Genomic DNA, 55498 nt, shown 5'->3' with positions numbered 1-55498 from the left:
TACTTGCGGACATGGCTGATAAGCTATTCGCCAGGTGAAGGAGCTGGTCATTGAGTTAATAAGGGATAAGGTTGGTGATGAAAGGGCGCAGCAAATAGCTGATAAGCTTGTGAGTGGTTATTACACTCATGATTACCCAATAACCGTGGAGCAGCTAAGGGAAATGGGGCTTAAGGTATCGACCGATGTGCCGCCTGAGGTTTATGAATTAATGACGCTATACCCACAGGCCAGGGCGAATAGGCCTGGGATTGAGTATTTGCATATCCAATAGTGCCAAGGCCTACAACAAGGGAGGCGAGAAGTGAGGTGGTATTTCCATAAGTAGTACCTGGACAGAGGAATTAAATAAAGAAAATTGATATTTTTAATTTGAATCTTATAGTTACGCATCATTTATTGCCTCGATCTTCTCATTAATATAATTATTATCGCTACCAACACGACAATTATTACTATAATTACGGTTATCAAGAACATGCTCTGATTGCCATAATTGGTATTGCCTGTCGGGCTATTTGTTTTAGGCATTGGTATTGTTATGTTTATTTGGTTTGTGAAGTTCTCGTTTGTTAAGTAAAAATTGTATGTTTTGAAGATGGTTTCTCCATTTATTGTCGCGTTAATCGTGATAGTGATAATATCCCCCTTACCTGGTAATGGAGGTGGTGGTTGTGGAATTACGGCAATACCCTCATTATTTGTGGTAGTTGTGCCGTAGGCATGGAGCATCTGGGTCGTATATGACTGGACAAACTCCATGTACGTAATTGAGGCATTGCGTAAAGGACCTACACCCTGGATTGTTACATTTACCTGTGTTGTGTTTTGTGATGCTAGTGACGTTATCGATACTATGGTTATCGCCATTAGTATTGTTATAACTACGTATTTAGTGAATTCATTCTTGTTGATCACGATTATGACACGATAGTACTAATGTATATAAGCATTACGTTATGTGCTAACTCGGCATCCGTAGATTACCTACAGGTATTGTATTCCTTAATTACTCTATTAAATAATTCGTGGTCTTTAGCGGCCATGCCCATAAGTTCGCCATTTAGGACTTTCCTTGATGTTTGTTCTCCATGAATTCTGTACCTGGTTAGGATAATTGGGTCATGAAGCACGGCATAGCATTGAGTTAGTACCAGTATGAAGAATAGGGCATCTGAGTATAGATTAATGCTTTCAATGAGTTCAAGCCTACGGGCTAATGCGTCCTTAATCACTGACAAGCTTGATGTGTTGTAAAATAATGACCAGTAATTAGCATTTAGCCAATCATTGACACTGGAACGCATGTATAAGTCGGCATTGTCCCTAATAATGACGCTTCTTTCAAGGATCATTGAGCGATAATAGGCAGGTAATTCATGGTAATGTAGCTCGTTCCCGTTAGTATCAATGAATTGAAATAGGTTATGGTAAAGACCAAGCCCAGCAATTTTACTGAATGCCTCATCTACATGACTAAGCTTATTCTGCAGCCACTCATCATCATCGTCAAGGAACGCAATAACGTCACCGCTCGACTCCTCAATGCCCCTGACCCACATTGGGCCTACCCTGGTGCTTGCATTGTGGATTACAAAACCGTATGGATTAACTAAGTCCTTAATCTCCCTGTCCTCATATGACATAACAACGATTAATTCATCGGGTTTCCTTGTTTGGTTTATCACTGAAGAAATAGCGTGCTTAAGCAATGGAACCCTAGACCTAGTGGTACTGATAATTAAGGCCGTTATCTCCACACGAAGAACTTACCTGTTAATCATTTAATGATTACCGCAGTTTTCCCGTAGACCAAACCCTACTCATGGTTAAAACCTGAAAATTATCAAGGCAATTACTTGCATAGTAATATAGTAACTCCTAAAAATAATCCAAGATTAAGTTAGATACGTGACACTATCATTTCCCAAAGGCTTCAGGTTTGGCTGGTCTCAGGCCGGTTTTCAGCATGAGATGGGTGTTCCAGGTGATGAGGATCAAAATAGTGATTGGTGGGTTTGGGTTCATGATGGGGATAACATAATGTCTGGTCTCGTTAGTGGTGACTTGCCAGAGAATGGGCCTGGCTATTGGAGCTATACAGGGTTTTTCATGATAATGCCGTTAGGATGGGGCTCGACATTGCCAGGATCAATGTTGAGTGGTCCAGGGTATTCCCGAAACCAATGCCGGAGCCTCCCAGTGGTAATGTTGAAGTAGTTGACGATAGGGTAATCAAGGTTGATGTTGATGAACGCGACCTAAGGAGACTCGATGAGGCGGCTAATAAGGCTGCCATTGAACACTATAGGGTGATCTTCAATGATTTGAAGAATAGGAACATATTCTTCATACTGAACCTTTATCACTGGCCGTTACCGCTGTGGGTTCACGACCCAATAAGGGTCAGGAGAGGTGATCTTTCTGGACCCATTGGTTGGCTCGATATTAAGACGGCGATTAACTTTGCGAGGTTCGCAGCCTACGTGGCTTGGAAGCTTGATGATTTAGTCGATATGTATTCAACAATGAATGAGCCGAATGTGGTTGCTTGGAATGGTTACATCAATGTTAAGTGGGGGTTTCCACCTGGTTATCTAAGTCCTCTCTTGGCGGTGAAGGCCTTAATTAATTTAATTCAAGCTCATGCAAGGCTTATGATGCAATCAAGTCAATTAGTAAGAAACCTGTTGGACTTATATACGCAAATAACTCCTTCACTCCACTAACAGATAAAGATGATAAAGCCGTGGAATTGGCTGAACGAGACGCCAGATGGTTATTCTTTGATGCGGTCATTCACGGTAACTTATATGGTGAGGTCAGGGAAGATCTTAGGAATAAACTTGATTGGATTGGCGTTAATTATTATTCAAGGGTCGTGGTTAAACTCACCAACGATAATTCATATACAATAGTCCCTGGTTATGGGCATTACTGCGAAAGGAACTCCGTAAGCCCTGACAATAGGCCATGTAGTGACTTCGGCTGGGAGTTCTACCCAGAGGGTTTGTACGATGTATTGACAAAGTATTGGAGGAGGTATCACCTGCCATGTACGTTACTGAGAATGGGATTGCAGATTCGACCGATTACTTAAGGCCGTATTACCTAGTCAGCCACATTTACCAAGTGCATAGGCCCTGAGTGATGGAGTTGATGTTAGGGGTTACCTGCACTGGTCGTTGACTGACAACTACGAGTGGGCCTCAGGCTTCAGCATGAGGTTTGGCCTACTCTACGTCGATTATGCCACTAAGAAGCAGTACTGGAGGCCCTCGGCCTACATATATAGGGAGATAGCCATTAATAAGGCGATACCAGACGAAATAACGCACTTAAATACAATACCACCAATAAGGCAGCTAAGGAGGTGATTATTGAAATGGCATCACTACATTAATGCCTATCCTTCTCGCAACCTCTCCCTGTTTATTATCGAGCGTTAAAAGAGGTAAGCCCCTGCTTATTGCTAATGCTACGTATAACGCGTCGTATATGGTTATTCTATTATCCATCGCTATCGTGAATGCCTTATCGACGTACTTCTCCTCAGGCTCTATAATAATGTTCTTGCTAATTAACGACATTAATATGTCACGAAGCTTGATTGAGTACTCCTTAGTAATAATCCCTCTAATTTGCACCTTCCAAATTACGTTCATAACCTCCTTAATTACATGATCAACAGAGACCGAGTTCATGAAATAACCAATTAATGACTGCCAACCAGGTTCTTTAAGTATGAAGGCCGTTAATGCCGATGCATCAATCACTATTACGGTCCTCCCTCACCGAACTCACCGAGAATCCCCTGGGAACGCTTATTGGTATCTTCTCGAGCTCCTCAACGACACGCTTAATATTCTCCTCAGCCTCCAACTCCCTAATCCTCTCCTCAACAAACCTCCTCAACTCCTCAGCCCAGTTAACCCTGTCCTTAAACCTCTCCATCTTCTCCTTAATTTCCCTCCTAACCTTAAAACTAACGACACTAGACATTAAGGTGGTGTAGGTATACCAATTAATAAACCTATTAGTATACCATGCATGGATTACCTAGTGCTAATACCGGGACTGCATTAAGCCGTGGCGATGCAGTAAATGACTAAATGCCATGAACACATAAAGAAACTGAGACTCCGATAAGAGGCATTTGGTAAGGTCGTGAGTTAGATTTTTAATCAGTATTGATATCGGTTTACGTGCTAAGAAACCTTGGCGGCATTAGATTGAGTTCCGATGCGTTGAGATACCTCGCCGTTCTCGCGTCTATATCGATAATTGCGATGTACGTGGAGATGGTTGTCATGCCATCCCTACCAACCATAGAAAGGCAATACGGCATAACAGAGTCAGAGGTCTCGTGGGTCTTGTCCTCGGAGACGCTGGCTGGTCTGGCCCTCGCACCAATCCTTGGTAAGTTGGCTGATAGTTACGGTAGAAAGAAGGTATTGCTAATTACATTGATTATCTACTTTGTTGCTGTGTTCTTCACGAGCATGGCGCCGACATACCCAATCCTAATAATGCTCAGGACCATTCAGGGAATTGGACTTAGCATAAATCCTATTGGCTATACATTGCTTAGGGAGAAACTGCCGCCTAGGGAATGGCCTGTTGCCCAGGGAATCATTGCATCAACATTCGCGATTGGGGCTGCCGTAGCATTACCAATAGGCGCATACCTAGCCAGTATTATTCCTGGCAGTTCGCGTACGAGACGGCATTGCCAATACTAGCCGTGCTAATACTCATGGCCTACTTGGTATTACCCGAGTCCGAGGCAAGAGTTAGCGAAAGCATTGATTATGTAGGCCTGGCACTATTGGCAATGTCCTTCGTAATAATTGGTTACTCATTCACAGAAGCTCCGACCTGGGGTTGGTTATCGGAGGATTTCTGGCTTGGCATTGCACTTGGGTTGGCCATATTGTTCCTATTTATTAATCATGAACTGTCCACGCAGAACCCAATAATAAACATAGGCGACTTCGCAAACCCCAACATAGCGGTGCCCCTACTCTCGTCCTTCGTCGCCGGCTTTGGTATGTTCCTGTCATTCCAAGCCCTTGTGTATATGTTTGAATTGCCTAAGCCATTGGTTATGGCATGACAATACTAAGGACAGGCCTCACACTGGCGCCCATAGCCTTAATAATGCTCTTTGCAGGTCCATTATACGGCATCCTAATGAACGCCGTCGGTTATAGAAGGGTGTTAATCATAACGTCTGGAATAGCAGCAATTGGAGGCTTGCTGATGGCGGCCACGGTTTACATACACGAGTTAATGATCACGATAATCGTGATGATCATAAGCATGGTGGGCATAGCCGGCATGACCGTGACCAGGATAACGTTATTAATATCATCAGCTTCTAGGGAAAGGATGGCCACAATGACTGGCACTAACACTGCCATGAGGCTCATGGGCAATACGCTAGGCCCGGTGATCGCGGGTTCTCTAGAGACCACCTATAGGACTCCACTACTCGCCTACTACCTAAATGGCATGCCCATATTCTATGAGGTACCTGGTAAGGAATCCTTCGTACTATCCTTCGTGATAGCCTCAATCACGGCATTCATAGTGATGATAATGTCGACGAAGGTGACGAGATAAACCTTAATAGCGTCCTCATAATACATTACCCATAATTTAATGGCGGAGCCATGGCTTAATAAAGCGAGGAGATTTAGGGATTATGCGAGGGAGGACTTAGCGAATAACAGGTTTGACTCAGCTGCATTTTTTTGCCCAGCAGTCCGTTGAGCTATTGATCAAGGGATTGCTCATTAAGATTGGTGGTTCACGACCAATCACTCACTCAACATCTGAGTTACTTCAATACCTAATGAAGATCCTGGGTAAGGAGGCACCTCAGGAAGTTACTAGGTGCGCTGAATTACTTGAGCAACACTACGTCCAGGCGCGCTACCCAGATGCCAGGATTAACGATTACAGGAGGTGGGAGCTGAGGAGGCCGTTAGGTGTATGGACGTGGTGTGGGATTATGTACAGCAGGTGGTTGGAGGCACTTAATGAGATTACTAGGCAGAGGGAGGTTAGGTTTAGGGAGGTGCTTGATGAGTTGTGCCGTAAGTCCTTAGTAGTAGTCTTATTTGGTTCCAGGGCTAGGGGTGATAATACTCCGTTGAGTGATTGGGATTTGATGGTTGTTATACCCACTGGTGATTATAGGATTGAGGTGAGGGATATTGGGCAGGTGGTTTGGTTGCCATTGAGTAGGTTAAATGAGGTTCTTGAGAGTTCTATGGTGATACTCGATGCCGTAACTGATGGTAAGGTGCTTTGCGGTGATTCAAGAATCTTTGATGACATTAGGGATAGGGTGAGGAGGTACATTGAGGAGAGGGGCTTGGTCAGGACTAAGAGTGGTTGGTTCCCAAAGGGCATAGTTAAATAGGTGTGGTACTGAGTAATCGGAGTAATGAGTTTCCTAAGTCAAAGTTTAGCAAGGATGATGCGTAGAGAGCACTTAATATAGCTCATGAGTTCGATGAGGTGGATAAATGCCTACTCTCGTAGATTTGCTGATCGATGTTAAGAGGATTAGGGATAGAATTCTCAGTAACATTGATTATTACCTAGACAGAATTAAAGACGTGGTGCTCAGGCTCGACCCCAATGCAGAATTAATGCTCATTGGTAGTTATGTACGTAGTAACTTCAAGCCTGATAGTGACGTTGATGTCCTGATAATATCTGATGTGTATGGTGATGACCCGCATAAGTACGTGGAATTGATCATGAATATCATTAAAGAGGTTGGTGATGAAGCACTCATGGTATTTGAGTTTCACGCGGTCAGTAGAAAGGCATACAATGAATGGTACAGTAAATTCATCGACATCTATAGGATTATTTAAATGCCCAGGTAATTGCACGTGTGAATCTCAAGCCCTAATTTGTCCTTGAGCACGTTAATGAGCTCACTCCCAGCACCATGAGGCAATGTGAGCTTTAATACCCTATCATTATATTTAACCTTGAATGCATCGTAACTCGTCATACCAAATATCATGCCAGGAATATTTAGCCCAGCAATGCAGATTATGGCTTCGCTGAGTGGTATGTCCAGTGATTCGTTAGTTGCAGTTGTGATATGCATGTAATCACTATATAGTAGGATATCCCTAATCTCATTCCTCCTAGCCTGGAGTGCTCTCCTAACTCTCCTAATTATGAGGTAATATGGTATGTATAAGCCAATCAGGATTAAGAGGATAACGGTATCGCTGAGCATGAACCTACCATGCATGATGTCAGTAGTAATTGCCCCCAGTATTACGAACGTGATTATTGCAATGAATATTGTGTAAATGACCTCACCAGACCTAAAACTCTTGCTAGGGGTGACCAATGCGTTGTTAAATCCCCAAATTGCATTATGTGATTCAACATACTCCCTCCTTCTCTCAGCACTTCTATAACCTCTATAGGCATAGATAAGGGTTCCAACACCAGGCATGACAAGAAGCCAAAGAGAACCGTAGAAGTAAATCCAGTCATGAACCTCCACTGATATTAACATTACAACAAGTCCAATGAGGATTAGAGCAAGGCCAAGCTTAACCAACGCGCCTGGTCTACCACCACCATAGGGACCAGAAACAATAATACTCATGATAATTACCCTAGCAGGCTAGGCTTGGTCTCTCAATCCTGCCTAACTTACCCATGTCCTTGACGACCCTCCCACCACACCAGTCAATCTTGGGCTTATTGTAATCGGTACTGAGCACCGTATTAAGCTTTCTACACTGTTCCGTGTCAATATGAAGTATGTAATCCTCACCATAGTGGCTTATCTTTAACCACACCCTGCCTGGATAATACGTCCCTACTGAGTATCGCCCTGGCTGTGTCCTATATGGCGGCGCATAGTCAGTTACACATGGATTAAAGTCCTCAATGGGTATTGTGACCTCATCCCCCTTCACTGTTGTGAACCAGACGTAGTCTTATAGAGTATGAAGTCCTTAATGTATTTTCCTCTTTCCCTAACGCTTTTAATTAACTGCCAAACCTCGAGCACTATGAATAAGGCAAAGAATAATTGAATTAATACGAACTCCCATAGTGGTATGTGATATTGCAGTGGTGCTAAATAACCAAACATAAACCATAATGCACCAGTGACAATCATTGCGAGCACCATCTTCCCAACCTCACTCATAGCCGTAGCAGGCCTGAGTTCAAGTACTGGCTCACTCATTATTAAATTGAAAGTAATTAGAATATTTAAACGTATCTGTTCAATTTCTAATAATAAACCTTAAACTTAAGCTCGATGTTAATTACTCAAGAACATCTATGCTCATGTCATCCTCATAGGATATTATTGTTATTAACTCCAGGTCTTCATTACCAATATTCATTATCGAATGTGACGTGTTTGGCCTTACGAATATGCACATGTCTGGTTTTATGTCAATGACGTCGTTATCCACAGTCATTCTCCCAACACCCCTCAGTACTATAAAGGTCTCCGCATAAGCATGCCTATGTAGTGGCGCCTTACCGCCAGGCTTAACCACCTGTCTCCTTACAGCGTATTTAGAGCCGTCGTCCTTACTCACAAGCCACTGGGTGTATACACCCACGGCACCCCTGATACTTAGTGGTTCCTCACGTACCTTCGTGATGTCATTAATAACCTTATAACTCGGCATGATAGTGTTATCCGCCTTATGCTTATACGTATTTCCCAATTGTTCATGTTTGTTCGGACTTCATTTTTATAATCTTGTTGGTCTCGTTCACGATTCTCTCAATATACGGATATCTAATTCTCACGGCTTCGGGGTCTAACTTCGCCTCGTGAAAGCCCCACACATGTAGTGCCATGCCCTGTCCCACGCTTCTCCAAACCAATCACCAAGTCTCTCACTTATGGCTTCAACAGCCTTTTCTAACTCCGTAACGGTCCATCTACCTCTTTCATTTACCTTACTCAGTATATCCCTTAGGCCGTAATATTGAGCCAGAGCCTTAACGCACTCCTCAGCAGCCTTGTAAAGCTTCTCGCTTGCCTGCACTGGATCTTTCTCGATTAACTCCTTACCTTCAATTAAGTATTTATTTGCAAGCTCTATCCTCGCCTCGATCATGGCGCTTGGGTCCAGGTTGATTACTTTCATTAACGCATCAAGCACAGCATCCTCGGGATTAAGCCCCCTCTTCTTCAATTCCTCAGCAATTATGCTTGGTATCATCACTTCCTCCGTCATTATATCTATATCATGCCTAAGTGAATTATATAACTTTGTGTAATTATAAGTGAATGAGAAATACTTAAAACCGGCGTGATTGTGGTGCTTCCGTGGACTTCGGAATATTCTTTGCGGCATTCGGTATAAGCCTACTCGAGCTCTCAGAGGCCGGTGCAGTCACGGCTATTTACCAGGGAATTTACAGGGGCTTTAAGCCAGTACTTTACGCGATAGCCGGCGTACTCCTGGTGCTAGTGCCTACATTCACCGTTGGTAAGTACATCATTTACCTACCACTCAACTACGTACTAGCTGCCTCAGCAATAATACTGTTCTACTTCGGGTATAGGCTATTGAGGAGCGCGCGTAGATCATTCAAGAGGAGCGGGAAGGGCAAGGGTAGTGAGGAGGAGCGTGGGGATTTAGCCGTGGTGTTTACGGTATCCGCCATAGAGGCCTTTGAGGCTGCCTGGTGCTCATCGCATTAATACCAAGGAGTTACTCATCAACTCATAGGCACTTTATCGGCCGCAGCATAGTAATTATCCTCACGGCAGTAATTAAGGACCAGATTGCCAGGATTAGGTTACCGCACCTGAAGTACGTACTTTCAGCCCTTCTCTTTAGCTTGGGAACACTGTGGGCCATTGAGGCGGCTGGAATTGACATAACAGACCTCGTACTAATACCATTCTTCCTAGCCTACCTAGGCATTAACTATCTAATCATTAAATTATGACTACGGTTCCTCACCCCTGGTTATCAACCCAACCCTATTAACCGGTGTCCTTAATGCAATGGGTATTGATGTTAAGGCCATTGCAATTGACACTACGGTTAAGGCAAAGTTCGATAGCTGCAGGAGCGTCGCTGGGTATGAAGTCGCGTTAGGCGTTATCATGATTACAGGTATAACCACTGAAAATAGGATTATAATGCTGGGAAGTGAAACGAGGGTGAAGGCTAGGTTCTTTGTTGACCCAATACCCGTGGATATCTTGAAGTACCTTGCTTTGAGAGCCCAATTAGCACGCTAAGCCCAGTAGTGAATAAGCCAACACCAAGTGGGGTCAGCAATACGGCCATTAATAATGTGTTTACTACATTAGGGGCCGTGAGCCACAGTGGTATTACACCATGGCCTCGGCAAGTAAGTAAAATGCCGCAAATGATGCTAATCCAACGATGTAGAGGGCCTTAATGAGCTCTTTATCGCTTAAGCCATTACCAAACAGTACTTCGAAAACGCCATTCTGCATGTCCGCCTGTATCGTGCCAAGTACGATAGTGGCGGATAATAGGGATACCATCATGGAAACAATGCCGATTAAAATAATTAGCATTAAAACCCTTGTGAAGGTTACGGCCTCACTCACGGCATATTAACACCATGAATATTCCTGGGATTAACCGTAATTATTATGTAATCAAACTGAGCGGCCACAAACACGGTGCCAGTAATAAGACCATTAACGTTATAAGGTAGTAAGTCCTGCCCACACTCCACGCCCTCCTGAGGTATGCCTTAATCATTCACTACCACCCAGTAACTCATCAATTACGGAGTTTCTAACCTCTAGTATATTGAACCCCTCAGACCTCAACTTACTCATAACGCTATTTAACTCATTCACACCAGCCTCAATAATCCTAGTCTCACGCTCTCTCCTAGCCACTATCCTCATAACACCACTAAGCCTGGAAACATCTCCGTGAAAAACCATCTTGCCATTCCTCATAATTAATAAGCCATCAGCCAATTCAAGGGCCTCGGCCATTATGTGCGTTGTGTATATAATAATGCCGTGTAAACTCTTCACAATTTCCCTAACCCTACCTGCGAAGTTCACGTCAAGCCCATCCGTTGGTTCATCAAGCACATAAACCCTAGGATCACCCAACATGGCTATGGCCACCTCAGCAATCCTTCTCTGACCATTACTCAGGGAACCCACCCTAGTATTCAATAAACCCCTGATACCAAGCCTATCAATTACCTCATCTAAGTTATTAGCGCCCTTAACCTCGGCATAAAACTCCAGGTTTCCCGCACGGTCATGTTAGGATCAAGTCCACTTGCATGACTAATGTAACCCACGTCACCTCCATGCAACGGTTTACCATCAAGCATTATTGAGCCGCCTAACGGCTTTAACACACCGGCAATGGCCTTAACAATGTCGTCTTACCCGAACCATTGGACCCAGTATGACTGTTCTACCTTCATTGAATTCCACGGTCAATCCATTAATGATTATCCTACTTCCATAACCAACAATCAAATTATTAATGCTCAACTTCATTGGCATTATCCTACTTCATGGAGTATTTACTTAAGATTTTCCCAGGAAAAGTGCAATTATATATTAAAAACCAATACCTTTTAAGGCCCTCAATAGTCAATTCTTATGTAAAAATGATTGAAATAAAGCTTAACCTAGATGAGATAGGTAAGTCAAGGCTCATGGAAGCTAAGGCCGAAATAGGAATGGCCGAGAAGTTCCTCAATGATGGATTACTTAGAAACGCCGCAGGCAAGGCTTTCCAGGCCTGGAAGTCTTACCTATCGTACTTAGCCACTAGGAATAGGGATTTATTTAATTTCGCAGGTTATAAGAGGGTTAGCCGTAACGTTAAGGTTTCGAGGAACGATTGAGTACTCGCTGTTATGCCTACGAATATGCTTATGGAAGTTGCGAGTAAATTAACCGAGAGGAGTGCCGACATTGTCGAATTAACATCACTCGCCCTGGTGATGCATGAGTATCAATACAATGGGCCAGACCCGACCAGCGTTATTAGTAAGATAACGAGTGATGAAATTGCCAGACAGGTAATTGCCAAGTTCATAGCTAGGGCTAAGGAATTGATCATGCAAGCCAGAGAAAGCCGTAATTAATTTTGATTTCCTTAATTTACTCCCTACTTAGGTACTTACTTGCTATTATATCCATAACCCTGACCAAGTCCTTGGTTAATGCATTATCCGCACCCTCCCTCGACCTAAGCACTACCTCATTACCCGTCTCGTTTATTTCGTAATTACTGATGTAGAGGGCGTTGGCGAGCCAAGTGGCGTACTCGATTGCCCTATTCTCACCAAAAGCCTTCACAGCGTCCTCATGTATTACCACCTCGAGTGGTTTAGCCCTTACCGTGACCAATGGTTTACAACCACCCGTCCTCTCAAGACACAGCTCAACGTGGGTATTCCCACCCAGTGACCGTAACACCAGGTTTTGATTACCGACGCTACCGTAGGTCCTAATCACACTAGCCGCTAATGTGCTCGTAGTGACCGGCTGAGAAGTAATTACTGGTGTTTGCGTAACCTCCCGCTGCGACTGAGTAACTGGGGGTTGAGCGATCATTGATTGATTAATTATGCCGAGTGATGCCAGTACCTCGCTGAATGCATTAATTACGGAATCAATGTTTTGACTAACCCACTCTGGGTAATGGCTCGGCTTCCTCCTTATCCTTAATTCAATGTCCCCACGCTCAACTGCCTCGTAATCCTCAATACCCAGCGCCCTAGCTAGCCTAACCGCCGTTATTCTAGCCGTCTCCACGCCGAATAATTCCATGAACTTCCTAGTCACCCTAATCATTGCGTTATAGTGATGACAGCCGGTGCTTAGTTCAATGAGTATTTCGGGGATCTTCCCTTGATTGAGTGTTGATAGGTTTATGAAGCATGATAGATTATCAATCCTTACCTCTTCAAGGATTATTTCAGAGTTCTTGTAAGTCCCAAGGCTTTTTAAGACGCTATGGCTCATAACCAATCATTAGCCCCCACTAATCTCAAAGTCACTTGATTGACTTGAACCACCTTGCTGCGACTGTTGGCGCTGCTGTGTCGGCGGTACCATTAATTGTGGTAGACCACTTGGCATCCCGGCCGTGGGCAGTATGTATATTGGGTAGTAGGGCACCCCAAGCATCATGTTCGTGGCCGCAGGATCACTCCTCTGGGCCATTATCTCCGCGAGCCTAGCCTAATCGCGGTGTTAACGTCAAGCCCAAGGGCCATGAACTGCACTACCCTCCTCATAGTCTCATCCTCAGGCTCTAGCCTGACAATCCTACATGTGATTAGGTGAACACCGACCTCGTCTAGGAATGACCTGAGACTTGCCGTTACGGCATCAGTGACCTTATGCAGATTGGCATAGACCTCATTTAGTGAGACTAGGTTAAGTACTTGGCTAACTGCTTGGTCTACGATTGGTGATACGTAGTTCTTGAAGTCCTCAACCGTGTACTTAAAGCCGCTGAACTGTACTGCGTTTATGAACTTGACGGGATCGGTAATCATGAAGTAATAGGCCACTTGATACCTCATTGGGACCAACTCCTTCGTCTGGGTGATACCCTCACTCCTTGCCTCATGCCTCGCCGTACTTGCAAAGAGTACCTCGACCTCCCAAGGCACATTACCCGCGTATTGGAACTTGGCGAAGAATTGGGATATTGGGTTAGCGGGTGTTTGAAGATCATGCGCGCCCGGGTCAAAGACGCCCTGTATCTGCCCTGTATCCTGACCACAGCCTTCTGGTTTGAGTATACGATGAGCCTCGACCTGGTCCTAACATCCACGGAGTGGTACTTCACTATTAAGTCGTCCGGGCCCATTTGATCAATTCCCTTCTCATCAATTGTGGATATTACCTGAGCCTTATCGACATATCGCTATTAAATTGTTAGTTTAATTTATAAAGTTTATTGCTAAATTGAAAAATTAATGTCGACGAGGGAGGTTAGGTATAATGCGGTGGCTGGTGTTGGTTATGCCTTCTTTGTGTCAGTGGTTACGTTAATACTTGAGGCACTGGCCAACGTATTCTACCCAACACCACTTGTCCTTAGCCCAATATGGGCATTAATCAGAGGTTACTGGTTATCCCTGGTATTGATTCTCGTCCTCTACGGGCTACTCATATTATTCGCAAAACCATATGGGTCTGAGGAAATGATGAGCTACAATATTTACTTCAGACCTGCCCAGAGGACCGTTATTTATGTTATAATTGCCGTGGCAATACTGGGCCTATTATTCGACATGTACCCAGGCCCTCTCTGGAGTAGGACTAAGATCGGTATTTTCATTGCGGTGAACATACTTGCGGGGGCCATAGGTGGGTATTTGGCTGCTCGGTTTGGTTAATTATTTTCAATGAAGGGTAGGGTTTATTAGTAATTAATTGTTAATTAGTAATTGAATGATAATAAACATTAAGCTCTACATGATCGAGGGTAAGGATGATAGATACTTAGAAATGATTAAGAGAGTTATTAAGGAAACAATGAGCGAATTAGGGCTTAGTAATGGCATTATTAGATTCGTATCAGTAAAGATTAGTAGGGAGTATATCGACGTAATACGCGGAATGCTACTTGGCGGTGAAGGCCCTGCTGAATTCATGCCAATAATCAATGAATTGAGGGAGTACGAAATATTTGACTTACCTGCGTTAATAATTAACGGTAGGAAAATAATTGAAGGAAGGGATTTAAGCCCCACCGAGGTTAGGCGTTTGATTACTAATAGAGTTAAAGAATTATTGCATGACTAATGATGCTAACTAAATCATGGGAATTCTCCTAGGTGTATTGCTTTAAAGGTAATAATGAATTTACTAATACACCATGCCTGACGTAACACCAATTGGCAGTAACTGGATTCTGTCCAGTTTAAATCTAGTTCCTGAGTTTAGGGTTGATGAGGGTAAGGTGATTATCAGGTTGACGGGGTGTGTTGAGGAACCAATTGTTAAGGTTGTGTGCCACACCGTTAGTTTTGAATTATCACTGAAGACAAGACCCGAGGATGTTAGGGAAATACTTAGGAGAGCCTATTACGAGTTGCTCGAGGCATTGGATACTAAGATTAAGGCTGCCAGGATTTTAACACATCTATACAGGGAGTTGCTTAATTCGTGTAAGGATGTCGTAGGAGTTGAATGCTGATTCCCATTCAATTACCAAGCTAGGTTTATAAAATTGAGCATGGATAGATGATCAATGTCCTCGGGTAATGAAGCAAAACCACCAATTTCGGAGTCCCCGTTAAGTCCATTAGAGCGATTGCAATTAATGGTGCCTGGGTTTAGGGGTTATAAGGTTAAGGACTTGATTAGGCAGGATGATTTCCTCGTTAGGAAGACCGTGGCCTCAATGCTCGAGGAAGCCCTTAACTTCATTCAGAGGGCTGAGGAGGAGGTGGCACGTAATAACCCATTCGACCCATTAATACAGCAGTACGAGACAGTGCTAAGTGACCTAAGGAGTTTAATAGCCGAGGTCTGGGGCTCACCAACCGGTGATGCTGGTATGCATGATAGGTTTAAGGTGTTTCCCGAGAACCTGGAGAAGCTGGTTGAGTATGACCTAAGGCTCGTGGATACTGCCAAGGCAATACTGGACTCTGCCAAGGCCAGGGCTAATCCGCAGGTCATCGACTCAATGATTAGGGATGCTAGGACATACTTTATTGAGAGACAGAAATTACTAATACCTGAGAAGCTCGGCGAGAAGTGGTGATGGCGAATCAAAGGTAGTTTCCCATTGATGACTTACATTCATTATTCAATTCCTCGATTAATCTCTCACTTAATCTTTTCGTAATCCTCCTCTTTAGGTTATTGGCCATGTTGTGCGAGTGAAGTATTGGTATTGGCATTTGAGAACCCACGCACAACCTCTTGATAAGGTTAACGGCGCTCCTCAGCGAAATCCCATAACCAACACTGACGTAGGTTGGCCTACTCGGCGCGCACTGGATTGCCCAGCCAATAACCTCGTTTGTGCCTATGTCAAGTATTGGTCCCTCAACCCCATCCACCTTACCGTATAGTAATGACTTAGCAACACCAATAGTGGGTACACGCATGCACACGCCGAAGTGGCTGGCGATGCCAAGCCTATATGGGTGTGCCCTACCGTGACCATCAATGAGGACCACCTGAGGCTTATTCCTCAACCTAAGGTAGGCATTCACCACAGGCTTTAACTCCCTGAAGGATAGTAGTGTTGGTACGTAAGGGAAAGTCACCGGACCAACCCAACAACTCCATTCAATAATCGACGACCTACCCAGGGAGTAGGTACTGGCAACTGAAACCCCTATCTCCACATCACCATGGTTAATATACGCCACGTCAACTCCTGATACTAAGTCAACATTATCGATATTGACTAAGTCCTCCTCAACAACCCTACTCGCCAATGCCCTCTGGATACTCCTGGCAGTCTCAAGGTGGAATCCCCTGGGCACCCTGGACTTCACGTAACCCTCACTAGGCCCCCTAGACACCCTCATGACAACCTCCTCAGCCTATCGATGTCTATGGAGAATGCCCTGAAACCCAACCTCCTAAGCTCAAGCGCACCCCACCTGCTGCTAAGGCCCCTGCTGCAGTATAGTACGTAGACCCTATCCCTACCCATGGCCTCCGCCATACTCACCAACCTATCAACATCCACATTTACAGCACCTGGGTAATGCCACGCCTCATACTCACCCCTACTCCTTAGATCAATGACCACGGCATTCTCGGCACGTGATCAATCTCCACATCGCTGGCACCAAGCATCAACCCATCAATGACCTTACCAGCCGCACTGGCCCTCAGGGTCACAATGCTATTAAGTAAGTTATTGATGAGGCTTTGATCGAGCTTTCTAAACTCACTATCCAACTCATCAATTGTAACCCTCGTCCTCGGCTTCTCGGAGAATATCGCGCAGAATTCCTCAGTCCTCATTGACTCCTCGTAAGTCCCAATCCTCCTGGCATAATCCATTATGTCATCCTTATCAAGGCCAATCAACGGCCTGTAGATTGGTATGTCGATGCCGTGCTCAATAGCCATTAGGTTATGTAGGGTCTGCGACGAAACCTGACCAAGCGACTCACCGGTCACTAACCCCAACGCGCCTATTGACCTGGCAACCCTGGATGCTACCTCATAAAGAACCCTCTTAAACAGCACGCTCCACATGTGTGGGTTAGCCTTGGCCCTAAACTCGCTGATTAATGGCGAGCAATCAATTATGAATAGCCTCGGGTCATAACCAATTGACCACCTACTGAATAGGGCGTGTGAAACCCTGAGGAAGTTAATAACATCGATGGGGTAAGCCAGGGAGCAGAACAACGCATCTATGTAGGAACCCCTCCTCATCATGAACCAGGCGGCAACCGGCGAGTCAAAGCCACCCGATATCAACGCCAGCAACCTACCCTCAGAACCAAGTGGTAGCCCGCCAGGGCCATTAATCACCTCGGTAAATAGGTACGCATTATCACCCCTAACCTCAATGAATAACTCAATATCGGGCCTCTCAAGATCAACACCAGCACTAAATGGCTTAAGCGCGGCACCAACGGCCTTGGCCACGTCCATTGAGGTGAAGTTATGCGAACCAACCCTGTGAACCCTAACCGCGAACCTCCTACCCCTAACTAAGTCACTCCATTCCTTAACCGCCGCATTTACTATGTCATTCAACTCCTTAAACACATAAGCCCTAACAGGAGATAAGGACTTAACACCAAAAACCCGACTAATCAAGTCAATACCCTCCTTAACCCTATCATCAGGCACCTCAACAAACAACCTACCCTGGGACCTTATGGCTTTAGCACTAATACCAATGCCCCTCAAACCACTAAGTATATTATGCATGAGCAATCCCTCCATCCTGGACCTCGTACCCACTCCCTTAATCGCAACCTCACCGTACCTAACCAATATCAACGCCATACAGCAATTATAGGTAAAAACACCCATGAATAAAAATCTACCTCAAGTGAACGACACTTGGCGTCACCAATGCAGCCTTGCTCAATAACTGATTACGTTACCCATGATTGGTAATGCGAACCATGAAACACAAAAGCACTAAATCAGTAAAGACCAACTTCATCAGGTTCTCAGTCCCGTGGAGGCACATCACCCACGAAGATATACGTATAAGTGGTTCTTAAGTCTTTATGGTAAAAAGGTACTAAAGCATCCCTTATTACTAATGAGTAGTCCCGCCGGCGTGGGCCGGCCGAGTTGGGGTTGACCCACCAATGAGGCTGGGCTCCTCCAGGGCGGGGCACATCTTCATTGATATTGATTAAGTCATTAGTGTAACCATGTATTGTTTAATCATTCAGTTCTTAGGTATCACTAATTTATTATTCCATACTATGTTAATATAATAATACCTCGGTGGTTTTCATTATTGTTTCTTAACTTACTATTACTATTTCAATTACATAATACTTAAAAACCTCTTCACATCTTACATTCTTAATGGCATCCGCTAATAATACAGAAGCAATCAATAAGTTGAGAAAAGTTTCGCAACTAATTAAGTACGGCTTGACTGTTAAAATGACAGAATGCGCGGAGAAGAACTACAATAAGATAACAAAAAAATGCAATTGACTCAATGGCCAGGTTATTCCCGGAGCTTATAAACGATGTAAATGATACGTTGAATAAGCTTATATTGGTTCAAAAGGCGGTTAAGGAGACTGAACAAACCAGTCAAATAGAGGATGCATTTGTGAGGTATTTGGATGGGCCATTAATGAATTTTGTTAAGTATGACGTCAACTCCGGTATTTATGCCTAATCTCCGCCTTCCAGGCAATGGAGGCACGTAGGATCTGTGATGATGAATCAGCCAAGTTCTTCCTAATAAGGGCATTTTCAGCAGGCTTACTATTTCAGTTCTATATCATACTCATTAGTTACCTCAGCATAGACAATGCATTTGCAGTAAATATCTTCAGAACCTTATACGAGGAAAAGGCAAAATAACCGTATGCCCCTCAATTGTTTAATCTAATTAAAAAGCAATATATTTATGACCAGGTACATCAAACTAACGAGGCAATTGTGGATGGGTAATGACGATAAGAGGTAAAATAAATATCCAGGTACGTATCCTATAATCGCAATGGTTGCAACGGAATTGTCTCTTCGGTTGAGCCATTGCCCGTTATTGTTAGTATGTCAATGCCATCCCCAGAGACTGGGTCCCTTGAAATGCTCTGGTTTATCGCCTTAATTGCTAATTCCCTGGCCTCCTTAACGGTCATACCAGGCCTGTAATTACTCTCGAGTATGGCAATGGCCAATTTCGTGCCTGTACCCACTGCTGCGTAATCATCCTCAATTAATGAACCGAGTGCATCCATTATGAAGAGGTGAGGTCCCTCGTCATCGACACCGCCAACCAACACCTCCACGAAGTATGGAAATACCCTGTTGGAGAATAACACGTATGAGAGAAGCTTGGCCGCGGACCTAATGCTCGGCCTAGTCTTAGTGTCAAGTGCGTAGAGTGACATGTATGCCTTGGCTATCTTGGTGAGGACCTGCATATCGGCTAGTATGCCTATTGAGGCGATGCCAATGCTGTCATTAACCCTAAACACCTTCTTACCAGACCTACTGAACATGGTGAATCCATAGGCAACCCTCTTTTCGGCAGCCAGCACAATGCCATCGCTCGCCTTAATCCCAACCGCGGTCCCCGTTATTAATTCCTCAATTGATGACATCAAGCAATTAATGGGCATTCCCTTTAAAAAGTTATACCCAGCAGCAATTAGTGTGAGCACACTCATTAGGGATGAGGGTGACATCCACGTTGAGTGCGACATGGACTATGGTAAGTATGTAATTAATGGTGTTAATTACGTGCCATGCATAATAAGGGTTAATGAACTCAGCGAGATACTGGATGTATTAATGAGCTACGTGAGGGGTGATCCCGTGCTTAATCAATTAATGATTAAAGCTACTGGTGATGAGTTAAGGATTGAAATGCCAATCACAATAATGAGTAGTGGCAAGTCCCTTGGCGAGGTAATTAATGAATTAATATACTTAATAATTGGTATTAGGCACTGCCTACGCTCCATTGAGGTAAAGCATTAAAGAGTTACCGTTATTATCTTCATTAATTATTCATGAAACGCGAATTAATAATTAAGCCATTGATTGGAGTAGTAACGTACATAGTGAGCATGGTTGAGGTTATTTACGTTTGGTTACAATTATTTAATGGGAGCGGTCACTACTACGGCCTTGGGGAATTGATCTTGAAGTCCATGGGTCTATCAAGCATTGACGCTAACGATCTTGGTCAAAGCCTATTACTTGGCCCACTGGTGATGAGCGGTTACCTACCAATCTTCATAGCACTCCTCATAGTAATCACAAACTCATTAATCGCAATCTACACGTATAGATTAAGTAGGGCTAGGGATTTGGAAATGGGCTTCACCCTCCTCCTAGTCCTCACATCAATAGTTAATGCCTCGCTCATCAATTTAATGACCAATCCCTGGCTTCCGCAGGCATTATCAACGGCATTGGCCATAGCCATGTACCACCACATTGATAGGGATAATAGGCTCGTCAGTGCCACCCTCTCGGCATTGATGGCATTCCTAAGCCCAGTCACCAACCTACTCAACGTATTGGTCCCAATAACCCACTGGTTCATTAAGAGGGAGTTTAATGAGTCGAGTCAGTACGTGATGACCATAGGCCTGGCAGCATTCACCTACTACTGGATAGCCGGCGCATACTCGATAATTCATGAAATAACAACGCAAGTAGTACTTAACCAAGTCATCTACCTATTATCAACAACCTCCTTCATCCAACTGGCCACCCTGGGCACAGCCATACCAGCCTAGTAGCTACGGTACTCGGAGGCGTTGGTTTTGTGGCTGTTGTTCCCGCAATCCTCATAATAACGCTTGTTGAGGTTCTCGGTAGGTTACGCGAGGGTAAATTGGCAGTATTAACGTTTGCCGTGGCGATAATGATGACGGTATTAACATCACCAATATCACCAATGTGGCCTCCGTATCAGGGAATCGGGCAGGTAGGTATTAACTGGGAACCATTGATTAAGAATTATGTCGATATTTACAGCCTTACATCACTTACACCAGATGGTTATATCAATAACACCATACTTCCAACATATTCCCTAATAGCCATTAATCCGGCAGGCAGGCCATAGGTTATATAACACCTGTGAATAAAGTAAACGGTATATACGCAATATGTGGTGATTACCAACTAGTGATTAATGCTACGTAGGCCCATTGGCAATAAATGATTACGAAATAATACCGAATCAATTAATTACTAATGCAATAAATTATACGGAGAATCACTACTCGTTAACAATACCCAGTGGGCTCAACCAAGGCATTATTTCGATAAATACCAGTGAGATAGTAATACCGCCAGGCACCTACACAATAACCACAATAATAAATTTATCACAAATACCCCAGGTTACGGCAACACCACTCACGAGCACTGTATTACCAATAAGCGCAGGTTCTACGATAACCTTTAACCTGAGACTTAATTTTACAGGGAGCGTTAACAAAGTGATTATCTATGGAGTATCATACACAGACCAACCAGCAATTCTATTAATGTCAATACTTAGGAACGGGCAAGTAATTACAGCTCAACCGCCGAGGCACCGTCAATTACACAGGGCATGAAACCATACCCAATAGCCTTTGATTTAAATGTAAATACTACACCGGGAATTTACGAAATAGACGTATTAACAGACCAGCCGCTTATCCTATACGTTACAAGAGACTCGGGCATGGAAATAATCAGTGGCAATACCGCATTTAACTATCCAAGTAATGTACCAGCATACGCAATAATGTACATAACGAATAAAACAGCATCCACATGGCTGACTATATCAATGAGCATAGCAAATCAATCAGTAGGCATGAACGTAACCAGTGGTGGTACCTATGAATTAAGGGATGTGATTACAGTAACCCATTGGATTAATTCTTCAATAAGCCTATTAATAACAACGAATGTACCCGTATTACCTACGAACATAACCATAGGCCCCGTATTAATAAAGTCCCTAGAGCCAACGTACTGCCCAGTGCCAATAATAATAAAGGCGCTCGAGAGACCGGACGAGTCATTGTTAATAAGTCTGGCGGCACTACCAGTAGCCGCTGCATTACCACTAATGCCGGGATTAAGGATTAGGCAAAGGATGAGGAGGGCATTGCTAATCCTCGGTCTAGTCCTAATGCTATTATTCTACGTAGTCTGGGCCCTGGGTTTCACAAACATGGCGCCGCAATTCTATGGTCCAGTAATACTTAGATTCTTCGGCGTATTGTTTATCATTGGCTTAATCATCACAATAATCTCATCATTAACCTGAAACAAAAAAACAATCACGCCTTCCCCTTCCCGTAACACTCACGAAAGTTCATATTCCCCATCATAGCTTATTCCGACATGGTATACGGCCTAACCACATTAATTATCCTCTTAATGATGGAATCCTCGCAACTAGACTCTTCGACCAAGTCCATGCTCTTATTATACGTGAAGACGCACTTGCCTGTATATACCCTGATTTTATGGCTGAAGTGCTTCATTAATTCATGATGGCTTAGGGATTTAATGTCTATTTTATGGAAGGGCGTTAATCCAAAGCTCTCTGTTATTGCTATGCTTGACCCAACCTCATGAATACCATTATTATTAATAACCATCCTAATTATTGATGGTACCTCTGTTAGGCTTATTAACGGTTTTGTCTGTTTTGGCGCCTTGAACCAATTTGGCCACCTTATCCATAGTGGGACTCTTAATAGGCCGTCCTTCACGAAGTACCCGTGACCGAGGCCTCCATCGCCAAGTAATTCCCCGTGGTCTGACGTTACGATGAAAAGCGTGTTGTCAAGGTAACGGCTTAGGCACGCACAATCTCGATAGCCCTGTCAACGGCATACCTAGCGTGGATGCCGTACCTAAACCTCAACTCACGTAAATAACCATCACTAACACCACGACCAAGAATCCAATCAGCAATGGCACCATTATAAAGCTTATCATTGAAATCATTGGGAAAGTAAGGACTATGGGCCTCCATCATATTAACAACCATGAAAAAGGGCTCACTAAGTTTAAGCCCATTCAAAATCTTTACCATAGTCCTAGAGCCCTTCTCCATTGTCAAATCAAGCAGTTTAAGTCCATTCAAAAAAAACATCAATATAGTACCTAAGTGAGTGACCAATCTTAACCAAGGCGTCCCTCACATTATCACGATTAAGGAGACCCAAAAAAAAGTCCTAATACTATCTCTACCATACTCATGAACCAACACATTGTAAAGCCTAAAGTGAAATAGAGAATAGAGCCTACCAGGTATTAGCATATTATTCATAGCCTTAAACCCAAAGTCCTGCGATACAAACGGATTTGCACTAATTACATACGTCTCATACCCATAATCCCTAAGCTCACCCAACACACCATAGCCTAACCTCTGCATACCCTCCCTCGATATATTAACCAACTCCTCAAGACCTACGTTATACGCCTCATGTATCTGGTGTTGGCTTGGGTATAAGCCGGTGATCATGCTTACGTGGCTTGGCAGTGTCCATGGCGCCGCTGCAATGGCATTCTCATACCTCACGAAGCCGAGATCCCCAAGCCTCTCCAGGCCCTGGCTGTAATCCTCCCTAAGCGTGTCAATGACTAGAATAACTACGTTCGGCCTCCTCATCATGGTCACATGTAACCATAACGCCTAAGCAACTCCATAATACCCTCCTTATCCTGAGCCCTCCCAGCCCTCTCCGGCGTAGCTCAAGATCCTGCTCCCAAGCCGCTTACTGCCAGTGGGCTTTGTCTCATACTTATCATCAATACTCCTAAAACCCCTATAATACAATGGATTAATGGGTAGTTTATTGCTTAGTGTGTAGTCCCAAACATCCCTCTCAGTAAAGGGCAATATTGGGTGGACCCTGATGTGCAGTGGGTTTTCACGCCTACTGAAGAATACCTCACCAGCCCTCGCCGGGTTCTCATCCCACCTAATACCAATGAAGACACCGTCGTACTGTCCATCCCTAATGAACTCGAGAAGTGGCACGGTCTTGAGGAGGTGGTTAGCAGCAATGTTGCTCAGGCTGAAGGTGAACTCGGGCTTGGAGTAACCAATCCTAAGCAACTCCTCCCTATCCCTAAGATCCAATTCATTAACCCTAACCACGTCACCGTACTTAAAGCCCTAAGCCTATCATTACCCTTGATGAAAAGCCTAAGGCCCCACTCCCCAGCCACCTTATTAATGAATTCAATAGTCTCATCAAAATGCATGAAATGATCAATGAAGACAACGTCAAACGACTTACCCAACCTACTAGCCACATTCCTAACAATATGAAGAACCACAGTACTATCCTTACCACCACTCCAAACAACCAGGGGCCTACTGAAGGTCTCGAGGCAGCCTCAGCCACAACCTCAGCAACCCTGGCCTTAAACCTAAGGGGCATGAGATCAATACGCCTAGGCCTCTGTGAGGAGCTGAGGAGCATGTTAACGTAATCACTGGGACTAACACCAATGGCATCACTCAACTCCAAAAGCCTACGAGCAACATCACCAGATATATTAATCATGCAAGAAGACACGATAAAGACAGCATTAATAAGTACTACTCACCAATTACCCATAGCAATCCCCCCTAGCCAACCCTAATTGACCCACTTTAAGACACCAAAGCCTAAACGTCCATGAAGACTAATACCACGCACTAGTCATCCCGAAAACCCTACTTCGCAAATCCATGAGTATTAAACTAGTCAATTCAATAAAAGCCATTTAATACCCCCATTGAAGTAACCGCGCGAGGTAAATAGACCTTAGGCAAACTTGAGGAGAGTACGGAGAGCTGTTAAGAGGACTATTGAGGAGCTAAAGGCTATTACTGACGCCATTAAGGCATTGGCTAACTACGTGAAAGGCGCGTCTTCCAGAAACTCAATAAAAGCTTGATGAGATGAACAAGAGGATCAAGGAGCCTTCAAAGTCCACTAATGAACTTAAAGTAGACATAGGCCACTGGGTAGAGAGTGCCCATAACCTGGAGAAGCTGCGCCTAAGGTTCTAATCACGAGACTAGTAAGGCTAATGCTAATACTAGAGAAGGTTGAGTATGGAGGATTATCCTTCGTAACCATCATTGACCCTCAACCTACATGGTCATCAATACAATGAGCTGGACCTGGACATGGCATTATCGAAGTTTAAGGATAGGGATTAGGCTGCCTACGACATAGTCAAGCTGATAAGCAGCATACTCAAGTACATAAAAGCAATAAAACCAAGGATTAAGTGGAGCAACGAGCTTGAGAATGCATTAATAAAACAATACTTAACCTACACCGCATTATTCAGCCACGAATGACATGTCGCCTATGGTTACAACATCCGCGTTGGTTAGCTTAAGCCCTTCATAGCTCCTCAATATCACGTGGAACCTGTACTCATAGCCCTCTAGTGGTATTTGCCTTGCCTTAACCTCTAGTTCGCGTATTAAAATCCTTACGTCGCCCTCGCTTAGGTCGCTCCACTCGACCTCGAATAGGTAAGCAACCCTATTGGCGTGGTCTATGGCCACCAGGTCTACCTCAATGCCCTTATGCACAAACCTGCCCAGCTCACCATACCTAATCAAGCCCCTGGCCAGTAGTGACTCCACGTACTTCCTAGCAACCTCCTCAAACGCCTCGGCAACATGCATCTCCAACCCACCCTTAATTAGCCTCAGGGCCTCCGTTGGTCGGTAATACCCGATGTAATGACTGGCTCTATCAATCTGAACCAGGTGGATAATACCCTATCCCTAACCCTATAAATACCCCTCCTCGTGAATAATACCCGCCCCCTCTCGATAAGGCCCAGCTGTTCAAGCACGTGCAGGTACTTACCAACGTGTTGCCTGGGTATTCCAGTTACGTTCGTTATTTCCAAGGGACCCGTGGCTCCCTGGGCCATGGCCTTAAGGATGCTGTAGTACGTCGTGTAATCCCTGAACTCCTCCCTAAGTAGGAAGATGACCTCGTCCCTAAGCGACGCCCCCGGTTCAAGAAAGAGCCTCCTAATTAAGTCGTCAATTCCCCAACCTCGCCAACCAATGCGTGATAGTGAGACACACCACCAAGTAGTGCATAAACCCTTACCCAATCCTCCCTACCTAGCCATGGTAGAACATGGGTATGTACCAGAGCTCTAACTCACTAATCCTCAGCCTGAACCCTGCCCTGCCGTAGAGGGGCGCGCCACCGCCTACTACGTCCCTACACATCACACAAACTAGGGTTTGGGCCTGTTCGTTGTTTTTCGTTGATTTAGGGTGCTTTTCGTTGTGTTCTTCATCTCTTCACCCTTGTTTCTCCCCTCCCTCGGCTTCATTGTTCATTAGAGGAGCGTTTGGGGTGGCCCTGGCGTTCCCACACGCGCTTTTAAAGCACGTGAGTGGATGTTCATGGTTCCGACCACATCCCTATCGGCGGTGAATCCGCACCTTGGGCAGTGGGCTAGCCTGTGAATGTATTCCAGCTTAGAACCGCACCTTGGGCATGTTCTTAACGTGCTTTTCGGGTCAATGAATATTACTGGTACATTGTACTCAATAGCCTTACTGACTATGGCTTGTTGGTCCTTCCCAAGCCAAGTACGCCACCTCACAACGAATCACGGCATTACGTCCCCCTCCCTAATTAACCACCTCATCATAATACCCGCATCCCAATTAGTCCCATAGAGTCTACCCAGCAGCCCTGGACCTCCACCCGTTAACTTCAAGCCTAACCCCACTAAAAACCACAAACAAAACCAAGGCAGCCACCTTAATACCTTAATTACCTGACGCACCCAAGACTTCTCAGGAACCTGGCGCACAAGTATTGATGAATCATGGATAAGGAATTAATGAAAACCAAGTAATGAGATGAGGATTTAAAGCATGAGCACCGTCGACATCGAAATACCGAAGACACTCTACGACGAAGCGACAAGGAGTGGGATCGACATTGAGGAATTAATACTAACGACGATAATTAAAACCCTAAGACTCGACCCAGAAACAACCATGAAGACCAGACTCGAGTTAACAATGAAGTACCTAGACGAGGGTAGGGAGTTGGTTGATAGGGACCCGGTGCAGGCCAGTGAGAAGTTGTATAAGGCTGCTGAGGAGGTTATTAAGGCCCTCGCCTAGTACTACGATCTACGGGACGTGCTGGATAAGGTTGAGGGCAGGGGTAGGTGGACGGTTACGGATCTTGAAAAAGCCGTACTGACAATATCGAGGACACTCGGCGATTGGGTCAGACACTCATGGGACACCGCCAATTACCTACACGTCTGGGGATTCCACGAGACGAAGCTGGACCCCGAGGACGTGAGGAAGAGACTACCAGACATAGAGAAGATGGTACAAGAAGCACAAAAATACTAACAAAACAAGGCAAATAAACACCCAACCCAGCATCACCAATACACACCATAACAAGAAACTTAAGACACCTACAACACAACAAACATAAACACAGCTAACCATCACCTCTTCCTAATAAGCCAACCCTGCATGTACGTGGTGTCTAGTCCTCCTAGGGCGAAGGATTTCAATGCATCGCTTGGTGTCTCGACTAGTGGTTCTCGTGCTGTATTAATGTCTCTATGATAATGGCATGTGTTGGGCTTAATAATGCGGTCTTCGCATGCACTATATGCCTATGTGATTAATTTCGTTAGGACTCTTTTAAGGAGTCTCCCCCAGGTTATTAGGTTTGGTGATGATTTATGCTTAGGGCACGATTAATCGAACCATTAATCACCCATGGCCTAATCAAACACCCAATTATGGCATTACCCCTTGGTGTTAAAGTCTTCATTAATGACCTCGACACACTTAACATAAACATACCAGACATGTTCGACAGAATGGAGTATTCACTTCATAGAGACTTCACACCGGCTAAGGGTGATGTCGTTGTTGATGCTGGTGCGTACATTGGTATATACTCACTGTGGGCCTCGAGCTTATCGGCGATGATGGACTTGTCATAGCCTTTGAGCCAAACCCAGAGACTTATAGGTGGTTAAGGAGTAATATTGAGTTAAATAGGGCTAGGAACATTAGGGCATTGCCATACGCGCTCGGGGATTCGATAAGCATTGCAAGGCTTTACATACCGAGGAGTAATGTCGAGGCATCATCACTCATCAAGGATCACTTAACTAAGAACCAAATTGGTAACCTTGGTTTAGTTAAGTATTATGATGTACCTGTCGTGACTTTAGACCACGTGCTGAGTAGGTCTAGGCATTTTTCGGTAAGGTTATTGACCGCATAGACATTATGAAGATTGATGTTGAGGGTTATGAAATGAGGGTACTAATGGGCTCGAGGAGCACACTAAGTAAGGGGCTAATTGATAAGCTTATCATTGAGGTCCACACAGACCAGGTCAGAACAATCGACGTAATAAACTACCTAAGTGACTACGGCTACAGACCGGTCAGGATTAAGCACTTAAACCATGTGAAAGACATGGCATACATAAGACTTAGGTATATTTAAATGCAATAATTATCTCTGAGTAATGTCCATTAATGCAACCTGGCACTAACCATTTAATTCGCAGAACCTAATCGCTAATTTTCTTATTCTCATTAATTGCCCATCATTTAAGCTATGTTTTTAAAGAACAGTTGATAAACTACCCATCACTTTTAACATATTGCTATTAGTCTCAAGAATAATGATTACAATCATCAATCTTCCGACAGAATTAGATTAGCTTATCACATCGGCTTTTTACTCCATATTACATAGAATTTCCTATCGTCAAGCACCCTACTTATACTCCCTGATACTTTGCCACCAATCATCAAGGCGTACTTCATTAGTGTTAGATTCCATGATATGTACCTAAACCTTGACCTCCTAGCCCTAAGCCTTATTGCCAGTGCCTCAGCAACATCATCAATGCTCGGCTTAATCACGCCCATAAACCTTAACCCACCACCCTCGATCATGGCTTAAAGACCTCCAGGTTACTACCCTCACTATTCTCAATAAGCATAACATCACCACCATCAATAATGTACTTTAGTTCTTCCTGATACATTTTATTAGTCCTATTTCCTCGATATTCATGCTGAGGCCTGGGTCTATGTAGCATTTGAAGTCCTTACTCAACCTATTGATTAGTACATCCTTACTTAATCCCGTAATGCCTGAGTGATACTCAATTATTAATTTCTTAAATAACCTCACATACTCATAATCATTGAGTATAACATCGTACTCACAACCCTCACAATCAAACTTAAGTAAATACGGTTCATCGATAAGGTCAAAAACATCCTTTAGTGTAATCGTTTCAACGTATTGATGACCTAAATCGCACGGTAATAACTTATTGATTAACCTCATTACCAGCCTATTATTACCATAATCTGTATAATGACCAGAACTTATTAAGCCCATCCTTGGAATCTTAATAACTTTATACGTATTACTTAATGCCCTATTTAGAACTATGACCTTATTGGCGATCCCGTTCAATTTAAGGTTAACTAAAGACTCCAGATAAGCCGTCCTTACTGGCTCAAGAGCTACAACACGCCTTGCACCCCTTAATGCGAAGTAAACCGCTGAATCACCTATGTTTGAACCTACGTCAATAACGTCACCATCAATACCAACATCATAGATGTTGTACTCAAAAATTTCGATTATTGATGGAGTAGAGAGATGCCTAAATTTAATAATGAAATTCCCAAAATCCTTAAAGTAATAATTTTTACCAAACCTCCAACCCAACTTACTAAGTTTGATCGCTGTCTCCAGGTCTGAGTTAATGTCGCAATTAACATTACTATTTAATATGCAAGCACCGTCTGGGTTAATTTGAAAATTACGTATAAGACTAGACTCAAATTAATTAACTCCTCATAAACAAGCTATCTAAGTAAAATTGAGGACCGTCTCTAAATTTAACGTTGATGAAATAACACCCCCTTAGGTAATCAATGAAGGCACTAAACCAATTATTAAAATAATAATACGAGTACTTAATGAACTCATACGCACCAACAAACCTATTAAATGCAAACACACTCATAAACTTACCTCTTCCTGATTAGCCAGCCCTGTATGTATATTGCGTCTAGTCCTCCTATTGCGAAGGATTTTATTGCGTCTTGTGGTGTTTCGACTAGTGGTTCTCCTGCTAGGTTGAAGCTTGTGTTTAGTACAATGCCCTCCCCCGTTAAGTCCTTGAATGCCTTTATGAGTTCGTACCAGGTTGGGTTTTCGTCCTTAGCCACTGTCTGTGGCCTTGCAGTCCCATCAACGTGATACACGGCTGGGACAACCTCCCTCATCCCATCCCTAAACCTGAACATCAGTATCATGAATTGGTGCGGGACTGGGTCAATGAAGTACTTACCCATGTCCTCAACAAGTAGCGATGGAGCCAACGGCCTCCACCACTCACGACCCTTAATACTGTTGACTGCTTTCCACATGTCAGTCCTCCTAGGGTCAGCAACAATTGATCTATTGCCAAGGGCCCTTGGACCCAATTCCGCACGGCCCTGGTACCAAGCAACTATGAAGCCCTTACTAACCAAGTCCGCAACCTCATTAACATCATCACCAATGTAATGAGCCTCAAAACGGCTACGCTCAACAACCCTCTTCACCTCATCATCGCTATACTCAGGGCCAAGGTAAACAGTCCTTAGTCTACTATTCTTCATCTTACCACCGAGCACATGCTCATAGACGTATGCCGCGGCTCCGACTGTGGTCCCCGCGTCATTGGCCGCCGGGAATATGAACATGTCACTGAATAACTTCGAGTAATGAATGGCCATGTTAGCCTTGGCATTAAGGGCCACACCACCGGCCAAGGCCAAGTACTGCTCATTAACATGGCTCCTAGCCCACTCAGCCAAACGAAGCATGACGTCATCAGTAAACTTCTGCAGTGCGTAGCAATATTCACAGCCCTCTTATCAAGCTCACCACGAGGATCCCAATCAATGATACCGCCAGTTATGAAATCGGCAATCCTCATATGTTGATTAGCAACACCACTATGTACATCACCGCCATAATTATTCATCTTAAACCTATCCCTTAATATGTATGGGTAGTCCTTGTTATCTAGGTCAAAAACGTCGAGAAACCTGCCATAAACATCCTTATCCAGCGAACCATACGGCGCCAGCCCATAACCTTACCAGGACCCTCGAGGAATGATGACCTAAAGTTCAGATTTTGTGAAACATAATCCCATAATGCACCTAGCGAACCATAATAAGCTGGTATTGCCAATAATTTCTCAAACTCACCATTCTTGACTCTCCAAATAACCGTTGAATCAATCTCACCATATGCATCCACTGTCAGTACCACGCATTGCCGAAGCCACTGAAGTAGTAGGCTGAGGCTGCGTGGGCTAGGTGATGCTCAACTGGGATTACCTTAATGTTAATCGGCGCGTCAAAACCAGCCTTCCTAATCGAGTACCTAATTAGGTAGTAAGCGTACTTGAGGTAATTATCTAGATTAACCCTGGACCTTAGGTAGTCAATGGCTAGGCCAAGTTCACCACCATCATAATAACCATACTTAACACCATTAATTATAACATGCCTAAGCCAATAAGCCCTATCAACACGCCTATAAAGCCTCGGCTCGTAATTAACGGCATAGGCATCAACATCACTGGGTGAAAGGCCGTACTTACTCTTTAGGAATTTGAGGGCTTGAACAAGCGCATTAATCGGCGGTTCATCAATCGAGTGCTTATGCCTAGTCCATCTCTCCTCCTCACTGGCAAAGACCAACTCACCATCAACAACCACAGCAACAGAATGATCATGCTCCACAGGCCAATTAAAACCAATGACGACAGTCATTAATGCATGCAGTGGTTAATTACTTTAAAGCTTTTCGGAAATGAATTATTGAGTACGTACCTGAAGACACCACATTCATGTCGAAACCACACCTACTTAATTTATCTTTTATCGGTGATGGCGCGCCATGAACCTCCATAACATACTCATCAGCATGACTAATAATATCACATGGCAATGTGAGTATTGAGTACTCACAACCCTCACAATTAAACTTAACAACGAAGTTACCCACCTCATCATAAACCCTCCCAAACTCCCTAGCTATATTAAGAACCTTAACCCTGTAAAGCCCTGGCTTAGAACATTCATAACCCTCAATCCAAAGACCATGACCAGGCTTATTAACATCAAGGCAAAACTCACCATCCTCAAACCACAACCCAGCATTCACAGCCCTAACAACATTACTAACACCATTCAACTCAACATTCCTAACTAAGTACTCGTAAAATAGCGTTACCGGCTCATACGCATAAACAAGCCTTGCACCTTTACCAATGAAGTACGGCGCCGTCTCACCAAGAAGCGCGCCAACATCAAGCACAACCCTATCCTTAACATTTAACGCTGAATACATCTTATTAAATTCTCAAACCCACTTAATATTGAGGAATTATAGGGGACATAGAGGGTTCCATATGGGGTCTTTAGTAAGATGTCATTATTTACCGGGGTAAGTCCGTAACCCAAGCGTTTAACATTAATTAATGCGTGAAAATCAAGGTCATTGGTTATTCTCAAACCATTATAGTAATAGGGTATTTTCAAACCCTCCTAATGACTTCATGAATGACAATCCTCAAGCCCAGTGCTCGTGTTACTTCAAAATATCTACGAATATCACTCATTGCCAACCTAACTAAAGTATCTCTTTATTAATGTATCCCTCTTGGTTTATTAACGCGTGCATTATTCCTAGCCCCAGCAGTTTTAGGAGCTTCCTAATTCCATCATGGAATATTATCCTTAAGCCCCATAGCAATTGACGTGCATAAAAGTAGAAATCCAACAGGCCTTTTCTTCATTGAGAAGTAATGCATTTAATACTTTTATCTTTAAACGTTGAGTTGATATGGTGGATATTATTAATATCATTAGAAAGCTTGGGGGACCAATTATAGCTAGGTCTTCAAGGCTTAAAGGATTGATTGGTTATTCTCGGTATAGTATTGCCTATTCCCAGGAGAGTATGAGGGCTCCACTTATTGAGATCTTCGATGCTTTGGATTCCGTCGATTTTAATAAAATTCGTGAGTTAAACCTTAGGTGGTTAAGTAATGCTCCTCGTAAGATAGATAGTGCTAACATACTAGCGCCGTTTTTCCCAAAAGATGCGAGTGCTGGTCCTAGGCAGGTAATTGCATTGGCTAAATTCTTATCCTCAAAGAGTATTGAGATTCACTTCACGCTATTCGACAATATTAAAAGTGAGCAGGTTAGTATCTTCACGAATGCTCTTAAGTTTTACGATTTAGGTGACAGTAAGGTTCATGTTATCAATAGGCTTAACGATGTCGAATCGTTGCCTCACACGACCCTTGGCATAGCGACCTACTGGACTACTGCATACCCACTGCTCTTTATGAATAATGTTGATGCAAAGATGTACTTCATACAGGATGAGGAGGGTTTCTTTTACCCAGCCGGTATGGATAGGTACTTTGCGGAGTTAACTTATTCTTTTGGTTACATAGGCCTTACCAATGACCCAGTCATTAAGGATTGGTATAGTAAGATCATGCCGTGCTTCCAAGTACCATACACATTCCTGAGAGTTAAAGCAAGGAAGGACCCAAGCAATCTGGGTGAGGTCAGGAAGGTGTTCACTTACTATAGGTATGCACCTAGGAATGCGCCTGAGCTTGTTTATGGAGTTGTTAAGGAGTTGAGGAGGTTATACCCATCAATAATCACGTACTTCGTTGGTGGTTATGCACCTGGTAATTATGGCGTTAGCCTTGGTTGGGTTAATACTGAAAGGTTATTGAGGATTTATGAGGAGTCTGACTTGTGCCTATACTTCATGTTTAACCTACACTCGGGAATAATACCATGGGAGTGCATGGATGCGGGTTCAGTAGTTATTACCAATAGGAAGTTGAATAAACACCCGTACTTAATCCACGGCTATAACTCATTAATTGTAAATCCAACAGTGAACTCTGTGTTAAGGGCTATTGAGACCGTGATTAGGGATAGGGAGCTTAGAAGAAGCTTGGTAATTAACGGCTACAAGACTGTTGATAATTACCTTAATGAGACACAGATTATGTGGGAGAGATTCTATAAAGACCTAACAACATACACGTTATAAATGAACATACACCTTAAAAGGCAACCCACAATTAGCATAACGTGGTTAGGGTTTCTGTTGTTTGGCTTAATTACAATAGTATGAATTTCATCGACATTGCCTTGAGAAGTCTCGAGTCTTTCCTTAACCTTGACTTTAACGATTACGAGTTGATTGTTGTTGATAATGCCTCCACGGACGGTAGTTTTGAGCGTATTAGGAAATTCATTGAGGGGCATAAACCGAGTAGTGTTAGGGTGAGGATAATCCGCAATGATAGGAATTTGGGCTATGCTGGTGGTATGAACATTGGTTGGGAGACCAGGGACCCGGATTCGAAGTACGTGGCCTTCGCAAACAACGACCTAATACCCACACCAGAATCCCTAGCAAAAATGATAGAGCACATGGAAGGAGACGAAAAAAATAGCAGCCACAAGTGGACTAACGTATATTGATTACAGGAGTAAGATAATTAATTCCGTAGGTGGTTATGGTAATGAGATTTGGAGATTTGGACTTATATGCAATAAATTAAGGTTTGATGAGTGCTATGGAATTGATAAGCCTCATTACGTTACTTATGCCGATGGTTCATACATGGTTGTTAGAGTCGATGCTGTTAAGAATTCATGTCCCTGGGGTCAGCCGTTTATTAGTGAGACTTTTCTTTATTTGGATGATAATTTACTGGGTTTAATTCTTTGGAATAGAGGATATAGGATAATGTATGTTCCCTTTGAGACAGGAATTCATTATGGTGGAAAAACTACAGGCATAACAGAATCAAAAATAACGATGGGATTTTACTATATGACACGGAATTATCCTATATTATCTAAAATTATATTTACAAAGTATTACAAATTACGAAATTTAATACTTAATGAATTAATTTATTCAAGCTATGCCTTATGTAAAGCAATAGATGGAAAATTCTGTTTTTACATTTATGGCTTTAAGCATGGAGAGAAATTAGTTAAGATTATTATGCCAAAAATAGGGACTAAGCTTTCCTTATACAGGGCTCCATATATTAAAGTTAATTTGAACGAACTTACTTCATATATTTTAATGTATGGGTATTTAGGCTTTCATAAGGTAATACCGAGTATGCTTTCATACGATTCAATTATCGAGTAATATTTAAATCCCTTGTATTTAATATAGGGCTTAAGTTATTTTATGAATATACTCGCTATTGTTGACGGTCTACCTGGTGGTGCGCGTAAGCATGCAGTTGAAATATTAAGAATATTAAGTAAATATGGACATGATATTTTAATACTTGAGGAACCATTTCATTTTACGCTTAGTTCATTAAATGAAGTTAGGGGTTATGGGTTATGGGTTCATGATATTAATTATCGCCTTCAGGAAGTATGCCCTAATTATATTGATGATGCATTAAAGATAATAGTAGAGCTTTTCAAGTTTTTTAATTAATAATAAAATTTCTTGTAAATTTATTTTCGATAAAATGATTAATGATTTAAAGTATAATAATATTAAGTTTGATATAATATTAGATATTCATGAAAGCGGCACGTCTCTCGTATATGCTCTATACCTCGCTAGGAAGCTAAGCGTTCCCATCATAAAGGTCCTTCATAATGAACCGTTTAGAACTCTTAAATGGTTTGGGAGGGGTTATAGACATGTTGATGGTGTTTATGGTTTGCTTGAGGATTCATACGTATTCCTGGAACATAGGCTTACTAAAGCTATTTATGAAGTAGCTATGAAGAGCGGATTACTTCGAGGCATAGCGTCCGTTTCGCAGGTACCTATTTATTACTCGGGTATTGATAAATTAGCCGGCAAGTATGGGGTTAAGCTAAGGGTTTATCGCTATGGTAATGCCTTTGATAAGGACCTAATTTATAATTATCGCAACATTCATAATAAAAGGAATTACGCAGTATTCTTTGGAAGGTTAACCCCAGCTAAGGGCATGTGGGATTTAATCAAGGTAGCCAAATACCTAGATAATATTGACGTTTTAGTTTTCGGTCCAATATCTGATAGGATAAAGGATAAATTTCTACATAGCTTGCCTAATAATGTTAAGTATATGGGTTATAGACCATTAATGAGTTATATAGCTATGTTGCAAATGCAAAGGCTCTAATATATCCTTCTCATGTTGATTCATTTCCATTGGTTATTTTAGAGACACTGGCGTTAGGCACTTCTGTAGTTGCTTATGATATACCGGCAATAAGGCTAATATATGGTAAATTAAGACCTGTACATATCGTTCATGAATATGACACAAGAAGTATGGCTCAGGAGGTAAGGAGACTAATTAATATGGATTTGAATGAGTACGTCACAGAACATGAGGATGAAAACACCATGAAATTCCTTGAGGAGCATAGTTCCTGGAACAACGTTGCCCAGGAAACCCTGGACTTCATTCATGAGGTTTTAGGTGAAAGGTCTCAAGAACATCCTTGAAGTTCTTAGCACATTTTTTTATACCTGTACCTATAAAGTATGAGGTACTGAAAGACTTTATGCCCAGGTAGATTCCACGTATATGTCTCGGTTAATGACTCAACGGTGTTCGGATTATTTAGACATAAATAATTAATAATACCATCACTCTCGTAGATTTCTCGGGAAATATCAATCAATATTTTTTTGATATCTGTTAGGAATATTCATAAATACTTTAAATAAGTTCATGAAATAAAGGAACCACATATCGGCATCTCTTAATTGGAATAAGCTTCTTGCCTTATAATACGTAAGTATTAAGATGGCATTAAGTATATTGATAATATTAGTATTCATATAATAGATCCCTCTTCGAAATGATCTAATTAATAAGTTATTAAGTAAATATGGATACCTTGAAAATAACTCTATCACCATATACCTACCATAACCAGGCATTAATGCATCAAGTTTGCCCGCCATGTGTAATATGTATTCGTCACCCGGAAGCCTAGACCTTTGACCCAATACCTCTGGACTTTCATGAATCATACCTCTAAATAATACTTTATTACGTTTAAATAATCGTAACTGCTTCGTCACAATTTTAAGCACTACTTCATATCTATTAATTACGTATCCATCGTACTCATTGTGATACCGTAAATTTTCAATAAGTTTTATATTGGGTATCTCATCGGTATCAAGGAGTAATACATAATCAGTATTTACCTTACTTAATCCATACATCCTAAGTGGCTCTACATGCCTAGCGGTATAGCTCTAAATATTACTGCCCTCTTTAAATTACGCCTTGTAAATTTATCCATTAGTCTCTTATGCTCAGGTGGATCTGATGAATCTATAATTACGATCTCATCTACGGCATTATTAAGCAACGTAGTTAAGCGAAGTACGCCATTTACATCATTCCTATTAAATATTAACAATCCATAGGTTAGCACAGTTCTATGAAATATTAATAATATTTAACCTAATCTCTGATTACTAAAGAGCACGTTAATGATGGTTCCATAGTTTACGCAATCAATTGCTTTAAACCCTAGCTTATTTAGCTCATTAATTATCCATAATGTGCCTGACCTCAACTCAATCATTAAGTACCTGGTTATCCGCAATGTCTCTTTCATGCCATGTATTGCCTCGGCTTCGGCACCCTCAATATCGATCTTAAGTAAGTCTATGTGGTCAATTCTTAATTCCTTTACTATATTATCGAGAGTGTCTGCTTCAACGACAATATCACCACTAGGGTTTATTGCTGATCCTCCTTCGTTGAACTTAACTTGTTTCATTAAAACCATGCCTTTTTCTTTCCATATTGCCTTCTTCACTATTATTACATTTTTACAATCATTAAGTTCTACATTCTTACGGAGTAGGAACACGGCGTTTTCTAGGGCTCAATTGCAATTACTTGATTTGCCTTTTTACACGCCCTAACGGTATAACTACCTATATATGCTCCAACATCGATAATAATCGGGTTCTTTATTTCGTTAAGTATTGAAAATAACCAGTTATGTAGTTCGTATTCCTCAGCTAATACATCATATTAAGTCGCCGCTGCATGGTCTAATTAAAAATTTTAAGTTATTATAAATTTTATCACGATATTTTACTAATATTAAATTATTTTTGCATGAGAAATTACGTGGAATACCTAACCTATATAGTATATAATTAAATCCATTTATTATGGGTATTTTCGTAAATAATTGAATGTTGTCCATTAATGTTGTTCCGCGGATATTGAATATATACTTAATGATGTGTTTTATGAGCCTTTTGGGCTTTTTGCAATTAATATTCATTGTTGGCGTTACCGTTTTTCCTTTTTAAAGATTATTGGTATTGCTGATATTAGTAATAGGTATGTTGGTGTTAATCCTGCTGTCGGTATTAAATACCATGGTGTTGATTGTTCCGTAATGTGTTGTGTAGTTATTTTTAATTTTATGATTAATTGAACGTTAGGTTCCACCACTGGCGTATTTATTGTTAATGATAGTGATGCTATGTTCTTTGTTTCCATATTCATTATTATTTCCTGACTTCCATTTATTCCGATTTCATTACCTAATATATCGATTGTTATATTTATTGGCAGTATTAATTGGGAGTTGCTTCGTGCATTTGTTGTTATTATTGTTCCTAGGGTGCATGGTAGTTGCTTTATTACTTGTCCTGTTGTTGCGTTTATGAGCAGTGCCTTTGGTGCGTTTGGTATTTGCTCACATACTGTTTGTCCCTCTATCGGGAATGTGAGTATTACGTAGTATATTCCTGGCTTTAGGGTTATGCCTGGGTTTGCTGTTATTGGTGTTGCCCAGGAGTGTGGTGAGCACCACCATGGTGTTGTGAAGGTGTATGTGTATATTGTGTTTTCTTGGTTGGGTATTGGTGATGATGTTATTGCTAATTCTGCTGTGGCTAAGCCGCCTATGTATGATGTGAATACTGTTATTGTGTTTATTTTTGTGGTTTCATTTATGGTTATTGGTTGTGCGATGTAGGTATTTCCTGGTACTCCTATTTCTCCTGGTCCTATTCCGCAGGTTATTCCCTGGGGTTGTTGTAGTTGTGTTTTTAGTAGTGTTGTGTTTAGTAATACTATTGCCTGTTGTGGTTTTGCCTCGGTTTTTATTTGTATTGTTATGTTTGTTGGTGGTATTTGGGCTATTGGGTATTGCCACGTACCTGGCAATACCGGGTTTATTACATAGGTGTTCTCGTAGTAGAACCCGTTGATCACCTTTATTGGCCCCGTATAGTTTGCCTTCAGTATCCATGCGCCATCATCAAAGGCGTACGGCTCATAATTACTGCCTCCCGTGCTGTATGGGTAGCCCGTCTGTACTAGTGGTGAGTATACCACGTACTGAGTATCGCTGTTGGGTCCGAAGAATGGTACTCCGTGGTTTCCCCATCCGTATCTTGTTATTGAGTACCAGGGGACTGCCGTGGCTGGTACGGCTACCGATGCGTTCCATGGTATGTAGTTGGCTAGTCGTATCATGGCTAGGTCGTATTGGTTGGCCACTGGTGTGTTCCAGTTTGGTATTGTGTTTCCGTAGTATAGCCCGGAGAGCGGTGTTAGTGGTCCCATGAGTAGTCCGGCTATTGTGTTTATTATCAGTAGCGCCGTTAATGCCTTTTTCCTTGTTTCGGTCCCTAGTTTTCTTAGTGCCCATATTGTTGCTGGTAGTGCGACTGCGCTGATTAGGATTGTGTAGTATACGTTGGGTATGTAGTATGGTGTGAAGTTTGTTAGTAATGCCGCTAGCCAGGGCATTAATAGTATTGTTTGTGGTTCAAGGAAGCTCATGAATGCCAAGGGGCCGAATACCTCCACTACGTATTGGGTCTTTATGTCGTATTGAGAAATGGCTTGTTGAATTATACTGTTTAATACACTAATTGTGTCTATACCATTGCGTGATGGGTCGATTGACAGCGTTCTAGTTGCTTTGAGGCTAAGCAATTTATTTGTTATGCTTGTTAGTAATGAGCTTAGTGCTGCTCCGTATAGGCTTGAGAATATGTTGTGTGTCCAGCCGCTGAAGTACATTACTAGGTAGTAGTCGGTTATTAACCATGCTATTGAGTATATGAGTGTTGGTATGGCTAGTTTCCTGAATTCCCTCGTTAGTGCTTGGTATATGCTTAGTCCGATGCCGAATAGTGTACGTACTCTATCGATGCCATGGCTAGGGTTAGTGATGCCCAGTAGGCCCTCCTGTCGTTTAGGTACATTGTTATTAGTGCCATTGCTATGAGTGAGCCTGCCAGGGTGACTACCTCGAATGGTGCGTAGGCGGTTGTTATCCATGGGTATAGTATGTAGAGTAGGGCTGTGGCTAGTGCGTGTTTTGGGTTGTTGAGTATTTTCATGCCTAGTTTGTATATTAGTGGCATTGGTAGCATTAGTATTACTACCTGTATTGTCATTAGTGTGTATATTGATGGGTATGCCTCATAGATTGGGTATATTAGGAGTAGTATTGGTGATGCGTGCACGCTGAAGAATGGTCCCGCGAAGCTCACTAGGAACTGCCTATAATATGTTAGTGAGGCGAAGGATTGTAGGTAGGTTGCCGTGTCTAGGCTTGCCCCTAGGCTTAGTCCGTAGTATGGTGGTACTGTGGCTAGGTAGGTTAGTTCGTAGGTTATTGCCAGGAATATTAGTAGGGTTGTTGCGTAGTACTTGTCGTTTATTGCCTGTCGTACTTGGTTTGCTATTGTTGGTGTTAGGAGTAGAAGGAGCCCCGCCGTGAATATTATTGCCGATGTATGTATTACTTCGTAATTATATAGTTGTGGTGTTATGTTTAGGTAGCCGAGTGTGAATATTACGTAGAATTGAATTAATAATGGTAAAGAGATTAATCTGATGATTGACCTCCTTTTCTCGACTTCATTAATAATGATGTACTTATTGATTAATCGCATTTTGCACGGTATTTTCAATATTAAATGTCATTATTTAAGTATTATTCACAGCATCCACGCTAAGTTTATTCCGTAGTCTTACCGCGTATCGCCATTGACAATGCCTTCATGAGTTTTCTTTTGAAGTTTTCTGGGCTATATCTCTCCCTGCTCTTGAATATCTTTTCTCTATCGAGCGTATTCTCAGCCTTACTTATTAGTTGTGGTATTTCCTCGGTGTTTGTGTATCCAAGTCCGTACTTCCCCTCCTCCACTATGTCTGTCCAGGGCCCTCCCGTCCTTGGTACTATTGGTATTGTTGCTGTGGCTATTGCGTCTAGTACGGCTATTCCGAAGTGTTCGTTGGGCTTTAGGTGTAGGTATGTCGATGCGTGTTTGTATAGTTCCTCCTTCGTTTTTTTCGTCTATGTCTGGCATCACGTCTATGTTGCCCACACTCCTCAGTGCCTTGATCACTTCCCTTGATTCCCTTGAGTCTGCCCTGCCTGCACTATGATCCTCCTCCTTATTTTTGGCGCTATTTTCATTAATTCTCTATAGCCCTTGCTCCACTCGAGTCTTCCTAGGGTTAGTACGTAGTCCTCCTTCTGCGGTATCTTGTCTGTGCTTATTGTGTAGTGTGGGCTTAGTATGTGCTCGAGGCTTGGTTCTATGCCCATTTTTGGTAGTAGTTTCTTGGCTAGGTTCATCGTGTACCTGGAGTTGTATATCATGAATGATTCGTCGTATATCCTGTAGATCCTGGAGAGTACCCAGAAGAGTGGTTGGTTCTTTATGTTCCCGTTCTCATCGATTATGAAGTCCACGAAGGATAGTCCGTGGAGCACTATTGGCCCCTTGCTATAGGGTATGTAGTTTGGGTGGTTGTTTATGACTAGGTCGCAGTCGCTGACGTACTTGCTTAGTAAGCCCCTGAGCCTCCTATGGTTCATGTAGTTAATGAGTAGTGAGACTGGGTCGTAGGATGCCTTGAAACCCACGTCTACGTGCCTCACTGGGTATTTAGGGTCAACCCTAACCTCGCCGGCAATCACGAAATCCACGGAGTGCCCAAGCTCCGTTAATGCCCTGGCCATTTGTAGGGCGTAGACCTGCCCGCCGCCGAGCCTTGTGAATTCCTCGAGTATGCATATCCTCATTTTGGTTTTCCCTAGGCCACGTTGAGTTAATAAGCATTGACTTGCTGAGATGACATGATTGAGTTGGGTAATGAGACTAAAACCATCACTGGTGGTTTTTCTCACCCTGCTTTAGCACCAAGTTCCTCCCTTAATGCCTTAAATTCACCTTCAAGCTCCTCACTCCACTTAATCCTCTGCTTTATCGTCTCTACATATTTAATTATACCACTTATTAATTTGATTACGTCGTAGGCAGCCTCCTCTCTACTCCCGTACTTCGATAACACCATATCGGATCCGGACCATTGTATTGGTAATCATGCAGGTTAAGCGCTTGTCAGTCCATAGTGATGCATCACCGTACCCAACCTCCTCAAGCAATTGCGACAGTGCCTTCATCCTACTCGTTGGAACCCTCGGTACAGCCCTTTCCATTAGCCACCGTCTCTCCTCCTCGGTCCCACTAACCTTAACCAACCTATTAACCTCAAGCCTCAGTAAGGCAGCCAATAAGGCCCTCCAAGCCTGAAAGGCCTTACCAGCCGCATTCCTGACCAATCCCTCGTTTAGAAACCGCAAAGCCAGATCAGCCTCAACCAAAGCCTCCAGTAACCTGGCATTGATATAATACTCCACGGTGGGCTTAGGTAATGGTCTTTCAATGGCTCAGTATTCACAGATTGCTTGCTGGTTTTCCCTATAAATGCTTATTGAGATTGCGTTGTTGAGGGTGAGCGTTGAATTTCTGTCATTAACCTAATTTCCAAGCGTTTCCAACGCCCTTTTCACGACCTCCCTATGGAGTGGTGTCTGCCAGGCCACGTACTTGCCAATGCCCAGCTCGGGATCCCTCTTTGGTGGTGGTTGGTCTATCCAAAACCATGGGTCTCTATCATGGAGGTTATAGAGTATTAGGTTCATACTAATTAGTTCATTAATTAACTCCCCGGGTGCTTCGGGGCTCCATAACACGTCTGGGTCCTCAACGGCTCCCCTGAGCCAGGTCCTCCATTTGTTAATGAACTGCGGCGTTATGCCCTTCTCCCTAATGAGTTCCCTTACTACGGCATCGACGCTCCAACCAGCCCTGTACAGTCTAAGGAGCATCCTCGGGTTCCCGCCTGTCTCCTGCCAAGCATCGTTAAATGGCGGTTTCCCGCCGGGTATCTGTTCGTAGAGTTTCTCGAATCCCCCCTTAGCCATGTTCCAGGTTGGTTTAAATTCAGCCCAATTATGGCGTCCTATTTCGCGTAGGCTTAATCCCTCACTTGTTGCCACGACTGCTACCACCCTCTCATACTCGACCGGCGGGTGTTCTAGAATGCCTAGGAGACCCTTAACGTATATTGCCGCCTTGTCAATGCCTATGGCTTGGAAGATGTCGTCGACGATTACTGCCAGTCTACGGGTGCCAGCCTCAAGGGCCTCCCTGGCAATGTCAATAACAGCCCAAATGACCTTACCCCAGGCGAGTTGGCCCATGGCCTCGCGTATTAAGGCTAGAACCTTCTCACGTAGGTCATCAACGCCCAGCTCTACCCTGGCAGTACTCTCGATGGGATTAACGTAAATTACGTTAAAACCATAATCCCTGAGCAGCTCAACCGACTGCAATAACCAGGCAGTCTTACCGCAGCCTCCGGGCCATAGACCACTTGTACGGGGTACGTGCCCTTCTCAGCCCAATCCCTAACCTGCTCAAGGCTCTCTCCCTATCAACGAACTCCACTTGCCGATCAGCAAAACTAAGCTTAACCCTCCTCACTATATTAATCCTCTAAGCCTGCCTTTTATCCCTTCCCAACTTAATTAAGGATTTCATGAAGCATGCAATGAGTCATAAATCCATCAAGTGCGTTGTATAGGGACTAGGACGCATTAATGCGCACTCATAAACATCACTTCCCAATAGGGAAGTAATGATGTTGAAAATCACTTAACAATGAGGCAACTACTAAGGCCTAACTACAGGTGTTTAGGCCTTAAACTGTGTTGCTCCCTACATGAGGGAATTTAAGGCATGTTGGTTAATTGTGGGTCGTTATTAGTATGGCTCTTGCAACGGCTTGAGTGCTTATTCCATATTCGTTAAGTCACTAAATCCATAAGCCTACTCAACGTGAGGCTTTATCAATGAATTCGTCACCGCAATCCCCCGCTCACTTAATGGCTTTCCTTAATTCGTTTAGTGCGTTCTCGAGTTCATCGTTCCACTTTACCCGCGGCTTTAGGTTCTCGATTCTGTTCGCCAACTCCTTTACGAGACCCATCACAGCCACCGCAGCCTCCTCCCTACTCCCGTACTTCGACAGTGCCATGTCCGGGTCTGGCCCGTTGTACTGGTAGTCATGCAAGTTCAACGCCCTATCCGTCCATGCGGATATTCCATAGTGACCAACCTCCTCAAGCATTTGTGATAGTCTAACCATCCTCGTTGTTAGTACCCTAGGCACTGCTCTCTCCATGAGCCACCTCCTTTCCTCATCAGCCCTCGTGGTCTGAATTAACTTATCTAACTCAAACCTTAGTAGAGCTGCTAAAAATGCTCTCCATGCTTGGAAGGCCTTACCGGCTGCATTCCTAACGAGGCCATCCTTGAGGAACTTAATGGCCAGTCCAGCCTCAATTAGGGATTCAAGTAGCCTGGCTGCTACGTAATCCTCTGTACTTGGCTTAGGTAAAGGCTTCTCAAGGGCTTCGGTATTCACAGTTTAAGGCAGTGATTAACCTCCTTAAATACTTACCTTGTGTTAATGCTTTGTATTCTTCAGTCCACGTCTAATTCCAGTACCTTAAGTTCCTTGATTGTATGTCGAGACTACTATGCAGGGATTTAGTGATGTCATGGTTGAATTATTGTGAGGACCTGAAGGTTAGTGGCGGCTTAGCACCAGGGCTGGTGCAGCATTATTTCTGTTGCCTTAGTTTTGGGTATACGAAGACCACCTTAGCAACCATTGCGTAATACCTAGTTTCCAGGCATACTCGATTAGGTCCCTCCTCTTTGTTTCAAAGCCCTCCTTCTCTATTAAATCTGCGATCTCATTCATCTGCTCGATATCCACCATCGTGTACTCATTCGGGTCCTTATCAAGTAACTGCCTAAGTCTCTCATAGACCTCCCACGTGTAGTACTTGGTCCTCGGCACCGGTAGTAGTGTCTTCACCATGTCCCTGAGAGTCGGTGCCTCCGTCCATGTGGATATACCCTTGGTCTCCAATGCCGTTATGAGAACCTCAGAGAACTGCGTGAACGCGTTTTCAAGCCTTTCAATCCTAGCTTCAATACTACCAATCCTACCCTCAACCCCATTGATTCTACTTTCAATCTCATTAATCCTATTCTCGATCTTATTGATCCTATTCTCAATTCCATTAATTCTACCTTCAACATTATTAAACCTCTCTTCAATACTATTGAATTTATCTTCAACCTGGCTGAACCTTAAATCAACATGGCTAAACCTAGACTCTACCTCCGCGAATTTCCTGCCGAGCCAGTAGGCTAGGGATGCCGTTGATGATGCGATACTCACCACCACGGCTATTATCGTAATAACATCAACCAAAGCCCACGCCTGATTAACAATGACGTGCTTAATATAAATACCTTATTATGCCTTGATGTTACCGAACTAATCCCTTAATTGGAAATCCTTAAAAACGTGCTACAGCATCGATGCGTAGATGAGGATTTTAGTTACTGGTGGTGCTGGTTTTATTGGAAGTAATTTCGTTTGGTATCTTCTTGGTTTAGGTCATGAGGTTATGGTGTATGATGCATTTACCTATGCGGGTCGCCCTGAGAACTTACCAAGTAGTGTTAAGGTTGTTCGGGGTGATATAGTTGATAAGGATAAACTGTTTAGCGTTGCTAGGGAGTTTCAGCCTGATATCATTGTTAATTTTGCTGCTGAGACTCATGTTGATAGAAGTATTAGAGATCCTGAACCATTCATTAGAACAAATATTTATGGTGTTTACACACTTTTGGAGGTTGTTAGGAGGATTGATACGAGGCTTATTCATGTATCTACCGATGAGGTTTATGGTGACCTAGAGGGTAGAGAACCTGCCAGTGAGGATACAGTACTTCGTCCAAGTAATCCGTACTCCGCTACTAAGGCATCCGGCGACATGCTATTAATGGCTTACTGGAGAACATACAATATAGATGCCTCCATTGTTAGGCCTTCGAACAATTATGGCCCACGCCAACACCCAGAAAAGTTAATACCTAAGACAATAATTAGGGCGGTTCATGGCTTACCAGTTATTGTGCATGGCAATGGATCTCAAAGGAGGGATTGGCTTTATGTAGAGGATACCTGCAGAGCAATATGGTTAGTCGCTGAGAAGGGTAGACCTGGTGAGATATATAATGTACCTGGCTTTAATGAAAGAAGTGTGCTAGAGGTTGTTGAGAAAATACTTGAATTATTGAATAAGCTAGAAGCCTTATTCACTTCACGAGTGATAGGCCGGGCCAGGATAGAAGGTACTTAATGAGGGGTGATAAGATACTATCACTTGGTTGGAAACCATTAATTAACTGGGAGGATGGGTTAAGAATGACTATTAAATGGTACTTGGAAAATGAGTGGTGGTGGAGACCCTTATAAATGATGAGTATTTCATTAAGGATACGCCCTGGCAATAATTAAACACTCTCTATACTATTTTCCTCACCAATTATAAGCCTCACCACGCCATTGGAAAGCCTAATTAAGGACTTAGGCCCAATAATACTGTCAATAAGCCTGGCCCTACCCAACTCGAGTGATGCATCGTTAAGTATTAATGACCTACTCAGGCTCCCGCCATTTATTGAGACGTTTGATTCGACATCAACGTAATGCTCAATTACCGTATCCTTACCAATCACCGAACCCCTCCCAATGTAGGCCGGTCCGTGAACCCTACCCTCGATTACTGCTCCTCGCTCTATAATGACCCTACCATTAACCTCGCCCCTGACCTCACCCTCAATCCTCTGCTTAGCCTCATCAAGCATTAGGTAGAGTAGGTCGAGTATGTCCTGGGGTGTTCCCATGTCCTTCCACCAACTATTGGTCACTGAGTACCCCACCCTCCTGCCGTTATCAATGAACCACTGAATTAGGTCTGTTATCTCATACTCACCCCTTGCCGACGGCTTAAGCGTGCTAAAGGCCCTCTCCACATCCCTGGAGTCCCTGAACATGTATATCCCGGTCATCACCAGGCTATTGGGTGGTGGTTCCCTAGGCTTCTCAATGAGCCTTACTATCTTGCCATCCTTAATCACGGCATTTCCAAACCTAGTTAGGTCTTTATGCTTTGTTAAAACCACATAGACGTCATAATCACCATCCCTAAACTCACGGATGAATCTGTTCAGTCCCTCGCCGAAGTAATTATCGCCTAGATGAACAATTAATTCACCATTTGCGCCCTCCTCAATTGCCCTATGTATTGCATGGGCAATACCAAGTCTCTCCCTCTGCTCGGCGTATTTAATGCTCACGCCCATACCCGACCCATCACCGAGAGCCTGCCTAAACAGGAAGCCTAGGTGCCCGACAACCACGTAAATATTACTAATGCCGTTACTCATTAATCCCTCTATTATCCTTGTGACCAGGGGCTTACCCATTATTGGTATTAATGGCTTTGGTAACGTATACGTTAACGGCCTAAGCCTGGTGCCTTCACCGGCAACGAGAATAACGCCGTTTATAGGCATTAATTACCTCCTTATGGGATTAATTTTAAAGTATTTTATGGCGTCATTATTAACGTCCATAATATTTAAAATGCCGGGTATGGCTGATTCGTGAATGGTTAAGGAGAGTACCGTTACCGCCATTGTGCTTAATTACCTACCACCGCGGCCAACTACGCATTGGCGATAGCCTACATAGTTGTTTTAACGAGGTACATACCACTGGCGCAGTACGGTTATTACAATGCATTATTCGCAATAATAAATTCAATAGGTGCCTTGATACCGATACCGGGTATATCAGGCGCAATCGCGAGGGAGGGCGCCATTAAGTATGCCAGGGGCGGTGATGCCAAGCCCTACTTCTCAGCCATGATCCTAATGTCATTGATTATGGCCATCGTCTATGGCCTAGTGATTGCCCTGGCCACCCCATTATATGTGAGTAATGGCATACCAAGGTGGTTGTTTGGTACCGCGTATATCTATATAGCCACGGTCTTCATACAATCAATAGCTGGCGCCCTTGGACTTTATCTATGGTTAGTGGGTAGGGTTGCGTCCCAGGGCATGGGCTCTACAATCAACATGCTCGTAATGAGGGTGTTCCAGGTGTTGTTAATAATCGTCATGCGTAATGTCTATGCGCTGGCTATATCCGTACTCCTGGGCTCATTGGCTCAGTTGCTTTATTATGTGGGCATCGTTAAGGGCTTGGTAGATCCACTACTTGGTATTGACGTGATAAGGCGTGGTGTGAGGGGATTCCTGGAGTTTGGGTTTCAGTCATGGATACTTGGTTACATGGGTACGCTGAGCTTCAACTTAATTATGTACTTGGTCTACATTTACCTTGGCCCTGGATTTACGGGTATTTACGGATTGGCAGCCGCAATTGCCAACGCCGTGACTGCCCTAGGCCCTGCCGTGTCCACGGTGATGAATAGCAGGTTGTCCCAGGGACTTGGCGTTGGCATTGACGTGGGTAGGGCATTCCGTGAGTATGCAATACCGTCCTTCATAGCTGCGTCACTGCTTGCTCAATTAATAGTCCTCGCGTTACCTGCCCTGCCGATGATGGGCATTATTAGTGGTGAGTACGTTAAGTCAATACCCTACGCCTCCGTATTACTTGGTTATACCCCATTAGCCGTAATAGCCGGTATTTACGCGTCATATTACTGGGTAATTGGTAGAGGTTGGTATGCATTACTGGCGAATGTCGTCGGCCTTGGCCTTGGGGTGCTTGCTTACGTGCTTCTTCACTTCCTTGGGATTTACATGGCCATAGTCAGTAATTACCTAATTTACATGTTGACGCTCATAGCCTTTTGGTTTAGTGAACGGTGGAGTGTCAGAAGCATTAATGTGTTGGTTATTGGTTTGTCCCTGATCCTAACCATCGTCTCCTCCTGTGCTGTGCCAATTCCAGATCCGCCAATTACCTGGCCATTGGCTCAATTAATTAGCATGGCCATACTGCTGATGGCCCTCTACCTAGTTAAGCCATTACCTAAGGCCTTAATTAATCAGGTTCCAGGGTTCGCGAGACCATTAATTACGCCTTTTATTAAGACTGAGAGATAAGACTGGCAATCCCCTTCGGTATTTCTATTCCCCATTTGTTGAATGCATCCTTAATGCTAACTACCCTGCAGTCACTCGTCCCGTAAGCACCGCCTAGCTTGTCAATGCCCCTGCAGTAGTCTGGGTGTAGCCTCGGTAGGTTATCCCAAACCCACTTGGCTATTATTGGGAATTTATCAATCAACGAGTCGAACATCAACCAAGCAATAAGCCTAATCTCATGAAAAGCCCCAAGCCCCGTCCTAAGCGGTACGAAGTTTAGGAAGAACTCCCTGGCATTCATCTGAACCCAGACCCTACTGGCCATTGCGTTTGGGAGTAGGTACCTGGCATCCTCGGGCGCCAATCCCTCCCTAGCCTTTATGTAGGCCTGCGACATACCGTCTAAATAACCAGTCCACTCACTGGCTAGGCTTGGTGGTAGTACATAGCGTAGTTGCCCCTTGGTGTAGTCGACGTACCTCTGGCTCTCCTGCCAATAACTAGCCACCCTATGCCTAACAAGCTCATGCGTGAACGCCCTACTACCCTCAACAAGCCAACTCGCACCCATGAACTCAAGGACGCTGTGGTGCCCATCCCTAAGGAAGCCCGTTATCCTCCTGGCCACGAGCTCGGGTCTCTCCCTAACCCTCCTCAACGCATCCTCAATGGAGTAGGCCCTATAAACAATGTCAGTCATTGCCGCAACCAACTCCTCACTACCCCAGATAAGCACAAGCTCAACCCTTGGTTTAATTATGTTAACCACATTTATCCTTACCTCTTGCACGCTTATAAATCAACACTTAATTAAAACTGAGTAGGATGTAAATTAAGAGGTATTACTGCTGTTAATACGGCCAGCAAATAACCTGCCTATTATCGACCATTATTTACTAAGTTTCTCAAGCTCTGCCTTAAACTCCTCGTAAGCCTTCTTAACCTCCTCAACGCTAGCCTCATCCTCAAGCGTCGTTACATCACCCAGCGGTTGGCCTGTAACGACGGCCTTAACCAACCTCCTCATTATCTTGCCACTCCTAGTCTTCGGTAGTTTGGTCACGAAGAATACATTCGATAACGCGGCTATTGGCCCCACGAGCTCCCTAACCGTATTATTCAACTCGGCTTTCAACTGCTCAGAGGGTTGGTAACCCTGCTTAAGGACTACATAGGCCACGGGAACCTCACCCTTCACTGGATCTGGAATACCTACAACAGATGCTTCAGCCACTGCTGGGTGCTGTATTAATGCTGACTCGAGCTCATACGTGCCGAGCCTATGACCCGCAACTTTGATCACCTCATCAGCCCTACCGAGTATCCAGAAGTAACCATCCTCATCCTTAACGGCGTAATCGCAGCATAGAACATTCCGGAAAACTTACTCCAGTAGGTCTTGACGTACCTGTCCGGGTCCTTCCAGATTGTCAGTAGCATCCCTGGCCAAGGCCTCTTAATTACGAGATAACCTCTCTGCCCCGGTTGTACTGGGTTGCCATTATCATCAACAACATCCGCATCAACACCGGGCAGCGGTGGCCCATTAGTACCCGGCTTAAGTGGTACCAGGGCGAGGCCTGGTGCATGGGATATTAATATGCCCCCCGTCTCAGTCATCCACCAGGTGGAGCCGAAGGGCACCTTCTCCCTGCCAGCTAATTTCCAGAGCCACCTCCAGGCCTCTGGGTTTATTGGCTCACCAACTGAGTGGATGAGCCTTATCGTACTAAGGTCGTGCTTCTTAACCCAGTCGTCGCCAAACCTCATGAGCGTCCTTATGCCTGTGGGGCTCGTATACAGTATGGTCGCTCCATACCTCTCCGCAATCGCCCACCAACGATCTGGGTTTGGGTAGTCGGGCGCGCCTTCATACATTATCGTTGTCATACCCTCGAGGAGCGGCCCAAATACTATGTAGCTATGCCCGGTTACCCAGCCGATGTCCGCGGTGCAGAAGTGGATGTCGTCCTCCCTGGCGTCGAATACCCACTTCATGGTTGCGTGGAGTAGTACCATGTAGCCGCCTGTGTCGTGAACAATGCCCTTGGGCTTACCCGTTGTACCGGACGTGTATAGGATATATAGCGGGTGCTCACTCTCCACAGGCTCTGGCTCAACGTATGTGTTTACTGGTACGTCACTCATCAACTCATGCCACCAGTAGTCCCTGCCCTTAACCATGTTAACGTCACTTAGCCCAACCCTCCTGTAGACGATTACGTTCTTAACCGTGGGTGACTGCTCAAGGGCCTTGTCAACGATTTCCTTAAGCCTAATCACCCTACCACGCCTATAACCACCGTCAGCCGTTATCACCAGCTTAGCCTCGGCATCATTAAGCCTGTCAGCCAATGCCTGAGCCGTGAATCCGCTGAAGACTACTGTGAATATTACGCCGAGCCTTGCAGCCGCGAGTATCGCTATTGGGAGCTCGGGAATCATTGGTAAGTAAATACCTATGGTATCGCCCTTCTTAAGGCCGAACTTGTTCTTAAGTACGTAGCGAGCCTATTGACCTCACGCCATAGGTCATAATACGTGAGCTTACGAACCTCAAGTGGATTACCGTTTTGGTCAACCGGCTCACCCTCCCAAATAATGGCCACCTTATTCTTCCTACCGCCCTTAACATGCCTATCCAGTGCCAGGTACGACGCGTTCAACCTACCACCAACAAACCACTTATAAAACGGTGGTTGCGGATCAGCGGCAAGTACCTTATCCCAGGGCTTGAACCACTCGAGTTCCCTGGCAATATTTGACCAGAAGGCCTCAATGTCCTTAAGACTCTCCTGGTGAATTCTTTTATATTCCTCGGGATCGACTGCCCTCTCCTTCCCAATCTCGGGGATTATTTTCTCTTTAAAGGGTAGAGCCCATGTAACTGACATACAAGGTAATACTATGTTATAGAGTTTTATAAGCTTTATCAACAATGTATTATTTTATAATAATATAAAACGACAATATTCAGATATATAATTAATACTAACCAAGTCCTACTAAACATTATTGAATGGACTTCCTACTACTCAGTATGTGCTCCACCTGCCTCTCTATGTAATTCACCGTAAACCTCACGCTGTTGAACTTCTCATCAATCTCCTTAATCCTGGGCTTAATCTCCTCGTTATAGATCCTCCAGGCCCTGGGCTGAAGCATACGCACTAACTGCGCTGTCTTGTACATGGCAACGATTTCGGTAGGCCTCAATTCCCAGGGAAGTCTCAACTCCTCGAGTCTCCTAACCCTAACGTACTTAGCCCTACCCATTTCAATAGCGTGCACGTGATGGGCAAATAGGTGGAGGAGTGTGTTCATGTCGATTCTGTAATTAATGAGTATTATTGACTCCTCTGGGAAGTACTTACCAGTAATTACTTGGCATTGTTGATCCTTATCCACGTACTCAATGCACTCATTCGTGGGGTTTACCGTGGCTATCACCTTGGGCTTCTCGATATTAATGCTTTCCGAAAGGTTCTCGAGAATCCCCTCGGCACTGCTCTCAATGTCCTCGAGGGGTTTTAGGATTGAATTCTCAATCTCCATAATCACCTGGTTGATGAAGTCCCTACCTGCGGACATGAACCTATTATTATTAATTCCGAGACTTATAAATCCTCCCTAGGCCTTTACCTAAAATAGATTAATGCCATGTAATAGGGACCTATGCAAAAAAATGCACAGTGCATTATGCCTAAAGTATACCAATACTCATTGACTGCTTGTGAGGGTTGGCGAATTGACAGTTGACCTAAGGGGTATTGGTTGCCCATACGGCAGTACACTTGCCATACAGAACTTCCGCGATGCGCCGGTGGGAACCGTGATAACGTTCATACTCGATGATGAGGAGTGCTACCTAACATTGAAGAGGTTATTCCCACTGCTCGGGCAGAGGATCGTCAGGTCTGAGGAGCAGAATAGGGTGTATAGGCTCTCGGTCCTCAAGGTGAGGTTTTTCTAGATTGGGTAATGCATATTAACTTCGTTTAACGCCATACCACGTGTCCTTTGATAGGGCTGGTTACCTGATTGGTAGGAACTTCGTATACCCTGATTATAGGATTCAATTCCCCAGACACTACGGTTATGCCCTGAGACACCTAAGGGCTCAAGTAAGGATTAAGGCTAACGAGAAGGCAATAGAGGGGCTGGCGGAATATAATGTCGATGTACCACTAGGCAGGGGCTATATTGAGCTTGACGCCGCAGAGATGAGGATAGTGTCGGTTAAGGTTGATGGGCAAGACGCCAGGTTTGAGTATGATGGCAGGACGCTGAGGGTATACCTTAACCCAGGTAGCCACATGGTGCAGGTGAGTTACGAAACAAAGCCCAGGAAGGGCCTCTACTTCGTACTGCCAGACGAGCATTACAGGGATAGGGTGCCCATGGTTTGGACGCAAGGTGAGAGTGAGGATAATCATTACTGGATACCAATACCCGACTACCCAAATATTAAATTCACAAGCGAGTTATTGATAATAGTTCCGAAGACCTGGACTGCGGTTTCAAACGGTGTTTTAGTGGAGACTAGGGACCTGGGTAATGAGGTGTTGTGGCACTGGCGGTTGGACAAGCCTCACTCGGCATACCTCGTGGCCCTTGCGGCTGGCGAGTTTGAGGTTGTTAGGGAGGATTGTGATGGGGTAATCATTGAGCACTACGTGCCTAGGGGTTACGGTGATAGGGCTAGGTTTAGCTTCTATAGGACATGTGACATGATAAAGTTTTACAGTGAGTACACGGGCGTTAAGTACCCATGGCCCAATTATAAGCATGTTGCCGTTAGTGAATTCATTTATGGCGGTATGGAGAACACCACGGTAACGATAGTCACAGACACCACGCTACACGATGAGCATGCCCATTGCCCAGGGTCCAGGTTCCCATGCCCAGGCATGGAGGACTTCACATCAGATGGCTTGGTCGCCCATGAACTTGCTCACCAATGGTTTGGTGATTACGTGACGACGAAGGACTGGGCTAATATATGGCTTAACGAGGCCTTTGCCACGTATTTTGAAGCGCTCTATATGGAGCATGCCAAGGGACGCGATGAGTTCCTATACGAGCTCTACCAGAACCTCAGGAATTACCTCAATGAGTATGGCAATAGGTACGCAAGGCCAATAGTCACGAGGTTATATAGAGACCCTGAGGAGGTATTTGATAGGCATACGTATGAGAAGGGCAGCCTAGTACTGCACACCCTCCGTAACCTACTCGGTGATGAAGTCTTCAGGAGAGGCATAAATCTATACCTAACCAGGCATGCCCACGGTAATGCCGATACGGAGGACCTCAGGAAGACCCTTGAGGAGGTCTCTGGGCAACCGCTTGATTGGTTCTTCACCCAGTTCGTATACTCATCAGGCCACCCCGTTATTAAGTATTCCTGGAGTTATGACCCAGGTAATAAACTTGTTAAACTAAGTATTAGCCAGGCCCAAGGAGATGACTCATACCCAATCTATAGATTACCTCTAGAATTCGAGATTAAGTACCCAAGTGGTAAGGTCGACATATTTAAGTTTGAATTGAGTGAGAGGGAGGCCACGATATACGTACCAGCCAGCGAGAGGCCACAGTACATATGCATTGATCCTCAATTCAAGGTAGGCGTTAAGTCCGTGAGTGCCGATAAGGGTATTGAGGAGGCCATTGCAGAATTAAGTAGTGAAAACATGCCCTGTATGAGCACTAGATGCATTGGCCAGGGATGGTAGTGCCAGGGCTGTTGAGGGGTTGAGTAGGGCATTGATGAGCGACTCATTCTGGGGTGTCAGGCTGAGCGCCATGGCGAG

At 43.8% G+C, this 55498-nt stretch carries 77 protein-coding genes and 7 pseudogenes (1 of these 84 cut by a window edge); 38 read left to right on the top strand and 46 right to left on the bottom strand.

Going from position 1 to position 55498, the window contains the following annotated elements:
- Positions 1-274 (top strand): annotated as a pseudogene (locus JCM16159_RS01780) (ATP-dependent Clp protease proteolytic subunit) (it extends 564 nt beyond the left edge of the window).
- A 122-nt stretch (positions 275-396) separates the two neighbouring features.
- Here JCM16159_RS01780 and JCM16159_RS01775 read toward each other — a convergent pair.
- Positions 397-918 carry a hypothetical protein gene (locus tag JCM16159_RS01775; protein ID WP_054856769.1) on the bottom strand — a complete coding sequence of 174 codons (522 nt, stop codon included), beginning with the start codon at positions 916-918 and terminating at the stop codon, positions 397-399.
- 65 nt (positions 919-983) lie between these two features.
- Positions 984-1760 (bottom strand): glycosyltransferase, encoded by a 777-nt coding sequence (locus tag JCM16159_RS01770; RefSeq protein ID WP_054856768.1) that lies wholly within the window; start codon positions 1758-1760, stop codon positions 984-986.
- 214 nt (positions 1761-1974) lie between these two features.
- On the opposite strand from JCM16159_RS01770, the pseudogene bgaS reads away from it, so the two are divergent.
- A pseudogene (bgaS, locus tag JCM16159_RS18220) lies at positions 1975-3377 on the top strand (beta-galactosidase BgaS).
- On the opposite strand, the gene JCM16159_RS01760 reads toward bgaS, so the two are convergent.
- Positions 3378-3776, bottom strand: coding sequence for a type II toxin-antitoxin system VapC family toxin (locus JCM16159_RS01760; RefSeq protein ID WP_243665551.1), 399 nt, complete (start codon positions 3774-3776; stop codon positions 3378-3380).
- Entirely contained in the window at positions 3769-4002 is a 234-nt protein-coding gene (locus JCM16159_RS01755) for a hypothetical protein (RefSeq protein ID WP_054856766.1), read from the bottom strand. The genes JCM16159_RS01760 and JCM16159_RS01755 overlap by 8 nt, the downstream gene beginning before the upstream one ends.
- Before the next feature lie 203 nt (positions 4003-4205).
- Here JCM16159_RS01755 and JCM16159_RS13480 point away from each other — a divergent pair, with 203 nt between their 5' ends.
- The 6 genes from JCM16159_RS13480 (at position 4206) to JCM16159_RS01735 (ending at position 6893) form a co-directional block, all read left to right on the top strand.
- Positions 4206-4742: an MFS transporter gene (locus tag JCM16159_RS13480; RefSeq protein WP_243665550.1), complete on the top strand. Its 537-nt coding sequence runs from the start codon at positions 4206-4208 to the stop codon at positions 4740-4742.
- On the top strand, positions 4730-5116 hold the full coding sequence (locus JCM16159_RS13475) for a hypothetical protein (RefSeq protein WP_243665549.1): 387 nt from the start codon (positions 4730-4732) through the stop codon (positions 5114-5116). The genes JCM16159_RS13480 and JCM16159_RS13475 overlap by 13 nt, the downstream gene beginning before the upstream one ends.
- Positions 5113-5625 carry a hypothetical protein gene (locus JCM16159_RS13470; protein ID WP_243665548.1) on the top strand — a complete coding sequence of 171 codons (513 nt, stop codon included), beginning with the start codon at positions 5113-5115 and terminating at the stop codon, positions 5623-5625. The genes JCM16159_RS13475 and JCM16159_RS13470 overlap by 4 nt, the downstream gene beginning before the upstream one ends.
- Positions 5626-5664: 39 nt before the next feature.
- The gene (locus JCM16159_RS18215) at positions 5665-5775 is read left to right on the top strand and encodes a HEPN domain-containing protein (protein WP_367834205.1); all 111 of its coding nucleotides are present in this window, start codon (positions 5665-5667) and stop codon (positions 5773-5775) included.
- Between the two features lie 4 nt (positions 5776-5779).
- Positions 5780-6430 (top strand): HEPN domain-containing protein, encoded by a 651-nt coding sequence (locus JCM16159_RS18210; protein WP_367834204.1) that lies wholly within the window; start codon positions 5780-5782, stop codon positions 6428-6430.
- A gap of 106 nt (positions 6431-6536) precedes the next feature.
- Complete coding sequence (locus JCM16159_RS01735) at positions 6537-6893, top strand: nucleotidyltransferase domain-containing protein (protein ID WP_054856764.1); 357 nt, start codon at positions 6537-6539, stop codon at positions 6891-6893.
- On the opposite strand, the gene JCM16159_RS01730 is transcribed toward JCM16159_RS01735, so the two are convergent.
- The 5 genes from JCM16159_RS01730 to JCM16159_RS01710 all read right to left on the bottom strand — a co-directional run bounded on the left by JCM16159_RS01730 (position 6890) and on the right by JCM16159_RS01710 (position 9257).
- Positions 6890-7651 carry a hypothetical protein gene (locus JCM16159_RS01730; RefSeq protein ID WP_054856763.1) on the bottom strand — a complete coding sequence of 254 codons (762 nt, stop codon included), beginning with the start codon at positions 7649-7651 and terminating at the stop codon, positions 6890-6892. The two genes, JCM16159_RS01735 and JCM16159_RS01730, sit on opposite strands and share 4 nt — an antisense overlap.
- A gap of 10 nt (positions 7652-7661) precedes the next feature.
- A complete protein-coding gene (locus tag JCM16159_RS01725) occupies positions 7662-7967 on the bottom strand; it encodes a hypothetical protein (protein ID WP_054856762.1) in 306 nt (101 codons plus the stop codon).
- Positions 7964-8242, bottom strand: coding sequence for a hypothetical protein (locus tag JCM16159_RS01720; RefSeq protein WP_054856761.1), 279 nt, complete (start codon positions 8240-8242; stop codon positions 7964-7966). The genes JCM16159_RS01725 and JCM16159_RS01720 overlap by 4 nt, the downstream gene beginning before the upstream one ends.
- An 82-nt stretch (positions 8243-8324) precedes the next feature.
- Entirely contained in the window at positions 8325-8699 is a 375-nt protein-coding gene (locus tag JCM16159_RS01715) for a cupin domain-containing protein (RefSeq protein WP_054856894.1), read from the bottom strand.
- Positions 8700-8834: 135 nt separating this feature from the next.
- Positions 8835-9257 (bottom strand): PaREP1 family protein, encoded by a 423-nt coding sequence (locus JCM16159_RS01710; RefSeq protein ID WP_367834203.1) that lies wholly within the window; start codon positions 9255-9257, stop codon positions 8835-8837.
- Positions 9258-9349: 92 nt separating this feature from the next.
- Between JCM16159_RS01710 and JCM16159_RS01705 the strand changes: the two are divergent.
- Positions 9350-9978 (top strand): annotated as a pseudogene (locus tag JCM16159_RS01705) (hypothetical protein).
- Here JCM16159_RS01705 and JCM16159_RS13460 read toward each other — a convergent pair.
- The 4 genes from JCM16159_RS13460 to JCM16159_RS13455 form a co-directional block, all read right to left on the bottom strand.
- Positions 9979-10158 (bottom strand): hypothetical protein, encoded by a 180-nt coding sequence (locus JCM16159_RS13460; protein ID WP_243665547.1) that lies wholly within the window; start codon positions 10156-10158, stop codon positions 9979-9981. It abuts the pseudogene before it with no gap.
- A gap of 211 nt (positions 10159-10369) precedes the next feature.
- Entirely contained in the window at positions 10370-10615 is a 246-nt protein-coding gene (locus tag JCM16159_RS01695) for a hypothetical protein (protein ID WP_054856759.1), read from the bottom strand.
- 153 nt (positions 10616-10768) lie between these two features.
- On the bottom strand, positions 10769-11194 hold the full coding sequence (locus JCM16159_RS01690; RefSeq protein WP_054856758.1) for an ATP-binding cassette domain-containing protein: 426 nt from the start codon (positions 11192-11194) through the stop codon (positions 10769-10771).
- 47 nt (positions 11195-11241) lie between these two features.
- The gene (locus tag JCM16159_RS13455; RefSeq protein WP_243665546.1) at positions 11242-11397 is read right to left on the bottom strand and encodes a hypothetical protein; all 156 of its coding nucleotides are present in this window, start codon (positions 11395-11397) and stop codon (positions 11242-11244) included.
- 258 nt (positions 11398-11655) lie between these two features.
- Here JCM16159_RS13455 and JCM16159_RS13450 point away from each other — a divergent pair, with 258 nt between their 5' ends.
- A complete protein-coding gene (locus tag JCM16159_RS13450; protein ID WP_243665545.1) occupies positions 11656-11895 on the top strand; it encodes a PaREP1 family protein in 240 nt (79 codons plus the stop codon).
- A gap of 24 nt (positions 11896-11919) precedes the next feature.
- A complete protein-coding gene (locus tag JCM16159_RS13445; protein ID WP_243665544.1) occupies positions 11920-12138 on the top strand; it encodes a hypothetical protein in 219 nt (72 codons plus the stop codon).
- Positions 12139-12154: 16 nt separating this feature from the next.
- Here the strand turns inward: JCM16159_RS13445 and JCM16159_RS01680 are convergent, their stop codons facing one another.
- From JCM16159_RS01680 to JCM16159_RS13435, 3 genes are read right to left on the bottom strand one after another with little or no spacing between them, the layout of a single operon-like run.
- Positions 12155-13021 carry a hypothetical protein gene (locus JCM16159_RS01680; protein ID WP_054856757.1) on the bottom strand — a complete coding sequence of 289 codons (867 nt, stop codon included), beginning with the start codon at positions 13019-13021 and terminating at the stop codon, positions 12155-12157.
- Between the two features lie 9 nt (positions 13022-13030).
- Complete coding sequence (locus JCM16159_RS13440; RefSeq protein ID WP_243665543.1) at positions 13031-13222, bottom strand: hypothetical protein; 192 nt, start codon at positions 13220-13222, stop codon at positions 13031-13033.
- Entirely contained in the window at positions 13222-13770 is a 549-nt protein-coding gene (locus tag JCM16159_RS13435; protein ID WP_243665694.1) for an SPFH domain-containing protein, read from the bottom strand. The genes JCM16159_RS13440 and JCM16159_RS13435 overlap by 1 nt, the downstream gene beginning before the upstream one ends.
- 216 nt (positions 13771-13986) lie before the next feature.
- Here JCM16159_RS13435 and JCM16159_RS01670 point away from each other — a divergent pair, with 216 nt between their 5' ends.
- From JCM16159_RS01670 to JCM16159_RS01655, 4 genes are all read left to right on the top strand, one after another.
- Complete coding sequence (locus JCM16159_RS01670; RefSeq protein WP_054856756.1) at positions 13987-14409, top strand: hypothetical protein; 423 nt, start codon at positions 13987-13989, stop codon at positions 14407-14409.
- 55 nt (positions 14410-14464) lie between these two features.
- Complete coding sequence (locus JCM16159_RS01665) at positions 14465-14818, top strand: hypothetical protein (RefSeq protein WP_054856755.1); 354 nt, start codon at positions 14465-14467, stop codon at positions 14816-14818.
- A gap of 73 nt (positions 14819-14891) precedes the next feature.
- Positions 14892-15212, top strand: a complete 321-nt coding sequence (locus JCM16159_RS01660; protein ID WP_054856754.1) for a hypothetical protein — start codon at positions 14892-14894, stop codon at positions 15210-15212.
- 54 nt (positions 15213-15266) lie between these two features.
- On the top strand, positions 15267-15785 hold the full coding sequence (locus tag JCM16159_RS01655; RefSeq protein WP_054856753.1) for a hypothetical protein: 519 nt from the start codon (positions 15267-15269) through the stop codon (positions 15783-15785).
- 7 nt (positions 15786-15792) lie between these two features.
- On the opposite strand, the gene JCM16159_RS01650 is transcribed toward JCM16159_RS01655, so the two are convergent.
- Genes JCM16159_RS01650 through thiI form a run of 3 tightly spaced genes read right to left on the bottom strand, consistent with a single transcriptional unit; the run spans position 15793 to position 18037 of the window.
- Positions 15793-16563: an endonuclease V gene (locus JCM16159_RS01650; RefSeq protein WP_054856752.1), complete on the bottom strand. Its 771-nt coding sequence runs from the start codon at positions 16561-16563 to the stop codon at positions 15793-15795.
- Positions 16560-16790 (bottom strand): rhodanese-like domain-containing protein, encoded by a 231-nt coding sequence (locus JCM16159_RS13430; RefSeq protein ID WP_243665542.1) that lies wholly within the window; start codon positions 16788-16790, stop codon positions 16560-16562. Before JCM16159_RS13430 ends, JCM16159_RS01650 begins: the two co-directional genes overlap by 4 nt.
- Positions 16775-18037 carry a tRNA uracil 4-sulfurtransferase ThiI gene (gene thiI, locus JCM16159_RS01645; RefSeq protein ID WP_243665541.1) on the bottom strand — a complete coding sequence of 421 codons (1263 nt, stop codon included), beginning with the start codon at positions 18035-18037 and terminating at the stop codon, positions 16775-16777. Before thiI ends, JCM16159_RS13430 begins: the two co-directional genes overlap by 16 nt.
- 652 nt (positions 18038-18689) lie before the next feature.
- Here thiI and JCM16159_RS01640 point away from each other — a divergent pair.
- Complete coding sequence (locus JCM16159_RS01640; protein WP_054856751.1) at positions 18690-18875, top strand: hypothetical protein; 186 nt, start codon at positions 18690-18692, stop codon at positions 18873-18875.
- Between the two features lie 316 nt (positions 18876-19191).
- Here JCM16159_RS01640 and JCM16159_RS01635 read toward each other — a convergent pair whose 3' ends face one another.
- On the bottom strand, positions 19192-19809 hold the full coding sequence (locus JCM16159_RS01635) for a proteasome subunit beta (protein WP_054856750.1): 618 nt from the start codon (positions 19807-19809) through the stop codon (positions 19192-19194).
- A gap of 52 nt (positions 19810-19861) precedes the next feature.
- Here JCM16159_RS01635 and JCM16159_RS01630 point away from each other — a divergent pair, with 52 nt between their 5' ends.
- The 5 genes from JCM16159_RS01630 to JCM16159_RS13410 all read left to right on the top strand — a co-directional run bounded on the left by JCM16159_RS01630 (position 19862) and on the right by JCM16159_RS13410 (position 22490).
- Entirely contained in the window at positions 19862-20188 is a 327-nt protein-coding gene (locus JCM16159_RS01630) for a hypothetical protein (RefSeq protein WP_243665540.1), read from the top strand.
- Positions 20189-20247: 59 nt separating this feature from the next.
- The gene (locus JCM16159_RS13425; RefSeq protein ID WP_243665539.1) at positions 20248-20955 is read left to right on the top strand and encodes a hypothetical protein; all 708 of its coding nucleotides are present in this window, start codon (positions 20248-20250) and stop codon (positions 20953-20955) included.
- A gap of 29 nt (positions 20956-20984) precedes the next feature.
- Entirely contained in the window at positions 20985-21287 is a 303-nt protein-coding gene (locus JCM16159_RS13420) for a hypothetical protein (RefSeq protein WP_243665538.1), read from the top strand.
- 85 nt (positions 21288-21372) lie between these two features.
- On the top strand, positions 21373-21786 hold the full coding sequence (locus JCM16159_RS13415) for a hypothetical protein (protein WP_243665537.1): 414 nt from the start codon (positions 21373-21375) through the stop codon (positions 21784-21786).
- On the top strand, positions 21783-22490 hold the full coding sequence (locus JCM16159_RS13410; protein ID WP_243665536.1) for a hypothetical protein: 708 nt from the start codon (positions 21783-21785) through the stop codon (positions 22488-22490). The genes JCM16159_RS13415 and JCM16159_RS13410 overlap by 4 nt, the downstream gene beginning before the upstream one ends.
- A 67-nt stretch (positions 22491-22557) precedes the next feature.
- Here the strand turns inward: JCM16159_RS13410 and JCM16159_RS01620 are convergent.
- The 5 genes and pseudogenes from JCM16159_RS01620 to JCM16159_RS18205 form a co-directional block, all read right to left on the bottom strand.
- Positions 22558-23016 (bottom strand): annotated as a pseudogene (locus tag JCM16159_RS01620) (sulfatase-like hydrolase/transferase); the annotation flags it as partial.
- Between the two features lie 11 nt (positions 23017-23027).
- The gene (locus tag JCM16159_RS01615) at positions 23028-23327 is read right to left on the bottom strand and encodes a hypothetical protein (RefSeq protein ID WP_243665535.1); all 300 of its coding nucleotides are present in this window, start codon (positions 23325-23327) and stop codon (positions 23028-23030) included.
- A 45-nt stretch (positions 23328-23372) separates the two neighbouring features.
- Entirely contained in the window at positions 23373-23852 is a 480-nt protein-coding gene (locus JCM16159_RS01610; protein ID WP_243665534.1) for an alkaline phosphatase family protein, read from the bottom strand.
- 45 nt (positions 23853-23897) lie between these two features.
- Positions 23898-24341 (bottom strand): phosphoadenosine phosphosulfate reductase family protein, encoded by a 444-nt coding sequence (locus JCM16159_RS01605; protein ID WP_367834202.1) that lies wholly within the window; start codon positions 24339-24341, stop codon positions 23898-23900.
- A complete protein-coding gene (locus tag JCM16159_RS18205) occupies positions 24254-24499 on the bottom strand; it encodes a hypothetical protein (protein ID WP_367834226.1) in 246 nt (81 codons plus the stop codon). Before JCM16159_RS18205 ends, JCM16159_RS01605 begins: the two co-directional genes overlap by 88 nt.
- Before the next feature lie 507 nt (positions 24500-25006).
- Here JCM16159_RS18205 and JCM16159_RS18200 point away from each other — a divergent pair.
- On the top strand, positions 25007-25129 hold the full coding sequence (locus JCM16159_RS18200; protein WP_367834201.1) for a hypothetical protein: 123 nt from the start codon (positions 25007-25009) through the stop codon (positions 25127-25129).
- A gap of 394 nt (positions 25130-25523) precedes the next feature.
- Here the strand turns inward: JCM16159_RS18200 and JCM16159_RS01600 are convergent, their stop codons facing one another.
- The 3 genes from JCM16159_RS01600 to JCM16159_RS01590 form a co-directional block, all read right to left on the bottom strand.
- The gene (locus tag JCM16159_RS01600; RefSeq protein ID WP_243665533.1) at positions 25524-25883 is read right to left on the bottom strand and encodes a DUF234 domain-containing protein; all 360 of its coding nucleotides are present in this window, start codon (positions 25881-25883) and stop codon (positions 25524-25526) included.
- A gap of 17 nt (positions 25884-25900) precedes the next feature.
- Positions 25901-26320: an ATP-binding protein gene (locus JCM16159_RS01595; protein WP_054856744.1), complete on the bottom strand. Its 420-nt coding sequence runs from the start codon at positions 26318-26320 to the stop codon at positions 25901-25903.
- Positions 26321-26554: 234 nt separating this feature from the next.
- Positions 26555-26824, bottom strand: a complete 270-nt coding sequence (locus JCM16159_RS01590) for a zinc ribbon domain-containing protein (protein WP_054856743.1) — start codon at positions 26822-26824, stop codon at positions 26555-26557.
- Between the two features lie 277 nt (positions 26825-27101).
- On the opposite strand from JCM16159_RS01590, the gene JCM16159_RS18195 reads away from it, so the two are divergent.
- The 5 genes from JCM16159_RS18195 to JCM16159_RS01570 all read left to right on the top strand — a co-directional run bounded on the left by JCM16159_RS18195 (position 27102) and on the right by JCM16159_RS01570 (position 28721).
- A complete protein-coding gene (locus JCM16159_RS18195) occupies positions 27102-27356 on the top strand; it encodes a PaREP1 family protein (protein ID WP_367834200.1) in 255 nt (84 codons plus the stop codon).
- 18 nt (positions 27357-27374) lie between these two features.
- Positions 27375-27596, top strand: coding sequence for a PaREP1 family protein (locus JCM16159_RS18190; protein ID WP_367834199.1), 222 nt, complete (start codon positions 27375-27377; stop codon positions 27594-27596).
- A 344-nt stretch (positions 27597-27940) separates the two neighbouring features.
- Positions 27941-28207, top strand: a complete 267-nt coding sequence (locus JCM16159_RS01580) for a hypothetical protein (RefSeq protein ID WP_054856742.1) — start codon at positions 27941-27943, stop codon at positions 28205-28207.
- On the top strand, positions 28168-28494 hold the full coding sequence (locus JCM16159_RS01575; protein WP_054856741.1) for an FkbM family methyltransferase: 327 nt from the start codon (positions 28168-28170) through the stop codon (positions 28492-28494). Before JCM16159_RS01580 ends, JCM16159_RS01575 begins: the two co-directional genes overlap by 40 nt.
- 5 nt (positions 28495-28499) lie before the next feature.
- Entirely contained in the window at positions 28500-28721 is a 222-nt protein-coding gene (locus JCM16159_RS01570; protein ID WP_054856740.1) for an FkbM family methyltransferase, read from the top strand.
- Positions 28722-28945: 224 nt separating this feature from the next.
- Here the strand turns inward: JCM16159_RS01570 and JCM16159_RS01565 are convergent, their stop codons facing one another.
- The 6 genes from JCM16159_RS01565 to JCM16159_RS01550 all read right to left on the bottom strand — a co-directional run bounded on the left by JCM16159_RS01565 (position 28946) and on the right by JCM16159_RS01550 (position 32657).
- Positions 28946-29179, bottom strand: coding sequence for a hypothetical protein (locus tag JCM16159_RS01565; RefSeq protein ID WP_054856739.1), 234 nt, complete (start codon positions 29177-29179; stop codon positions 28946-28948).
- Between the two features lie 73 nt (positions 29180-29252).
- Positions 29253-29969, bottom strand: a complete 717-nt coding sequence (locus JCM16159_RS01560) for an FkbM family methyltransferase (RefSeq protein ID WP_054856738.1) — start codon at positions 29967-29969, stop codon at positions 29253-29255.
- A 305-nt stretch (positions 29970-30274) separates the two neighbouring features.
- Positions 30275-31141, bottom strand: coding sequence for a carbamoyltransferase C-terminal domain-containing protein (locus JCM16159_RS13405; RefSeq protein ID WP_367834225.1), 867 nt, complete (start codon positions 31139-31141; stop codon positions 30275-30277).
- Positions 31142-31319: 178 nt separating this feature from the next.
- Positions 31320-31571, bottom strand: coding sequence for a hypothetical protein (locus JCM16159_RS13400; RefSeq protein ID WP_243665531.1), 252 nt, complete (start codon positions 31569-31571; stop codon positions 31320-31322).
- Complete coding sequence (locus JCM16159_RS13395) at positions 31562-32077, bottom strand: carbamoyltransferase N-terminal domain-containing protein (protein ID WP_243665530.1); 516 nt, start codon at positions 32075-32077, stop codon at positions 31562-31564. The genes JCM16159_RS13400 and JCM16159_RS13395 overlap by 10 nt, the downstream gene beginning before the upstream one ends.
- Positions 32078-32096: 19 nt before the next feature.
- Positions 32097-32657, bottom strand: coding sequence for an FkbM family methyltransferase (locus tag JCM16159_RS01550; RefSeq protein WP_054856737.1), 561 nt, complete (start codon positions 32655-32657; stop codon positions 32097-32099).
- A gap of 495 nt (positions 32658-33152) precedes the next feature.
- On the opposite strand from JCM16159_RS01550, the gene JCM16159_RS01545 reads away from it, so the two are divergent.
- The 6 genes from JCM16159_RS01545 to JCM16159_RS01520 all read left to right on the top strand — a co-directional run bounded on the left by JCM16159_RS01545 (position 33153) and on the right by JCM16159_RS01520 (position 36833).
- On the top strand, positions 33153-34394 hold the full coding sequence (locus tag JCM16159_RS01545; RefSeq protein ID WP_054856736.1) for a glycosyltransferase: 1242 nt from the start codon (positions 33153-33155) through the stop codon (positions 34392-34394).
- Between the two features lie 41 nt (positions 34395-34435).
- Positions 34436-34831, top strand: a complete 396-nt coding sequence (locus JCM16159_RS01540) for a glycosyltransferase family 2 protein (protein ID WP_054856735.1) — start codon at positions 34436-34438, stop codon at positions 34829-34831.
- Between the two features lie 142 nt (positions 34832-34973).
- Positions 34974-35516: a glycosyltransferase family 2 protein gene (locus tag JCM16159_RS01535; RefSeq protein ID WP_054856734.1), complete on the top strand. Its 543-nt coding sequence runs from the start codon at positions 34974-34976 to the stop codon at positions 35514-35516.
- 42 nt (positions 35517-35558) lie between these two features.
- Entirely contained in the window at positions 35559-35819 is a 261-nt protein-coding gene (locus tag JCM16159_RS01530; RefSeq protein WP_054856733.1) for a hypothetical protein, read from the top strand.
- 34 nt (positions 35820-35853) lie between these two features.
- The gene (locus tag JCM16159_RS01525; RefSeq protein WP_054856732.1) at positions 35854-36504 is read left to right on the top strand and encodes a hypothetical protein; all 651 of its coding nucleotides are present in this window, start codon (positions 35854-35856) and stop codon (positions 36502-36504) included.
- Complete coding sequence (locus JCM16159_RS01520; protein ID WP_367834224.1) at positions 36462-36833, top strand: glycosyltransferase; 372 nt, start codon at positions 36462-36464, stop codon at positions 36831-36833. Before JCM16159_RS01525 ends, JCM16159_RS01520 begins: the two co-directional genes overlap by 43 nt.
- Before the next feature lie 971 nt (positions 36834-37804).
- Here JCM16159_RS01520 and JCM16159_RS13390 read toward each other — a convergent pair.
- The 3 genes and pseudogenes from JCM16159_RS13390 to JCM16159_RS01495 all read right to left on the bottom strand — a co-directional run.
- A complete protein-coding gene (locus tag JCM16159_RS13390; protein ID WP_367834198.1) occupies positions 37805-38224 on the bottom strand; it encodes an FkbM family methyltransferase in 420 nt (139 codons plus the stop codon).
- 2278 nt (positions 38225-40502) lie between these two features.
- Positions 40503-41306 carry a DUF2079 domain-containing protein gene (locus JCM16159_RS13385; protein WP_243665528.1) on the bottom strand — a complete coding sequence of 268 codons (804 nt, stop codon included), beginning with the start codon at positions 41304-41306 and terminating at the stop codon, positions 40503-40505.
- A 47-nt stretch (positions 41307-41353) separates the two neighbouring features.
- Positions 41354-41623: pseudogene (locus JCM16159_RS01495) on the bottom strand (glycosyl transferase family 1); the annotation flags it as partial.
- Here JCM16159_RS01495 and JCM16159_RS13380 point away from each other — a divergent pair.
- Positions 41544-41753, top strand: a complete 210-nt coding sequence (locus JCM16159_RS13380; protein WP_243665527.1) for a hypothetical protein — start codon at positions 41544-41546, stop codon at positions 41751-41753. The pseudogene JCM16159_RS01495 and the gene JCM16159_RS13380 sit on opposite strands and share 80 nt — an antisense overlap.
- Here the strand turns inward: JCM16159_RS13380 and JCM16159_RS01490 are convergent.
- The 5 genes and pseudogenes from JCM16159_RS01490 to JCM16159_RS01470 form a co-directional block, all read right to left on the bottom strand.
- A complete protein-coding gene (locus JCM16159_RS01490; protein ID WP_054856727.1) occupies positions 41741-42427 on the bottom strand; it encodes a glycosyltransferase in 687 nt (228 codons plus the stop codon). The genes JCM16159_RS13380 and JCM16159_RS01490 overlap by 13 nt on opposite strands.
- A gap of 101 nt (positions 42428-42528) precedes the next feature.
- Positions 42529-43072: pseudogene (locus JCM16159_RS01485) on the bottom strand (PaREP1 family protein).
- A 93-nt stretch (positions 43073-43165) separates the two neighbouring features.
- On the bottom strand, positions 43166-44023 hold the full coding sequence (locus JCM16159_RS01480) for an ATP-binding protein (protein ID WP_367834197.1): 858 nt from the start codon (positions 44021-44023) through the stop codon (positions 43166-43168).
- 545 nt (positions 44024-44568) lie between these two features.
- The gene (locus tag JCM16159_RS01475) at positions 44569-45117 is read right to left on the bottom strand and encodes a PaREP1 family protein (protein WP_054856726.1); all 549 of its coding nucleotides are present in this window, start codon (positions 45115-45117) and stop codon (positions 44569-44571) included.
- 213 nt (positions 45118-45330) lie between these two features.
- Complete coding sequence (locus JCM16159_RS01470; protein WP_054856725.1) at positions 45331-45978, bottom strand: hypothetical protein; 648 nt, start codon at positions 45976-45978, stop codon at positions 45331-45333.
- A gap of 118 nt (positions 45979-46096) precedes the next feature.
- On the opposite strand from JCM16159_RS01470, the gene JCM16159_RS01465 reads away from it, so the two are divergent.
- Positions 46097-46915 carry a dTDP-glucose 4,6-dehydratase gene (locus JCM16159_RS01465; protein ID WP_243665526.1) on the top strand — a complete coding sequence of 273 codons (819 nt, stop codon included), beginning with the start codon at positions 46097-46099 and terminating at the stop codon, positions 46913-46915.
- 154 nt (positions 46916-47069) lie between these two features.
- On the opposite strand, the gene JCM16159_RS01460 is transcribed toward JCM16159_RS01465, so the two are convergent.
- Positions 47070-48134: a glucose-1-phosphate thymidylyltransferase gene (locus JCM16159_RS01460; protein WP_243665525.1), complete on the bottom strand. Its 1065-nt coding sequence runs from the start codon at positions 48132-48134 to the stop codon at positions 47070-47072.
- A 159-nt stretch (positions 48135-48293) separates the two neighbouring features.
- Between JCM16159_RS01460 and JCM16159_RS01450 the strand changes: the two genes are divergently transcribed.
- Positions 48294-49700 (top strand): oligosaccharide flippase family protein, encoded by a 1407-nt coding sequence (locus JCM16159_RS01450; protein WP_243665524.1) that lies wholly within the window; start codon positions 48294-48296, stop codon positions 49698-49700.
- On the opposite strand, the gene thyX is transcribed toward JCM16159_RS01450, so the two are convergent.
- The 3 genes and pseudogenes from thyX to JCM16159_RS01435 all read right to left on the bottom strand — a co-directional run bounded on the left by thyX (position 49684) and on the right by JCM16159_RS01435 (position 53273).
- Positions 49684-50472: an FAD-dependent thymidylate synthase gene (gene thyX / locus JCM16159_RS01445; RefSeq protein WP_054856723.1), complete on the bottom strand. Its 789-nt coding sequence runs from the start codon at positions 50470-50472 to the stop codon at positions 49684-49686. The two genes, JCM16159_RS01450 and thyX, sit on opposite strands and share 17 nt — an antisense overlap.
- Before the next feature lie 99 nt (positions 50473-50571).
- Positions 50572-52576, bottom strand: a pseudogene (acs, locus tag JCM16159_RS01440) (acetate--CoA ligase).
- Between the two features lie 118 nt (positions 52577-52694).
- Positions 52695-53273, bottom strand: coding sequence for a hypothetical protein (locus JCM16159_RS01435; protein ID WP_054856722.1), 579 nt, complete (start codon positions 53271-53273; stop codon positions 52695-52697).
- Between the two features lie 142 nt (positions 53274-53415).
- On the opposite strand from JCM16159_RS01435, the gene JCM16159_RS01430 reads away from it, so the two are divergent.
- Both JCM16159_RS01430 and JCM16159_RS01425 read left to right on the top strand, forming a co-directional pair.
- Positions 53416-53655, top strand: a complete 240-nt coding sequence (locus tag JCM16159_RS01430) for a sulfurtransferase TusA family protein (RefSeq protein WP_054856721.1) — start codon at positions 53416-53418, stop codon at positions 53653-53655.
- A 40-nt stretch (positions 53656-53695) separates the two neighbouring features.
- Positions 53696-55420, top strand: a complete 1725-nt coding sequence (locus JCM16159_RS01425; RefSeq protein WP_243665523.1) for a M1 family metallopeptidase — start codon at positions 53696-53698, stop codon at positions 55418-55420.
- Positions 55421-55498: the final 78 nt, after the last annotated feature.

Origin of the sequence: Vulcanisaeta sp. JCM 16159 (assembly GCF_001316265.1) — an archaeon.
Lineage (GTDB): Archaea > Thermoproteota > Thermoprotei > Thermoproteales > Thermocladiaceae > Vulcanisaeta.
Note: the sequence above shows the minus strand (reverse complement) of the source record. Positions and strands in the feature narration are given on the sequence as shown.

Excerpts from the sequence above, each read along its gene's own strand:
- JCM16159_RS01755 (WP_054856766.1), bottom strand. The coding sequence starts at position 4,002 with ATGTCTAGTGTCGTTAGTTTTAAGGTTAGGAGGGAAATTAAGGAGAAG.
- JCM16159_RS13470 (WP_243665548.1), top strand. The coding sequence starts at position 5,113 with ATGACAATACTAAGGACAGGCCTCACACTGGCGCCCATAGCCTTAATA.
- JCM16159_RS18215 (WP_367834205.1), top strand. The coding sequence starts at position 5,665 with ATGGCGGAGCCATGGCTTAATAAAGCGAGGAGATTTAGGGATTATGCG.
- JCM16159_RS01735 (WP_054856764.1), top strand. The coding sequence starts at position 6,537 with ATGCCTACTCTCGTAGATTTGCTGATCGATGTTAAGAGGATTAGGGAT.
- JCM16159_RS01730 (WP_054856763.1), bottom strand. The coding sequence starts at position 7,651 with ATGAGTATTATTGTTTCTGGTCCCTATGGTGGTGGTAGACCAGGCGCG.
- JCM16159_RS01720 (WP_054856761.1), bottom strand. The coding sequence starts at position 8,242 with ATGAGTGAGCCAGTACTTGAACTCAGGCCTGCTACGGCTATGAGTGAG.
- JCM16159_RS01715 (WP_054856894.1), bottom strand. The coding sequence starts at position 8,699 with ATGCCGAGTTATAAGGTTATTAATGACATCACGAAGGTACGTGAGGAA.
- JCM16159_RS01710 (WP_367834203.1), bottom strand. The coding sequence starts at position 9,257 with ATGACGGAGGAAGTGATGATACCAAGCATAATTGCTGAGGAATTGAAG.
- JCM16159_RS13450 (WP_243665545.1), top strand. The coding sequence starts at position 11,656 with ATGATTGAAATAAAGCTTAACCTAGATGAGATAGGTAAGTCAAGGCTC.
- JCM16159_RS13445 (WP_243665544.1), top strand. The coding sequence starts at position 11,920 with ATGCTTATGGAAGTTGCGAGTAAATTAACCGAGAGGAGTGCCGACATT.
- JCM16159_RS01680 (WP_054856757.1), bottom strand. The coding sequence starts at position 13,021 with ATGAGCCATAGCGTCTTAAAAAGCCTTGGGACTTACAAGAACTCTGAA.
- JCM16159_RS13440 (WP_243665543.1), bottom strand. The coding sequence starts at position 13,222 with ATGGCCCAGAGGAGTGATCCTGCGGCCACGAACATGATGCTTGGGGTG.
- JCM16159_RS01670 (WP_054856756.1), top strand. The coding sequence starts at position 13,987 with ATGTCGACGAGGGAGGTTAGGTATAATGCGGTGGCTGGTGTTGGTTAT.
- JCM16159_RS01665 (WP_054856755.1), top strand. The coding sequence starts at position 14,465 with ATGATAATAAACATTAAGCTCTACATGATCGAGGGTAAGGATGATAGA.
- JCM16159_RS01660 (WP_054856754.1), top strand. The coding sequence starts at position 14,892 with ATGCCTGACGTAACACCAATTGGCAGTAACTGGATTCTGTCCAGTTTA.
- JCM16159_RS01655 (WP_054856753.1), top strand. The coding sequence starts at position 15,267 with ATGTCCTCGGGTAATGAAGCAAAACCACCAATTTCGGAGTCCCCGTTA.
- JCM16159_RS01650 (WP_054856752.1), bottom strand. The coding sequence starts at position 16,563 with ATGAGGGTGTCTAGGGGGCCTAGTGAGGGTTACGTGAAGTCCAGGGTG.
- thiI (WP_243665541.1), bottom strand. The coding sequence starts at position 18,037 with ATGGGTGTTTTTACCTATAATTGCTGTATGGCGTTGATATTGGTTAGG.
- JCM16159_RS01640 (WP_054856751.1), top strand. The coding sequence starts at position 18,690 with ATGGCCAGGTTATTCCCGGAGCTTATAAACGATGTAAATGATACGTTG.
- JCM16159_RS01635 (WP_054856750.1), bottom strand. The coding sequence starts at position 19,809 with ATGTCATCAATTGAGGAATTAATAACGGGGACCGCGGTTGGGATTAAG.
- JCM16159_RS13410 (WP_243665536.1), top strand. The coding sequence starts at position 21,783 with ATGAAACCATACCCAATAGCCTTTGATTTAAATGTAAATACTACACCG.
- JCM16159_RS01615 (WP_243665535.1), bottom strand. The coding sequence starts at position 23,327 with ATGTTTTTTTTGAATGGACTTAAACTGCTTGATTTGACAATGGAGAAG.
- JCM16159_RS01610 (WP_243665534.1), bottom strand. The coding sequence starts at position 23,852 with ATGATGAGGAGGCCGAACGTAGTTATTCTAGTCATTGACACGCTTAGG.
- JCM16159_RS18195 (WP_367834200.1), top strand. The coding sequence starts at position 27,102 with ATGAGCACCGTCGACATCGAAATACCGAAGACACTCTACGACGAAGCG.
- JCM16159_RS01580 (WP_054856742.1), top strand. The coding sequence starts at position 27,941 with ATGCTTAGGGCACGATTAATCGAACCATTAATCACCCATGGCCTAATC.
- JCM16159_RS01570 (WP_054856740.1), top strand. The coding sequence starts at position 28,500 with ATGAAGATTGATGTTGAGGGTTATGAAATGAGGGTACTAATGGGCTCG.
- JCM16159_RS01565 (WP_054856739.1), bottom strand. The coding sequence starts at position 29,179 with ATGATCGAGGGTGGTGGGTTAAGGTTTATGGGCGTGATTAAGCCGAGC.
- JCM16159_RS13395 (WP_243665530.1), bottom strand. The coding sequence starts at position 32,077 with ATGACTGTCGTCATTGGTTTTAATTGGCCTGTGGAGCATGATCATTCT.
- JCM16159_RS01550 (WP_054856737.1), bottom strand. The coding sequence starts at position 32,657 with ATGTATTCAGCGTTAAATGTTAAGGATAGGGTTGTGCTTGATGTTGGC.
- JCM16159_RS01545 (WP_054856736.1), top strand. The coding sequence starts at position 33,153 with ATGGTGGATATTATTAATATCATTAGAAAGCTTGGGGGACCAATTATA.
- JCM16159_RS01535 (WP_054856734.1), top strand. The coding sequence starts at position 34,974 with ATGGTTGTTAGAGTCGATGCTGTTAAGAATTCATGTCCCTGGGGTCAG.
- JCM16159_RS01530 (WP_054856733.1), top strand. The coding sequence starts at position 35,559 with ATGAATATACTCGCTATTGTTGACGGTCTACCTGGTGGTGCGCGTAAG.
- JCM16159_RS01525 (WP_054856732.1), top strand. The coding sequence starts at position 35,854 with ATGATTAATGATTTAAAGTATAATAATATTAAGTTTGATATAATATTA.
- JCM16159_RS13380 (WP_243665527.1), top strand. The coding sequence starts at position 41,544 with ATGTCTGTCCAGGGCCCTCCCGTCCTTGGTACTATTGGTATTGTTGCT.
- JCM16159_RS01490 (WP_054856727.1), bottom strand. The coding sequence starts at position 42,427 with ATGAGGATATGCATACTCGAGGAATTCACAAGGCTCGGCGGCGGGCAG.
- JCM16159_RS01465 (WP_243665526.1), top strand. The coding sequence starts at position 46,097 with ATGAGGATTTTAGTTACTGGTGGTGCTGGTTTTATTGGAAGTAATTTC.
- JCM16159_RS01460 (WP_243665525.1), bottom strand. The coding sequence starts at position 48,134 with ATGCCTATAAACGGCGTTATTCTCGTTGCCGGTGAAGGCACCAGGCTT.
- JCM16159_RS01435 (WP_054856722.1), bottom strand. The coding sequence starts at position 53,273 with ATGTCCGCAGGTAGGGACTTCATCAACCAGGTGATTATGGAGATTGAG.